Below are 55,795 nucleotides of genomic sequence, written 5' to 3' on the forward strand. Positions count from 1 at the left end.
GGATCGAGGCATGGCGGAGCCATGGTGAGTGACGACAACGCCGCGAGGTGCGTGCCCCAGCCCCGCGACGCCGCCCCCCATTCGCCGGTCGGTCTCGGTGAACGGTCCCGCGATGAGGAGGACAGATGACGGCAAGGACACCGGCCAGTCGGGGAGGTCCGGGCACCGGTACGGCCGGTGACGCCGTGACCGAGCGGTTCCGGGCCGCCCGGGACTTCCTCCTCGCCCACCGCGAGGACTACCCGGCGGCGTACGAGGGGTTCACCTGGCCGCGCCTCGAACGCTTCAACTGGGCGCTCGACTGGTTCGACCGGATCGCCGAGGGCCCCGACGGGCAGGGCGACGACCGGCTCGCCCTGCACATCGTCGAGGAGGACGGGCGCCACACCCGCGTGACGTTCGCCGAGATGGCGGCCCGTTCCAGCCGGGCCGCGAACTGGCTGCGCGAGCGCGGGGTACGGGCCGGCGACCGTATCGTCGTGATGCTCGGGAACCAGGCCGAGCTGTGGGAGACCGCCCTCGCCGCGATGAAACTGCGGGCCGTCGTCATCCCCGCCACACCCCTCCTGGGCACTATCGACCTGCGGGACCGGGTCGAGCGCGGCCGGGCCGCCCATGTGATCGCCCGTACGGAGGACACCGGCAAGTTCGATGACATCCCGGGCGACTTCACCCGTATCGCCGTGGGCGGCGCCCCCGCCGGCTGGCACGCGTACGAGGACGCCCGCGACCGGTCAGCCGACTTCGAGCCGGACGGTGTCACCCGTGCGGATGACCCGCTGATGCTCTACTTCACCTCGGGGACCACCGCCCGCCCCAAGCTGGTCGAGCACACCCATGTCTCGTACCCCGTCGGCCATCTCGCGACGATGTACTGGATCGGGCTGCGGCCGGGCGACGTCCACCTCAACATCGCCTCGCCCGGATGGGCCAAGCACGCCTGGTCGAACCTCTTCGCCCCGTGGAACGCCGAGGCGACCGTCTTCGTCCACAACTACACCCGCTTCGACCCGGCGCGGCTGATGGCGGAGATGGACGACGCGGGCGTGACCAGTTTCTGCGCTCCGCCCACCGTCTGGCGGATGCTGATCCAGGCCGATCTCTCCCTGCTGCGCACCGCGCCGCGCGAGGCCGTCGCGGCGGGCGAACCGCTCAACCCCGAGGTGATCGAGACCGTACGCCGCGAGTGGGGCGTGACGATCAGGGACGGCTTCGGCCAGACCGAGACGGCCGTCCAGGTCGCCAACTCGCCCGGCCAACTGCTCAAGGCGGGCTCCATGGGGCGGCCGACCCCCGGTTTCAAGGTCGAGCTGCTGGACCCGGTCACCGGCGAACCGGGCGCCACCGAGGGCGAGATCTGCCTCGACCTCGCCGCCCGCCCCGTCGGCCTGATGACCGGGTACCACGGTGATCCCGGCCGTACGGCCGAGGCGATGGCGGGCGGCTACTACCGGACCGGCGACATCGGCGTGCGCGACGCCGACGGGTACATCACCTACGTCGGCCGCTCCGACGACGTCTTCAAGTCGTCCGACTACAAGATCTCGCCCTTCGAGCTGGAGAGCGTGCTCCTGGAGCACGAAGCGGTCGCGGAGGCCGCCGTCGTCCCGGCGCCCGACCCGCTGCGGCTGGCCGTGCCCAAGGCGTATGTCGTCCTCGCCGAGGGGTGGCAGCCGGGTCCCGACACGGCCAAGGTGCTCTTCGCCCACTCGCGGGGGCTCCTCGCGCCGTACAAGCGGATCCGCAGGCTGGAGTTCGCCGAACTGCCCAAGACCGTGTCGGGGAAGATCCGCCGCATCGAGCTGCGCGAGCGGACGGCCGAGGGCTCCGGAGCCGAGTACGACGAGGGGGATCTGAGGTGACGGAACCGGTGGCGCTGTCGTACGCGCACGGTACGGGCACGACGGAGCTGCTGGGCGACACCATCGGCACCAACCTGGACCGGGCGCTCGCCGCCTTCCCCGACCGCGAGGCGCTGGTCGACGTGGCGTCGGGACGGCGCTGGACGTACCGGGAGTTCGGCGCCGCGGTCGGGACGCTGGCCCGGGCGCTGCTCGCGCGCGGGGTGGCCAAGGGCGACCGGGTCGGGATCTGGGCCGTCAACTGCCCCGAGTGGGTGTTCGTGCAGTACGCCACGGCGCGGATCGGCGCGATCATGGTCAACATCAACCCGGCCTACCGTGCGCACGAGGTGGAGTTCGTCCTCGACCAGTCGGGGATCTCGGTGCTGTTCGCGTCCCTCACCCACCGGGGCAGCGACTACCGCGCCCTGGTCGAGCGGGTACGCGGACGCTGCCCCGGACTGCGATCCGTGCACTACATCGGAGATCCGACCTGGGACGAACTCCTGCTCCACGCGGGCGAGGCGACGGAGGCCCAGCTCGCGGAGCGGGAGGCCGGGCTCTCCTGCGACGACCCGATCAACATCCAGTACACCTCGGGCACCACCGGCTTCCCGAAGGGAGCCACGCTCTCCCACCACAACATCCTCAACAACGGCTATTTCGTGGGGGAGGCGATCGGCTGCACCGAGCGGGACCGGATCTGTCTGCCCGTGCCGTTCTACCACTGCTTCGGCATGGTGATGGGCAATCTCGCCGCCACCTCGCACGGCGCGTGCGTCGTCATCCCCGCGCCGTCGTTCGAGGCCACCGCCACCCTGGACGCGGTCGTGCGGGAGCGCTGCACCGCGCTCTACGGCGTGCCCACGATGTTCATAGCCGAGCTGGACCTGCCCGGCTTCGCCGCGTACGACCTCTCCTCCCTGCGCACCGGGATCATGGCGGGGTCGCCCTGCCCGGTCGAGGTGATGAAGCGGGTCGTCGCCGAGATGAACATGCGGGAGGTGGCCATCTGTTACGGCATGACCGAGACCTCACCGGTCTCCCTGGCGACCCGGCGCGACGACGACCTGGAGCGCCGTACGGGCACGGTCGGGCGGGCCCTGCCGCACATCGAGGTGAAGGTGGTCGACCCGGCGACCGGGGTGACACTGCCGCGCGGCGAGCCGGGCGAGCTGTGCACCCGGGGGTACAGCGTGATGCTCGGCTACTGGAACGAGCCGGAGCGCACGGCCGAGGTGATCGACGCCGGGCGCTGGATGCACACCGGCGATCTCGCGGTGATCAGGGAGGACGGCTACGCGCGGATCGTCGGCCGGATCAAGGACCTGATCATCAGGGGCGGCGAGAACGTCTACCCCCGCGAGATCGAGGAGTTCCTGTACGGCCACCCCAAGGTCACCGACATACAGGTGGTCGGGGTCCCCGACGCGAAGTACGGCGAGGAGATCGTGGCCTGCGTGATCCCGCGCGACCCGGCGGACCCGCCGACGCCGGACGAGATCACGGCGTACTGCCGGGAACGGCTCGCGCACTACAAGATCCCGCGCCGGGTGGAGATCGTGGACAGCTTTCCCATGACGGTCAGCGGGAAGGTCAGAAAGGTCGAGCTGCGGGAGCGCTTCTCGCCCGGACCGGGGTGACCCGGGATGGCCCGACGCGGGCCGGCCGGGGTCGTTCACCGGCGCGGGGGTGTCGGGAGCGCGCGCCGCATGCAGACCCGGGGCCAGCGGTCGAGTCCGTGCGCGGCCTCCGCGCGGCGGAGCGCCCGCAGGCCGTCGGTGAGCCGGTCCTCGGTGAGGGTCCGGAAGCCGAGGCGCGCGTAGTACGGGGCGTTCCACGGCACGTCGGCGAAGGTGGTGAGGGTGAGGGCGGTGAACCCGGCGCCGACGGCCCGCGCCGCGAGGTGGTCGATCAGTGCCCGGCCGATGCCGAGACGGGCGGCGTCCGGGTGCACCGACACCTGCTCGACATGGGCGGCGCCGTCGACCGGGTCGTGGAGCAGATACGCGACGGGGCGCCCGTCGCCCGCGGTCCCGTCGTCGCCGGTCCCGGCGACCCACGCTCGGCCCGCGCTCCGGTAATGCTCCAGCACGGCGAGAGCGGGGGGCGCGTCGTCGGCGACGGCGGCCATCCCCAGCGCGCGGAACGCCTCGCCGGCCGCCCCCTCGATGTCCTGGAGGAACGGCAGGTCGGTTCGGGTGGCGGGGCGGATGACCGGGGGTCGGATCAGCATGGAGCGAGTATGACCGCGTACGGTCGCCGCGGCGCCCGGATTTCCCCGGTCACGCCCCGGTGGAGACCAGCTCGTCCGCCGGTCCGTTGACCGGTTTCGGGGAGCCCGTGAGGTCCATGACGAAGAGCGGCAGCCCGAGGTCGTCGGCACGGGCCCGGGCGTCGTCCGCGTACCCCGCCAGGGAGAAGTAGACGCTCACCGCGGACGCGTTGAGTCCGTTGAGCCAGAGGCATTCGACGGAGCGCACGGACGCCGGGCTCATGGTCGGGTCGACCTGGGCGATCACATCGGGGCCGCGCAGGTCGATGCCGGAGGCGGGCCGCTCGTCCGTCGGGACGACGCTCTTGAACCCCAGCCAGCGCAGGTAGAGCCCGGCCGCGGTCACCGCGTCGTGGGAGGTACGGATCGTCAGCGGGCGGAACGCGGGGCGGGGCGAGGCGGCGGTCCTGGGCAGCGGGATGTGCGCGGGCCGCTCGGGATGTTCGAACCGCTCCGGCCGTACGGGCAGTTCGGACCGCTCGGGAAGTTCGGGCCGCTCGGGGAGTTCGAGGCGTTCGACCGGAGTGGCAGGCTGACCCTGCTCCCTGAGCCCGGCCGGCGGTTCTTCGGGATACTCGAACCGTACGGGGATCCGCAGCACCGCCCCGCACGCGCAGCCCAGTTCGGGTCGTGGCTGGTCGCACGCGATACCGCACTCCGCGCAGCGGACCGTCACCCACTCGTCCTCCCACGTGCGGTGCGTGACGGGCTCCACCGGCGCGCCCGCGGCGAGCGGCGGGGCCACCGGAGCCCCGCACACGCAGGGGTAGACCGGCGCCGTGAAGGTGTGACCGCCGCCGCAGGACGGACAGCTCACCGGAACGCTCTCACCCATCACGGCCCCCTCTGTTCGATTGCTCTCAGTGTTCCATCGTCCACCAAGAGCGAGGCGACGGGGAGTGGTTCGGCCATCGAATGACGGTTGCCCCGGAGGGTGTCCGGGGCCCGTCCGCGGTGTGCACCGGGCGGCGGCGGGGCCGGGGCGCGACCGTACAGGTGTCGGCGCCGCCGCCGTCCGGCGTTCGAGGGGGTCCCTCCGAGGGGCCCTGCGAGGGCCCCTGGGTCAGACCTGCCGGCCCGCGAGGCGCTCCACCCCGCGCAGCAGCGCGGAGTGGTCGAGCCCCCCGTCGCCCTGCGCGCGCAGCGACGCGACGAGCTGGGCGACGGCGGCCCCCACGGGCAGCGGCGCGCCGACGGCCCGGGCGGCGTCCGTGACGATGCCCATGTCCTTGTGGTGCAGATCGATCCGGAAGCCGGGGGCGAAGTCGCGGTTCAGGAACGCGTTCCGCTTACGGGCCAGCACGGTCGAGCCGGCCAGCCCGCCGCCGAGGACGTCCAGCGCCGCCGCGAGGTCCACGCCGGACTTCTCCAGGAAGACCACCGCCTCGGCGCACGCCTGGATGTTGACCGCGACGATGAGCTGGTTGGCGGCCTTCACCGTCTGGCCCGCGCCGTGCGGCCCGCACAGCACGACGGTCTTCCCCAGCACCTCCAGCAGCGGCCTCGCCTCGTCGAACACGGCCTGCTCGCCGCCGACCATGATGGACAGGACGGCCTCGACCGCCCCGGCCTCACCGCCGGAGACCGGCGCGTCGAGCACCCTGACGCCTTTGGCCGCCGCGTTGCGCGCCAGCTCCACGGAGGTCTCCGGGGTGATCGAGGACATGTCGATCAGCAGGGCCCCGGGCGCCGCGTGGGCGAGGATGCCGTCGTCGCCGTACGCGACCGCCTCGACCTGCGGGGAGGCGGGCACCATCGTGATGATCACCTCGGCGCCCGCCACCGCCTCGGCGACCGATCCGGCCGCGGTGCCGCCGGCCGCGGCGAGCCGGTCCAGCTTCTCCCGCTCCAGGGTGTAGCCGGTCACGGCGTAACCGGCCTTGATCAGATGCTCGGACATGGGGGAGCCCATGATGCCGAGTCCTATCCAGGCGACACGGGGAAGTCCGCTCATGAGGATGCTCCTCTGCTCAGGGGGTCACTCAAGGGGCTGCTCAAGGGGCAGCCGGTCCAGGGGCCGGTCAAGGGGCTGCTCAGGGGGTGCGCCAGCCGAAGGACTCGGCGCTGGGACGGTCGCCCGGCTTGTACTCCAGGCCGATCCAGCCGGCGTAACCGGCCTTGCGGAGCCGGTCGACCAGCTCCTCCAGCGGCAGCTCCCCGGTGCCCGGCGCGCCGCGCCCGGGGTTGTCCGCGATCTGTACGTGGCCGGTCCGGCCGGCGTACCGGTCGATCGCCCCGGCGAGGTCCTCGCCATTCATCGACAGGTGGTACAGGTCCAGCAGGAACGCGGCGTTGCCGAGTCCCGTGGCCTCGTTGACCCGGTCCGCGACCTCCACGGCGGAGGCGGCGCCGACCAGCGGATAGTCCGGGGACTCGGGCCGGTTGAGCGCCTCGATCAGCAGGAGCGCCCCGATCTCGTCGGCGGCGCGGGCGGCCAGGGAAAGGTTCTCCAGGGCCAGGGCGTCCTGGCGGGCCGGGTCCACCCCGGGGACCCGGTTCCCGTACAGCGCGTTGAGCGCCGTGCAGCCGGTGGCGGCGGCGAATTCGGCCGCGACCGCCACATTGGCGCGGAACCGGTCGGACTCCTCGCCGGGTACGGAGAGCGCGCCCCGGTCGGGGCCCGGCAGCAGGCCCGCGTAGAAGTTCAGCCCGACCAGCCGGGTGCCCGCGTCGTCCAGGGCCGTGCGCAGGTCGTCGAGGGCGGCCCGCGGCGGGGTCGGGGTGTCGGTCCACGGCCACCACAGCTCCACCGCGGTGAAACCCGCGGCCGCGGCGGCCGCGGGGCGCTCCAGCAGGGGCAGTTCGGTGAAGAGGATGGACAGATTCACATCGAAGCGCTGCTCTGTGCCGCGCCAGGACGGGGAGACATAGGCCATGGGGAGTCCGACTCTCCTTCCGTATGGTGAAAATATTTTTCTGCTTGACGGAATGCTGCCCGCTGGGCTTCCACGCTGTCAAGGAAACCCGCACAGCGAGGGAACCGGCACAGCAAGGACGGAGATCTGGGTGACCTATCAGCAGCCGGTCCTGGACGACCTCGACCGGCAGATCCTCGCCGCGCTCGTCGCCAACGCGCGCACCAGCTTCACGGAGATCGGCCAGTCGGTCGGGCTCTCGGCCCCGGCGGTGAAGCGGCGGGTCGACCGGATGCGCGAGACCGAGGTGATCACCGGCTTCACCACGATCGTGCGGCCGGCCGCCCTCGGCTGGCGCACGGAGGCGTACGTCGAGGTGTTCTGCGACGCCGCGGGCCCGCCCCGGCGCCTCGCCGAGGTCGCGCGCACCTACCCCGAGGTGGTGGCCGCCGTGACCGTGACCGGCGGGGCGGACGCCCTGCTGCACATCAGAGCCGCCGACATCGACCACTTCGAGGAGGTGCTGGAGAGGATCAGGGCCGAGCCGTTCGTCACCCGCACCAACAGCTTCATAGCCCTCACCCATCTGCTCCCCAACAGCCCGGAGGCCGGCAGCCCCGCCACACCGCCCGACGAGACGAACTGCCGCTGAGGGCGCCCGCCCGGTGGGAGCCACGGGTACGGGCCCACCGCGGCCGGCGGCCGGCGGCCGGCTACGGGGTGCGCGGCGCCGCGCCGCCGGCATGGGCGCGGAGCGCGCACGCCACGGCGCCCGGGCGTTCGGCGGGCGCGAGATGCGCGGCGCCCGGCAGTTCGAGGAGGGTGGCGCCGGGCACCGCGTCCGCGATCTCCCGGGAGTGCGCGGGCGGGGTCGCCGGGTCCTCGCGGCCCGCGACGACCAGGGTCGGCGCCGTGACGGTGGGCAGGAGGCCGCGGATGTCGTACGCGGCCAGCGCGTCGCAGCAGGCCGCGTACCCGGCGGGGTCGGCGTTCCGTACGTCGTCGACCAGGGCCGGAACGGTGAACCCCGGGGTGAACCAGCGTCCCGGCGCGCTCTCCGCGATCCCGGCCAGCCCCTCCCGGCGCACCAGGGCCGCGCGCTCCCGCCACGGCCCCGGGCCGCCGAAGTGCGCGGAGGAACAGACCACGGCCAGGCTCGCCACCCGCTCCGGGGCGTGTGTCGCGAGATGCAGCCCGACGGCGCCGCCCAGGGAGACTCCGGCGTACGCGAACCGGTCGACGGAGAGCGAGTCGGCGAGCGCCAGCACCAGCTCCGCGAGATCGGCGACCGTCGCCCCCGGGCCGATCAGACCGGCCGCGGAACCGCCGTGCCCCGGCAGGTCCCACCGTACGACCCGGTGCGCGACGGCGAGTTCGGGCACGACCGCGTCCCAGAGCGCCAGCGAGGTGCCGAGGGAAGGGCCGAGCAGCAGCGGGGGAGCCGAGGCGGGCCCCTCGGCGCGATGGTGCAGCCCCCGGGCGGCCGCCGCGCCGGTTCCGGTTGTCTCCGAGGTTGTCAACGTCGCTCCAGGGCACGGTCGGTGAGGGCACCGGCGCCGCCGGTGCAGCGGGTGGGATCGGTGAGTACGGCCGGATCGAGTCCCCCGAGGGCCGGCTCGTCGGCGAGAACGGCGGCGAGGACCTCGGCGAGGGGGATGCCCTCGGTACGGGTCCGCCGCGCGGCATCGGTGAGCAGTTCCTTCGCGCGGGACCGGCCCACGAGCGGGGCGAGTTCGGCCGACAGCCGCTCCGAGACGATCAACCCGTGGGTGAGATAAAGGTTTTCACGCATCGTCCCGGCGTGGACCCGCAGTCCCTCCGCGAGTTCCGCCGCGTCCCGGGCCGCGCCGCCGGTCAGCCGGAGCAGCTCGCGCAGCGGCTCCCACTCGGCGTGCCAGGCGCCCGCGGGCCGCTCGTCCTCGGCGGTCATCGAGCCGAGGAGCGTCGCGGCGAGGGCGGGGGCGCGCCGGGCGGCGGCGGCGACCAGCGTGGCGCGTACCGGGTTCGCCTTGTGCGGCATGGCGGAGGAACCGCCGCCCGTCCCCTCGGACAGCTCACCGATCTCGGTACGGGAGAGCGTGAGCACATCGGCCGCGGGTTTGCCGAGCGCGCCCACCGTGAAGGCGAGGGCGGCGGCGAGATCCGCGACCGGGGTACGGAGGGTGTGCCAGGGCAACGCCGGTTCCGTCAGGCCGAGTTCAGCGGCGAAGACGGCGGGCAGCCGCAGCGCGGCCCCGACGGCCCCGATCCCGGCCCCGGCCCCCGCCCCGGCAGCCTCGGCTCCGGCTCCGGCGGTCCCGATCCCGGCCTCGGCTCCGGCCCCCGCGGCCTCGCCCGCGGCCGGGCCGTATGCCTCGAAGGCCGCCAGCGTGCCCGCCGCGCCGCCGAGTTGGGCGGGGAGCGTGGCGCGCACCGAGCGCAGCCGGTCGCGGGCGTCCAGCACCAGGCTCCGCCAGCCCGCCGCCTTCAGCCCGAAGGTCGTCGGGACCGCGTGCTGGGTCAGCGTGCGGCCCGGCATCACGGTGTCGCGGTGCGCGGCCGCCAGCCGAGCCAGCGCCCGTTCCGTACGGTCCAGATCCGCCAGGACCGGTTCCAGGGTCCGCGCGGCCACCAGCATCGCCGCCGTGTCCAGGATGTCCTGGCTGGTCGCGCCCCGGTGGACGTACGGCGCGAGCGCGGCCGGCAGCGCGGCGGTGAGCTCCGCCACCAGCGGGATCACCGGATTGCCGCCGTCCCGGGCGCGCAGCGCGAGCTCCCGGGCGTCGAAGCGGGCCGCGTCGCACACCGCGCCGACCGCGCGCGCCGCCTCGGCCGGGGCCAGGCCCAGCGCCGCCTGGGCCCGGGTGAGCGCGGCCTCCGCGTCCAGCATCGCCCGGAGGAACGCGGTGTCACCGGTGGTGGACTCGGCGCGGCAGCCGGCCCGCCCGGGCGCGAGCAGCCCGGCGTCGAGCGGCCCGGCGTCGAGCGCGCCGGATCCGGGCGGATCGGCGCGGGATGTGTCGTGCTCGCTCACCGGAACTCCAGAAAGACCGTTTCCCCTTCGCCCTGAAGGCGGATGTCGAAACGGTACGCGCGCGGCCCGCCCGGCTCGGGGGCGGCGATCAGCGTGGCGCGCCGCCCGGCGGCCAGGGAGCTGAGCAGGGCGTCGCCGGTGTCCGTCAGATAGGCGCGGGTGTACAGGTGGTGGAGCAGTCCCCGGGCGAAGACGGCGACGCTGATGTACGGGACGCCGCCCGGTGGCAGCGTACGGACCGCCCAGTGCCCGTCGGCGTCCGTCGGGACCCGTCCGAAGCCGGTGAAGTCGACGCCGCCCCGGCCGATGACCCGGCCGGTGACCGGGTCGCGGCGCAGCGATCCCGGCCGGCCGGCGCGTGAGCCGTCGGGCGCGGGCTGCCAGGTCTCGACGATCGCGTCGGGGACGGGGTGGCCGGCGCCGTCGTACACGTATCCGTGCAGGGTGAGGGTGTCGGGATGGCCGGCGGGGGCGATGTCGCCGCCGCCCTCGAAGGGCAGGGCGTACCCGTAGAACGGGCCGACGGTCTGCGAGGGCGTCGGCCCGAAGGCCCCGCCCCCGGTTCCGGCCCCGGGTCCGGCCCCGTTCTCCGGTGCGGGTGTGGACGTGGACGTCATCAGTGGTCTCCGCCTTCCTCGAAGAGTGTGGCGGACGGTCCGTCGAGGACGATGTCCCAGCGGTAGCCGAGGGACCACTCGGGGACGGACAGCTCATGGTCGTAGGCCGCCACCAGCCGCGCCCGCGCCGATGCGTCGGTCACCGACTGGAGGACCGGGTCGTACGGGAAGACCGGATCGCCCGGGAAGTACATCTGCGTGACGAGGCGCTGGCTGAACGCCGTGCCGAAGAGCGAGAAGTGGAGGTGCGCGGGGCGCCAGGCGTTGACGTGGTTGCGCCACGGATAGGCGCCGGGCTTGATCGTCGTGAAGGCGTAGTTCCCCTGATCATCCGTCAGGCACCGTCCGAAACCGGTGAAGTTGGGGTCGAGCGGCGCCGGGTGCTGGTCGAGCTGGTGCGCGTACCGGCCGGAGGCGTTGGCCTGCCACAGCTCCACGAGCTGACCGCGCACGGGCCGCCCCGCCCGGTCGAGCAGCCGTCCGGAGACGGTGATCCGCTCGCCGAGCGGCTCGCCCGGGTGCTGCCGGGTGAGATCCCGGTCGAGCGCGGTGACATCGGTGACACCGAACGCCGGTCCCGTCAGCTCCACGGCCTCGGGGTCCCGCAGCGGGATCAGCGGCTGCTTCGGGTGCCGGAAATGGCTGCTGCGGTACGGCGGGTAGTCGCGCGGCGGATGGCTCCCGGCGGCGGACGCCGCGCGCGCCGCGGCGACCTCGGCGTCGATCTCGCGCTGGCTCAGCCCGTCGGGCAGCGGAGGCGTGGTCACAGGGCGGCTCCCTGGGGACGGGGTGCGGCGGCGGCAGTCGGTGCGCCGGTGTCCGGCACGGCGGTACGGAGCCGCGCGGCGGTCTTCCCGGCGATCTCGGCGGCGGTCACGCCCGGCGCGCACTCCACCAGCGCCAGCCCGTCCTCCGTGACATCGAGCACCCCGAGGTCGGTGATGATCCGGTTCACACATCCCCGGCCGGTCAGCGGCAGGGTGCACTCCTCCAGGATCTTCGGGCCGCCGTCCTTGGCGGTGTGGGTCATCACGACGATGACCGTGCGCGCGCCGTGGACCAGGTCCATCGCCCCGCCGATGCCGGTGATCAGCTTGCCGGGGACGGCCCAGTTAGCGAGGTCGCCCCGGGCGGAGACCTGCATCGCGCCCAGCACGGCGACATCGATGTGGCCGCCGCGGATCATGCCGAAGGAGAGCGCGGAGTCGAAGTACGAGGCACCGGGCAGGACCGTGACGGTCTCCTTGCCCGCGTTGATCAGATCCGGGTCGACGGCGTCCTCCGTCGGGTACGGGCCGACGCCGAGGATGCCGTTCTCCGACTCCAGGACCACCTCCACGCCGTCCGGGAGATGGTTGGGGATCAGCGTCGGCAGCCCGATGCCGAGGTTGACGTACCCGCCGTCCGGAAGCTCGCGCGCCGCCCGCGCGGCCATCTCTTCCCTCGTCCAGGCCATCAGCGACGCACCGTCCTCTTCTCGATTCCCTTGTCGGCGGCCTGTTCCGGGGTGAGCGCCACGACCCGCTGGACGAAGATCCCCGGCAGGTGCACCGCGTCCGGCGGGATCTCGCCGGGCTCGACCAGCTCCTCCACCTCGGCGATCGTCACCCGGCCCGCCATGGCGGCGAGCGGGTTGAAGTTGCGGCTGGACTTGCCGAAGACCAGGTTCCCGTGCTGGTCGCCCCGCGCGGCGCGGACCAGCGCGAAGTCGGTCCGGATGGCGCGCTCCAGCACGTACTCCGTACCGTCGAAGTCGCGCACCTCCTTGGCCGGTGACGCCAGCGCCACGCCGCCCTCGCCGTCGTACCGCCAGGGCAGACCGCCCTCCGCGACCTGGGTGCCGACACCGGCGGGGGTGTAGAAGGCGGGGATGCCGCAGCCGCCGGCCCGCAGCCGTTCGGCGAGGGTGCCCTGCGGGATCATCTCGACCTCGATCTCACCGGCGAGATACTGCCGGGCGAACTCCTGGTTCGCCCCGATGTACGAACCGGTCACCCGGGAGATTCGGCCCGCGGCCAGCAGGACGGCCAGTCCCGAGTCGAGCGCGCCGCAGTTGTTGGAGACCACGGCGAGATCCCGGACGCCGAGCGCGTACACCGCCTTGATCAGCTCGTTCGGGACACCGCTCAGGCCGAAGCCGCCCACGGCGAGCGACACCCCGTCCCGGGTGTCGGCCACGGCCTCCGCGGCGGTGGCGACCACCTTGTCCATATGTGAAGTCCCCCTCTCTTCCGGCTCTTCCGGCGCCCCGTGCCCCCGTGTACCCGGGCGCGCTCTCAGGCCCCTGCACCCCGCTCGAATGCTCAGGGCACTGACTATCTTGTCGGTCTGTTTCCTCGAAGGTTCACACAAGCTGCCACCCGGCTCCACGTACGTCAAGGGTGCTGAGTGAGGCCCGAGGGAGCGCGTATCGTTCAGTGCACCAACGAAATGATGGCCGGGGAGTACCCCGTCCCCGGCATCGCGGAGTCCGAGGAGCGCATATGGCCGCGGTGGACCTGACCACACACCCCGGGCATCTCGCCCGCCGTCTCCAGCAGGCGCACTACCTGCTGTGGACCACGATGGTCTCCGAGGAGATCACGTCGCCCCAGTTCGCCGTGCTCAACGCCCTCGTCGCCGAACCGGGGCTCGACCAGCGCACCGCCGGTGAGCGGGTGGGCCTGGACCGCTCCACCACCGCCGAGGTGGTCACCCGGCTGAGCCGCCGGGGCCTGGTCGACAAGGCGCGCGACCCGCAGGACGGCCGCCGCTTCATGCTGCGCCCCACCGGCGACGGGGCGCGGACCCACCGCAAGCTGGCGCTCCGCGCGGCCCGGATGAACCAGGTCTTCCTCGGCCCGCTCACCCCCGCCGAGCAGGCGGTCTTCTTCGATCTGCTCCAGCGCGTCGCCGAGGCCGCGGAGGGCCTGCGCAATCCGGCGGAACCGGTCGCGCACTGAGGGCGGGCCGCTCACGCGCCGGGGGCGGGCCGGTCACGTACCGAACAGAAGCCGGTCATGTATGGGCCCTGGCCGGTCGCATATGGGCCGTAGCTGGTCACGTATGGGCCGCGGCCGGTCACGTACCGACCGGAGACCCGTTGCTCCGCCGCGCGGCGGAGCCCCTCGGGCCGCGCGGGAACCGTCCTGACAGAATGTCCCCCATGACTACCGAGAACGTATTCTTCGACATCACGATCAACGGCGAGGCGGCCGGCCGGATCACCTTCCGCCTCTTCGACGACGTCGTCCCCAAGACCGCCCAGAACTTCCGCGAGCTGGCCACCGGCGAGCAGGGCTTCGGCTACGCCGGGTCGAGCTTCCACCGGGTCATCCCGGACTTCATGCTCCAGGGCGGCGACTTCACCGCCGGCAACGGCACCGGCGGCAAGAGCATCTACGGCAACAAGTTCGACGACGAGAACTTCCAGCTCAAGCACGACCGGCCGTTCCTGCTCTCCATGGCGAACGCGGGCCCGAACTCCAACGGCTCGCAGTTCTTCATCACCACCGTGGTGACGTCGTGGCTGGACGGCAAGCACGTCGTCTTCGGCGAGGTCGTCGAGGGCCAGGACCTGGTCAAGAAGATCGAGTCCCTGGGCTCCCGCTCCGGCTCGACCTCCGCGAAGATCACCATTTCCGCTTCCGGTGCCGTGCAGGGCGCGTAACGACTAAGGTCGTGTCCCACGTGCCTGGGGCACCCGAACGGCCGCAGTGACCCTCCAGGCTTCCGGCGGTGGAGGCACAGTGCGCTTGAGAGCGGAGTTCACGACCGAACCCTTCGACCTCGACGAGGCGCCCGCCCACGCGGTGGTGGCCCGCGAGGTCGTCCAGGGGGCACCGCTCGACGCGGTCGACGTCGGGCCGTTCGGCAACACCGTGGAGGGCGGCGCCGACGCCGTACTGGCGGCGCTGGGGACCGTCCTGCGCGAGTCCCTGGCGGCCGGTGCGACCCGGGTCTCGCTCCAGGTCAATGTGATCGGGAGCGGACCCGGGAGCGCCGGTACCGGCAGCGCGGGACCCGGCCCGGAAGCCGGTCCCGAAACCGGTCCCGCCGGGGAGGGCGACCGGTGAGCGAGCCGCTCGACCATCCCTTCGTCGCGGCGGTCAGACCGCTGGTCGACGCCATGGGCGGACAACTGCTGACGCCCGAGGAGGCCCGGCCCGACGATGTCGTCCTGGCCTGGGAGGGCGCGGACGTGCTGGCCGTGCGGCTGCCCCAGCTCTCGGACTCCCTCGACCACATCCTGGCCTCGCTGGAGCGCGGCCACGGCAGACCGCTCGCGGAGCTGGACCGCAAGGCCAAGCAGTCCGTCGTACGGACCCTGGAGGCGCGCGGCGCCTTTGTCGTACGGCACGGGGTGGAGAAGGTGGCGACCGCGCTCGGTGTCAGCCGCTTCACCGTCTACAACTACCTCAACTACGCCGACGAGCAGCGCGCCAGGGCGCGGGAGCAGGACGGCTGACGCGACGTCCGCCGGGCCGGGCCCTCAGTGGCCGACGCGGAACGTCGCGTCCTGCCGCTCGGTCGTGGTCGAGACCGGGTCGACGCGCAGGACGTAGTCCGCGTGACGGATGTAGCGGGTGGGTCGATCCGGCCCACGTTGTTGGCGTGCCGGATTTGACGTGCTCCCTGGCCTAAAGTCCGGGGATTCCGGCCTGGGTCGTCCGACCCTTCCGGGGGCTTCCTGCTTCACCACGCTGTGCCGGGACTTTCGCCCTGGTCTGACCAGCGCTCCACGAGGCGTTTAGCGTCTCCGCCCGTCCGGCGGCGACACGGCGTCCTTCGACAAGGACGTTGCATGCTGCGTTGTGGTCGCGGTCGTGCACGGTGCCGCACGCGCCGCACGTCCACTCCCGGACGTGCAGGGGTTTGGGGCCGTCCCGGAATCCGCAGGCCGAGCAGACCTGAGAGGAGGGGAAGGCTCGTCCTACCTTGGCGAAGGTGCGGCCGTGCTTGACCGCCTTGTACTCCAGCATGCCGACGAACGCGGACCATCCCGCGTCGTGCACGGACTTGGCGAGCCGGGTGCGGCCGAGGCCGGACACCGCGAGGTCTTCCACGTACACCGCTTGGTTGTCGCGGATGATCTGTGTGGAAGCCTTGTGGTGGAAGTCCCGGCGCCGGTCGGCCACCTTGGCGTGCTGGCGTGCGACCTTGATGCGGGCCTTGGCCCGGTTCTTGGATCCTTTGGCCTTGCGGGAGAGGTCCCGCTGAAGGCGTTTGAGTTTCTTCTCGGCCCGGCGCAGGAAGCGCGGGCTGTCGATCTTCCGGCCGTCGGACAGGACGGCGAAGGCGGACAGGCCGAGGTCGACACCGGTGTCGGTGTCCACCTCGGGGAGGATGTCGGGATCGGTGTCCAGGACGAAGCTGAGGAAGTACCGGCCGCAGCTGTCCTTGGTGACCGTCAGGGAGGTCGGGGCAGCCGGCAGCCGGCGGGACCATTTGACCTTGAGATCGCCGATCTTGGCCACGTACACCGTGCCGTTGTCCTTCAGGGAGAAGGCGTTGGTGTTGAGGCGGACCGACTGCCGGGTGTCCTTCTTCGACTTGTAGCGGGGCGGCCCCACTGTGCGGCCCTGCCGTTCGCCTCTGGCCGAGTCGAAGAAGTTCTTGTAGGCGGTGTCGAGGTCACGAAGGGACTGCTGCAGGACGACCGCCGAGACGTCGGCGAGCCAGGCCCGTTCCGCGGTCTGTTTGGCCTGGGTGATGCGGAGCCGGGACAGTTCCGCCGACTTCACGTACGGCAGCCCCGCCGCGTGTGCTTCCTTCCGGTCGCGCAGGCAGTCGTTCCACACCACGCGGGCACATCCGAACGCACTCGCCAGCGCACGGCGCTGGGTGGCGTCCGGGTAGGCCCGGTAGTTGTAGCGGAGCTGCACGACCGGGATCCTACTACGATTGGTCTCATGGATCCGCAGAACGATTATAGGCTTGGCAGACACGTTGTTTCGGCGATGCATGTGCATTTGGTCTTTGTAACGAAGTACCGGCGCGGGGTGTTCGACGACGAGATGCTGGCGCGCTGCGAAGAGATCATGCGCAAGGTGTGCGAGGACTTCGAAGCGGAGCTGAAGGAGTTCAACGGCGAACGCGATCACGTCCACCTCCTGATCAACTACCCGCCCAAGGTCGCGGTCTCGAAGCTGGTCAACAGCCTCAAGGGTGTCTCCGCCCGCCGGATACGCCAGGAGTTCACCGGCCGGATCAACCGCGCCATCATGCACGGACACCTGTGGTCGCCGTCGTATTTCTCCGCATCGTGTGGCGGAGCATCGTTGGCGATCGTCCGCCAGTACATCGAGCAGCAAAAACGCCCGCTCTGAAGCGCACGTCAGAGCATGCTTGAGATGCATTCATCCCCGGCGTGAACGCCAGAGCTTTCTGCAAGAGTCCCGGTAACGGGCCGGAAAGTTGTAGGACTTGAGCCGGTTCCAGGCTGGGGCGCCCCACCGGGAGAGCAGGTTGGCGTACTCGGTCGCCGTGATCGTCGCGATGCCACAGTGCTTGGAATTGAGCGGCTGCGTGTAGCTCCTCCGGCCGAGCGGGGTCCAGGTGCCGGCCGACAGGCTGGAGGACTGCCAGGCGTAGAAGCCCAGAAGGTAGAGCGTGACCGTGTTCACGTCAATCGTTGTGACGGTGGTGAGGGTGGCGGGTGGCAGGCGATGGGCGGCATGACGCGCCGTGCGCAAGATTTCAACAAAGTGTTGACGTTCGGTGGATGAGGGCGTTAGCTGGGCGCAGCCCGTCCCGCCCCCCGCTACGCCCCGTCCCGTCCCGCCACGCCCTGCCACGGAGGCTTCCCGTGACATCGACACCGCCCCCCGCGCCGGGCCTCACCCGGTTCAACACCTCGCCGGACGGCGTGGCCCTGGCCGCGCTGCGCGAGGTGTGTGCCGGCCCGGCGTGGGGGAGGGCGCTGCTCGCCCGGCGCCCGTACGCCACCGAGGACGAACTGCTCGCCGCCGGGGACGCGGCGACGGCGGCGCTGACCGACGCGGAGCTGGCCGAGGCCATGGCCGGGCATCCGCCGATCGGCCGGCCGGCGCCGGGGGACCCCGCCTCCGCCCGGGAGCAGCGCGGCATGGCCGGTGCCTCCGGAGCGCTTCGGGAGGAGATGGCCGAGCTGAACCTGGCCTACCAGGAGCGGTTCGGCCATGTCTTCCTGATCTGCGCCACCGGCGCCACCGCCGAGGAGATGCGGGACGCGCTGCGGACCAGGCTCGGCCACACGCCGGAACGGGAGCGGGAGATCGCGCGCCTCGAACTCGGCAGGATCAACCGCGTCCGGCTCTCCCGGCTGGTCACCGAGGGGTTCGCCGCGGCACCGGTGGCCGCCCCTGCCGCCGCCCCGGCCGCTGCCTCCGTCTCCACCCACATCCTGGACACCAGCGCCGGGCGCCCCGCCGCGGGTGTCGCCGTCGGCCTCGCGGCGCGTACGGAGCACGGGGCGGGGCCCGACGGCGCGTGGGCGGCGCTCGGCACCGCGGTGACCGGCCCGGACGGCCGCTGCGCGGACCTTCCGGCGCCGCCGCCGGGCACCACCCACGTACGGCTCACCTTCGAGACCGGGCCGTACCTCGACCGTGCCGAACCGTTCTTCCCTGAGGTGACCGTCGCCTTCGCCGTCACCCCGGGCGAGCACTATCACGTCCCGCTGCTGCTCAACCCGTTCGGCTACTCCGTCTACCGAGGGAGCTAGTGCTGCCATGACCGACCTTTCCCGCCCGGAGAGCCAGGCTCCGCCGGAGCACCAGGCCCCTCCGGAGAGCCGGGCGCGACCGGCGATGCTCGGCCAGAACCAGTACGGCAAGGCGGAGAACCGCGTCGTCCGGATCACCCGGGACGGCGCCACCCACCACATCAAGGACCTGAACGTCTCCGTCGCGCTCGAAGGCGACATGGACGACGTCCACCACTCGGGCGACAACTCCCATGTCCTGCCGACCGACACCACCAAGAACACGGTGTACGCGTTCGCCAAGGAGTACGGCATCGACTCGGCCGAGCAGTTCGGCATCCACCTCGCCCGCCACTTCGTGACCAGCCAGGAGCCGATCCGCCGGGCGCGCATCCGCGTCGAGGAGTACGCCTGGGAGCGCATCGGGACCGCGTCCCCCGAACTCCGGCACTCGTTCGTCCGCAGGGGCCAGGAGACGCGCGTCGCCCAGATCACCTTCGACGGCGAGAGCTGGCAGGTCGTCTCAGGACTCAAGGACCTGACGGTGCTGAACTCGACCAACTCCGAGTTCTGGGGATACGCCAAGGACCGCTACACGACGCTCAAGGAGGCGTACGACCGCATCCTCGCCACCGATGTCTCCGCGCGGTGGCGCTACGGCTGGACGGGCGACGAGGACTCCATGCCGGAGTGGGACACCTCGTACGCACGGACGAAGGAACACATCCTGCGGGCCTTCGCCGAGACATACTCCCTCTCGCTCCAGCAGACCCTGTACCAGATGGGCTCGCGGGTCATCGACCACCGTGCCGAGATCGACGAGATCCGCTTCTCCCTGCCGAACAAGCACCACTTCCCGGCCGATCTGACCCCTTTCGGGCTGACGAACGAAACCGTCGACGGGGCGGTCTACTTCGCGGCCGACCGCCCGTACGGCCTGATCGAGGCCACCGTCCTGCGGGACGGGGCGGAGCAGCGTATACCGGGGGACCTGACCAACCTGTGAGCCCGTGAGCCCGAGAGCCCGTGAGCCCGTGAGAGGAATCGCCGTGGCGACGTCACGCATCGTCATCGAGAACTGCGCCATCGCGACCGTGGACGCGCACGACACCGAGTACGCCTCGGGCCATGTCGTCGTCGCGGACCACCGCATCGAGTCCCTCGGCGCGGGGCCCGCGCCCGCGGCGCTGGAGGGAGTGGTCCGCCGGGTCGACGGCGCCGGCCATCTCCTCACCCCCGGTCTGGTCAACACCCACCACCACTTCTACCAGTGGATCACCCGGGGCCTCGCCACCGACCACAACCTCTTCGACTGGCTGGTCGCGCTCTACCCGACCTGGGCGCGCATCGACGAGCCGATGGTCCGCGCGGCGGCGGGCGGCTCCCTCGCGATGATGGCGCGCGGCGGCGTCACCACCGCCATGGACCACCACTACGTCTTCCCGCGCGGCTCCGGCGATCTGTCCGGCGCGATCATCGGCGCGGCGGCACGCACGGGCGTACGGTTCACCCTCGCCCGGGGCTCCATGGACCGGGGGGCGTCGGACGGCGGGCTGCCCCCGGACTTCGCGGTCGAGTCGCTGGACGAGGCGCTCGCCGCGACCGAGGAGACCATCGACGCCCACCACGACGCGTCCTTCGGCGCGATGACCCAGATCGCCGTCGCGCCGTGCTCACCCTTCTCCGTCTCCACCGAACTGCTCCGACAGGGAGCGGAGTTGGCCCGCCGTAAGGGGGTGCGGCTGCACACCCACGGCAGTGAGACGGTCGAGGAGGAGAAGTTCTGCAAGGAACTGTTCGGGATGGGGCCGACCGACTACTTCGAGTCGACCGGCTGGCTCGGCCCCGACGTGTGGATGGCCCACTGCGTCCACATGAACGACTCCGACGTCGCCGCCTTCGCCCGGACGGGCACCGGCGTCGCCCACTGCCCGTCCTCCAACGCCCGTCTGGGGGCCGGGATCGCGCGGGTCCCCGATCTGCTCGCCGCCGGGGTCCCGGTCGGCCTCGGGGTCGACGGCACCGCCTCCAACGAGGCGGGCGAGCTGCACACCGAGTTGCGCAACACACTGCTCGTCAACCGCCTCGGCGCACACGGCGAACGGGCCATGACGGCCCGTCAGGCGCTGCGGATCGGCACGTACGGCGGCGCCCAGGTGCTGGGCCGTGCCGAGGAGATCGGCTCGATCGAGCCCGGCAAGCTCGCCGACCTCGTGCTCTGGCGGATGGACACCCTCGCCCACGCCTCCATCGCCGACCCGGTGACCGCGCTGGTCCTCGGGGCCGCGGCGCCGGTCACGCTCTCCCTGGTCAACGGCCGGGCCGTGGTCGAGGACAACCGCCTGATCACCGTGGACGAGGACGAACTCGCCCGCTCCACACGGGACGAGGCCCGCCGCCTCGCCAGGATCGCCGCGGACGGCTGACCCCGCCCGGAACGTCCCGCCCGGAACGTCCCGCCCGGAACCTCCGCCGGAACGTCCCGCCGGGGCGACGGCTCCCGGCCGGTGTGCGGCGGCTATCCGTCGATGCGGTACGCGTCGCCGTACACCTTCCAGGCGAGCGGGGTGCGCAGACCGAGATTGCCGTCGTCCAGGAAGACGCGCTGGGCCGTGTCGATCCGGCTGGTGTTGCCGTGGCCCCGCTCGCTGCGCATCGCGGTGACCCGCGCGTCCAGGAACGCGTCGAGATACGCGCGCTCGTCGCCGCCGCGGGCCGGGCTGTCGGCCTTGGCGAGCGCGTTCGCGCGGATCGTACGGAACCCGACGGTGCCCTTCGCGTCGGCGTAACCGTGCATCACATACGCGTCGTAGTAGATGAACTGCCCGAGTGCGCCGAGCCCGTCGGCCTTGGCCCGCCGCACGGCCGGATCGAAGTAGATCCGGTCGCGCTCCTCGTCCTGGGCCGTCCGCATCCGGGGATCGCCGGCCGCCTCCCGCCACGCGGCGGTGAACGCGGTGCCGAGCCCGTCGTGGGAGTCGCTGCCCTTCACCTCGCGGAGCGCGGGCAGGAACGGCGCCAGCGGATTGTCCGGCCGCGCCCGGGTGTAGCGCTCGACGACCCGCAGCAGATCGCCGCAGCCGGTGCAGAACCCGACGAGGCCGGCGGTGTAGCCCCGGCCGTCGTCGATGTCCTCGATGTAGCGGTACTGGTCCTTCCACTTCAGCGAGGAGTTCTCCGCGCTGGAGACCAGCCGCATGGCGATCTCCTTCTTCGCGGGATCGTCCAGCCCCGCCGAGGCCCCTTCGGCGGGGGTGCACGCGACACAGACGGCGAGGACCGGCGGCAGCAGGACGAGCAGCATGCGGCGGAACGCGTGGATCACCTAACGGACCTTTCCCCCTGGTGTGCCCTGCGCGCACCGGCCTGCCCCCGAGATTACGTGAGGGTCACGGATGTTCCGGTATGGGTGGTGGACGGCGTACGCACCGTGCTGTACGGGGAGGTCAGCTTCCCGGCAGCCAGTCGGGGCGCCGCCCGCTGAGACCGATCACCCGGTCCAGCAGCGGGGCGTCCGCAGCCGTCGCCACCGGCGGGCCGAACACGTCGGACGCCCCTGGCCCGGCCGCCGACAGCATTCCGTACGACGCCCGGAGCCCCGCCTCGGCCGGGGCGTACGGCTGTCCGGTGCCGCGCGCCAGGTCCCAGCCGTGGATCAGCACCTCGTTGAGCGCCACCAGCCCGGTCACCGCGCCCGGCAGGTCCACCCCGCCGACCCGGGTGTTCCCCTCCCACGCCCCGGGCGAGCGCCACGCGGCGGCCAGCGCGTCGAGCCGCCGGGGCAGCTCCTCCCGCCAGCCCTCCGCCAGTACGGGCGGGGCGCCGCCGGGGGTGGTGTCGGTCGTCGGCCCCAGCTCCTTCCGCGCGGCGTCCCGGAACGCCACCGTCAGCCCCATGAGATGCGCGAGCACCTCCCGTACCGCGTACTCGGGGCACGGCGTGGGCCCCGGCAACTGCTTCTCCGTGACACCGTCCACGACCCGGGCGGTCTCCCGGCAGACGGGTCCGAGATCGAGCGGCTCCTGTTTCCTGTCTCTGTCCATACCTGATGAGACCGCGCGAGCCGCCCGAACTCATCGCGGGATACGCCGTCCGTACGGACCGCAGTCCGTACGGACGTGTTCCCTCCGGGTCAGCCCCGGAGCTGTTCGTAGGCCGGGAGCGTGAGGAAGTCCGCGTAGTCGTCGTCCAGCGCGACCGTCAGCAGCAGGTCGTGGGCCTGCTGCCAGCGGCCGGCCGCGAAGGCCTCCTCGCCGATCTCGCCGCGGATCGCCGCCAGCTCGTCCGCGGCGAGTTCGCGGGCCAGTTCCGCGGTGGCGCGGAGCGTCCCGCCCTCGTGGTCGAATTCCACGCCCGCGTTGATCCACTGCCAGATCTGCGAGCGGGAGATCTCCGCGGTGGCCGCGTCCTCCATCAGGTTGAAGATCGCGACCGCCCCCATGCCGCGCAGCCACGCCTCGATGTAGCGGATGCCGACCTGAACCGCGTTGCGCAGGCCCTCGTACGTGGGGCGGGCGTCCAGCGAGTCGACGGCGATCAGGTCCCCGGCGGCGACGGAGACGTCCTCGCGCAGGCGGTTCTTCTGGTTCGGGCGGTCGCCCAGGACCGCGTCGAAGGAGGCCATGGCGATCGGCACCAGGTCCGGGTGGGCGACCCACGAACCGTCGAAGCCGTCGGCCGCCTCCCGGTCCTTGTCGGCCCTGACCTTCTCGAAGGCGACCTTGTTGACCTCGGCGTCGTGCCGGGACGGGATGAACGCCGCCATGCCGCCGATGGCGTGCGCGCCCCGCTTGTGGCAGGTGCGGACGAGGAGTTCGGTGTAGGCGCGCATGAACGGCGCCGTCATCGTGACCGCGTTGCGGTCCGGCAGGACGAACTTCGCGCCGCCGTCCCGGAAGTTCTTGACGATGGAGAAGAGGTAGTCCCAGCGGCCCGCGTTGAGCCCGGAGGCGTGGTCGCGCAGCTCGTAGAGGATCTCCTCCATCTCGTACGCCGCGGTGATCGTCTCGATCAGCACCGTCGCCCGGACGGTGCCCTGCGGAACGCCCACGTACTCCTGGGCGAAGACGAAGACGTCGTTCCAGAGGCGTGCCTCCAGGTGCGACTCCGTCTTCGGGAGGTAGAAGTACGGGCCCTTGCCCAGCTCGATCAGGCGGGCGGCGTTGTGGAAGAAGTACAGCCCGAAGTCGACCAGCGCGCCCGGCACCGGCTCGCCGTCCAGCACGAGGTGGCGCTCCGCGAGATGCCAGCCGCGCGGGCGCATCACGACCGTGGCGAGCTCCGCCGCGTCCTTGAGGGCGTACGACTTGCCCGTGCGCGGGTCGGTGAAGTCGATGCTCCGCCGGTAGGCGTCGATCAGGTTGAGCTGGCCGAGGACGACGTTCTCCCAGGTGGGCGCGGAGGCGTCCTCGAAGTCCGCGAGCCAGACCTTCGCGCCGGAGTTCAGCGCGTTGATCGTCATCTTGCGGTCGGTCGGGCCGGTGATCTCCACCCGGCGGTCGTTCAGTGCCTCGGGCGCCGGCGCGACCCGCCAGCTCTCGTCCGCGCGCACGGACGCCGTCCCGGGCAGGAAGTCCAGGCTGGAGGTACGGGCGATCTCGGCGCGGCGCTCGGCGCGGCGGGCGAGCAACTCGTCACGGCGGGGCGTGAACCGCCGGTGCAGCTCCGCCACGAACGCGAGGGCCGCATCGGTGAGTACCTCGTCCTGACGGGGCAGGGGGTCGGCGTCGACGATGGCCAGCGGGGAATGCGCTGGTGCGGACATGAGCTGTCACTCCTTCACGAGCGGCGCCGGCGGAGCGGGGGCGCCGTGGCGGCCGGCGTACGAGCGCACCGTTCGAAAGTTCCGGGCGCTTCTGACCTGTGGATACTAGTTTCCTCATAGTGGAAGTTCAATGCTCTGTCGAGGTCACCCGTCGAGGTGGCCCGTCGAAGTTCCCTGTCGGGACCGACTCCGCCCGAGCGGCGCCTGCGCGAGGTGCGACAGATCCTCCTCCGTGTCGATGTCGTAGGGGCGCGCGACATCCCCGCACTCCACCAGGGCGATCTCGGGTTCGTGCGCCTTGAGATAGGCGCGCGCCCCGCGGTCGCCCGTCGCGTCCGCCGCGATCTCCGCCCAGCGGTCCGCGCCGAGGAGCACGGGATGGCCGCGCCGCCCGCCGTACGCCGCGGACGCCAGCGACCCGGGACCCCGGTACGCCGCCGCGATCCGGGCCACCGCCGCCGCGTCGATCCCCGGCTGGTCCACCAGGAGCACCAGGGCCGCCCGCGCCCCCGTGCCCGCCAGTGAGGCCAGCCCCGCGCGCAGCGAGGACCCCATGCCGTCGGCCCACCCGGGGTTGTCGACCAGGACGGCGTCCGGGAGCACGGCCCGCTCCCGTACCTCCGGCGCCGCCGCCCCCACTACCACGTGCACCGGCGCGCACCCCCCGTCGCGCAGGGCCCGTGCCGCGTGCTCCACCAGCGGGCGGCCGTGGTGCGTCAGCAGCGCCTTCGGCCGCCCGCCGAGCCGTCGCCCGCCGCCCGCGGCGAGCAGCAGACCGGCGACCGGAGGAACCGTGTTCTCGTGTGTTTCCCGCATGGGGTCTGCTTACCGCACCGCGCGCCCGCGCGCCCCCTCGCACCCCTCCGCGCGGTGAATATTTCGCGTGCGCCGGAGATCACCGGGAATTCCTTCCGTATTCCGGCCCTCTTCCCGCCGTATTCGGTCCGTGGAGTGGCGCCTACCCTGCGCGATGGCGTTAACTTGCCGACGAACCCGGGCGATTGACCACCGTCAGGGGGTAGTCGTCCTGTGGGTGCGGAGTCGCGCCCGGTACACGGGAGCACCGTGGGACGCGGGGCGGAAGAGTGAGGGGGAGCTTTGTTGCGGAGCGTGGGGAAGTCGCCGGTGGCGGAGCAGGGCGAGGACCCGAGGGTCGCCGAGCTGGATACCGCCGTGGCCCGGCTCCGGCGCGAGCTGGCCGTCTACCGCTCGGAGTTCCGGGACCGCGCGATAGCCGAGGACGAACTGGCGGCGCTCGCCGCGATGGTGGCGAGCGGCAGCCCCGAGGCCGCGCGGATGCGCCGCTCCCTGCTGCTGATCGTCGGCTCGATCGGCTCGGTCAGCGCGCTGCGGCCGGCGCTGATGGGAGTACGGAGCGCCGTCGACCTCTTCGGTGACGCCCCGCGGCGGCCCCTCTGAGGCCTCGAAGCCCTCCTGGCCGTGGGCCCCTCCGGGCCCCGCCGGTGTCTCCGGGCCGCGCCGGTTTCTCGGGCCGGGCCCTGTCGGTTTCTCCGGGGCCCGCGGGCTCCTCCGGGTCCCGCCCGGCCCGCCGGCCCCCGGGTCAGCCCTGCGCCTGCTGCGCCGCCGTGTTCGCCAGCGCCGCCGAGAGATCGCGCGCGACCTCCTGGAGGACGGGCACGATCCGCTCCGTGGCCTCCTCCGTCACCCGGCCCGCCGGGCCGGAGATGGAGATCGCCGCCGCGGTGGGGGAGTCGGGCACCGGGACCGCCAGGCAGCGCACCCCGATCTCCTGCTCGTTGTCGTCGATCGCGTACCCGGTGTCGCGCACCGTCTCCAGGGCCGCGAGGAAGGCGTCCGGCGTGGTGATCGTCTTCTCGGTGGTGGCCGGCATGCCCGTCCGGCCCAGCAGGGCGCGGACCTCCGCGGGCGGGATGTCCGCGAGCAGCGCCTTGCCCACGCCGGTGGAGTGCGGCAGCACCCGGCGGCCCACTTCGGTGAACATCCGCATCGAGTGCTTCGACGGCACCTGCGCGACGTACACGATCTCGTCACCGTCGAGCAGCGCCATGTTCGCGGTCTCGCCGGTCTCCTCGACCAGCCGCGCCAGATAGGGCCTGGCCCAGGTGCCGAGCAGCCGCGACGCCGACTCGCCGAGCCGGATCAGCCGCGGCCCCAGCGCGTACCGCCGGTTCGTCTGCTGGCGTACGTAGCCGCACGCCACCAGGGTGCGCATCAGCCGGTGGATGGTGGGCAGCGGCAGGCCGCTGGCCGCGGAGAGCTCGCTGAGCCCGACCTCGCCGCCCGCGTCCGCCATCCGTTCGAGCAGGTCGAAGGCGCGCTCAAGGGACTGGACGCCGCCGCTGCCGGGGGCGGATCTGGCGGCGTCGGTGCTGCGGGCGCTGGACGACGGCACAACGGTCCTTTCGGGACGGGCGGACAAGCAAGCAGCCTATACCGGTCCAGGCCGTCCGGCGGGTGGTCCTGGATGGGCTGTCTCTGCCGGTCAGGGGGTGTTTGTCCGGGGTGTGCACGGGCGTCGTGAGTAGGTAGGGTGTTCTGGCTGGCGAAATTTGAATTTCACATCACGGAAATAATTGCTCTGAGAGACCTTGACGGAGGAGCGATCCGAGGGGAAGACTCCTTCAACAGTTCGTTGAATCACGCCTGATGAGGCCGATGAGGAGTACGGGTGCCCGAGGTGAATCTGCTGCTGCGCTCGACACGCGTCATCACGCCCGAGGGGACACGGCCCGCCACCGTCGCCGTCGCCGACGGCCGGATCTCGGCGGTACTGCCGTACGACGCGGTCCCCCCGCACACGACCGCGTACGGGGACCCGCGGGGCGACCGGGACGGTACGGCGGTGGTCGAGGACGTCGGGGACGATGTCGTGCTCCCCGGCCTCGTCGACACCCACGTCCATGTGAACGACCCGGGCCGCACCGCGTGGGAAGGGTTCTGGACCGCGACCCGCGCCGCCGCGGCGGGCGGCGTCACCACGCTGCTCGACATGCCGCTCAACTCCCTGCCGCCCACCACAACCGCAGCGCACCTGCGCGTCAAGCGCGACGTGGCCCGCCCCAAGGCCCATGTCGACGTGGGCTTCTGGGGCGGCGCCGTACCGGACAACGTCAAGGACCTGCGCCCGCTCCACGACGCCGGGGTCTTCGGCTTCAAGTGCTTCCTGTCGCCCTCCGGCGTCGAGGAGTTCCCCGAGCTGGACCGGGAGCGCCTGCGGCACGCCCTGACCGAGATCGCGGGCTTCGGCGGGCTGCTGATCGTGCACGCCGAGGACCCCCACGAGCTGGCCGCGGCTCCCGCGCGCGGCGGCCCCGCCTACGCCGACTTCCTCGCCTCCCGCCCGCGCGCCGCCGAGAACGCCGCCATCACCGGCCTGATCGCCGAGGCGAAGCGGCTCGACGCCCGGGTGCACGTACTGCACCTCTCGTCCTCCGACGCCCTGCCGCTGATCGCCGCCGCCAAGGACGAGGGCGTCCGGATCACCGTCGAGTCCTGCCCGCACTTCCTCACCCTCACCGCGGAGGAGGTCCCCGACGGCGCCACCGAGTTCAAGTGCTGCCCGCCGATCCGCGAGGCCGCCAACCAGGACGCGCTCTGGCAGGGGCTCGCCGACGGCACGATCGACTGCGTCGTCTCCGACCACTCACCCTGCACCACCGACCTCAAGACCCCCGACTTCGCCTCCGCGTGGGGCGGCATCTCCTCGCTCCAGCTCGGCCTCCCCGCGATCTGGACCGAGGCCCGCAGGCGCGGCCACACCCTGGAGGACGTCGCGCGCTGGATGTCCACGGCCCCCGCCGCGCTGGCCGGACTGGACGGCAAGGGCGCCATCGAGGCGGGCCGCGACGCCGACTTCACCGTCCTCGCGCCGGACCGGACCTTCACCGTCGACCCGGCCGGGCTGCACCACCGCAACCAGGTGACGGCGTACGCGGGCCGGACCCTGTACGGCGTCGTCACCTCGACCTGGCTGCGCGGCACCCGGATCCTCCGGGACGGCGTCCTCGCCGAACCCTCAGGCCGACTGCTCGAAAGGAACAACTGACCGTGTCCGACGCTCCGCTCCCCACCCTGCCGCAAGCCCGCTTCACCGGTGACGCCCGCCCGTACGGCGGCGGCGACCCGTACGCCGACTACCGCACCGCGGACCTCCCCTTCACCCACCTCACCGACCTCGCCGACCGGCGGCTCGGCGCCGGGGTGCTCGCCGCCAACGACGAGTTCTTCGCCGAGCGCGAGAACATGCTGAAGCCGGGGCCCGCCGAGTTCGACCCGGAGCACTTCGGCCACAAGGGCAAGATCATGGACGGCTGGGAGACCCGGCGCCGGCGCGGCACCGACGCCGGCCGGCCGCACCCCGCCCCCGAGGACCACGACTGGGCGCTGGTCCGGCTCGGCGCTCCCGGGGTGATCCGGGGGATCGTCGTCGACACGGCGCACTTCCGGGGCAACTACCCGCGGTCCGTCTCCGTCGAGGCGGTCTCGCTGCCCGGCTCCCCGTCCCCCGAGGAACTGCTCGACCCCGGGGTGAAGTGGACGGTGCTCGTGCCCCGTACCGCCGTCGGCGGCCACGCCGCCAACGGCTTCGCGGTCGACGCGGAGCGGCGCTTCACCCACCTGCGCGTCAACCAGCACCCCGACGGCGGGATCGCCCGGCTGCGGGTGTACGGAGAGGTCGCGCCCGATCCGGCGTGGCTCGCGGCGCTCGGCACGTTCGACCTGCTCGCGCTGGAGAACGGCGGCAGCGTCGAGGACGCCTCCGACCGTTTCTACTCCTCCCCGGCCAACACCGTCGCGCCGGGCCGCTCCCGGAAGATGGACGACGGCTGGGAGACCCGGCGCCGCCGCGACCTGGGCAACGACTGGATCCGCTACCGGCTCGCCGGGCAGGGCGAGATCCGCGCCGTCGAGATCGACACGGCGTACCTCAAGGGCAACGCGGCGGGATGGGCCACCCTCTCCGTACGCGACGCCGGTACGGACCCGGACGGTGCCACCGGCTCCGGCGGCGCGGGGGACGGCGCCACGGACACCGGCGGCTGGACGGAGATCCTGCCCAGGACCCGGCTCCAGCCCGACACCAACCACCGCTTCGTGCTCCCGGCCCCCGCCGTCGCGACCGACGTACGGATCGACATCTACCCCGACGGCGGGATCTCCCGGCTCCGGCTCTTCGGCTCCCTCACCGAACGCGGCGCGGCCCGGCTCGCCGCCCGCCACCGCGAACTCGGCGGCTGACCACGGGACGGGACCGGTGACGCGGCCGGCGGCGGAGCCCGGACCGGTGAAAGCCGGACCGGCGAAAGATCGGACCGGCGAAAGATCGGACCGGCGAAAGATCGGACCGGCGAAAGATCGGACCGGTGCAAGCCCGGACCGGCGAAAGATCGGGGCGGCGCGACCAAAGCCGGGAGTCACGCGACTTTGGTAGCCGCCGCCGCACAGCGGCGTCGGCACCGCCGTCCCCCTGCGTAACTTGTTCCGTATGACGCGTACGGACTACCCCTGGCTGCTCCCTTCGGAGATGATCGACCCCCGAGGCCCCGAGCTGCCCGGCGACCGCGGCCGGGCCCGGCCGCGCCGTACCGTGCGCGACTGGATCATCGACACGCTGATGTTCGTCATCGCCTCGGGCGTCGGTCTGCTCGCCGTCGAGACGGTCCAGAAGGCCGGCAACTCCGAGCTGGTCGACGCCTTCGACCTGACCGCGGGCATCGTCGCCTGCTGCGCCCTCTGGCTGCGGCGGCGCCGGCCGGTGGAAGTCGCCATCGCGCTCGCCGTCCTGAGCATGGTGGCCCCGCTCGCCGGGGGCGCCTCGCTCGTCGCGCTGTTCTGCGTCGCCGTGCACCGGACCTACCGCCCCGTGCTGATCGTCAGCCTGGTGTCCCTGGTGACCGGAATCGCCGCGGCGTACCTCCGCCCGGACCCGACCACCTCCTTCACCACCGCGGTCGTCGCCACCGCGGTCCTGCTCCTGCTGGCGGTGGGCTGGGGCATGCTCGTACGGGCCCGGCGCCAGCTCGTCGTCGCGCTGCGCGAGCGGGCGGTGCGCGCCGAGGCCGAGGCGGAACTCCGCGCCGAGCAGGCGCAGCGGCTCGCCCGCGAGGCCATCGCCCGCGAGATGCACGACGTGCTCGCGCACCGGCTGACGCTGCTCAGCGTCCACGCGGGCGCCCTGGAGTTCCGGCCGGACGCGCCGCCGCCCGAGATCGCCCGCGCGGCCGGCGTGATCAGGGACAGCTCCCACGAGGCCCTCCAGGACCTGCGCATGATCATCGGCGTGCTGCGGGCCCCCGACGGCGAGGAGGGCGAGCGCCCCCAGCCCACCCTCGTCACCCTCGACGAGCTGGTCGCCGAGTCCCGCAGGGCCGGTATGGAGGTCGACCTCGACAACCGGGTCGCCGATCCCGCCACCGTGCCGGCCTCCGTGGGCCGTACCGCGTACCGCATCGCGCAGGAGGCGCTGACCAACGCCCGTAAACACGCGCCGGGCACCGGCTCCACCGTCGAGGTCAGCGGCGCCCCGGGCGACGGACTCACCCTCGAGGTGCGCAACGCCGCGCCCACCGGCGAGGTGGCGAGGGTCCCAGGCTCGGGGCAGGGGCTGATCGGGCTGACGGAGCGGGCCGCGCTGGCGGGCGGCCGGTTCGAGCACGGACCGACGGGGGACGGCGGATTCGCCGTCCGCGCTTGGCTACCGTGGGCCGCATGACCATCAGGCTGATCATCGTCGACGACGACCCGCTGGTCCGCGCCGGACTGACCTTCATGCTCGGCGGGGCCGAGGACATCGAGATCGTGGGGGAGGGGGCCGACGGCACCGAGGTCGCCGCGCTGGTCGAACGGACCGCGCCCGACGTGGTCCTCATGGACATCCGGATGCCCGTCATGGACGGGCTGACCGCCACGGAGGCGCTGCGGCGGATCCCGGGCGCCCCCGAGGTCCTCGTCCTGACCACCTTCCACGCCGACGAACAGGTGGTGCGCGCCCTGCGCGCAGGGGCCGCCGGTTTCGTCCTCAAGGACACCCCGCCCACCGAGATCGTCACCGCCGTACGGCGGGTGGCCGCCGGTGACCCGGTGCTCTCGCCCGCCGTCACCCGCCAGTTGATGACCCACGTGGCGGGCCCCGGCGGGGGTGCGGGGCCGGGGGCGGAGCACTCCGCCGCGGGCCGCCGGGCGGGCGCGGCGGAGCGGCTGGCCGCCCTCGGGGAACGGGAGCGGGAGGTCGCGCTCGCCATCGGCCAGGGCCGGTCCAACGCGGAGATCGCTTCCGGCCTCTACATGAGCGTCCCCACCGTCAAGGCCCATGTCTCGCGCATCCTGGCCAAACTCGACCTCAACAACCGGGTCCAGATCGCCCTCCTGGTGCACGACGCGGATCCGGACGGCTGAGCACGGCGGCCCGGCCACCACGGCGGCCCGTCATACGGCTCGTCATACGGCCCGTCATACGGTGGCGGCCCGGTCGCCGTGGCTCACGGCTTTGTCCTGACAATCGGACTTCCCTACTTCCCGTCAACAGAGCATGCGACTACGCTCGCCCCGTGCCCCGTCAGCCGAGATCAGCCCGAGCCGGACAGGAGCCGACCGCCCGCGCCGGCCCCGCCGGCCCGGAGCCGGACCCGGCCCCGCCGCTCCGGCTCGGCGTGGACCGCACCAGCCCCGTCCCCCTCTACTTCCAGCTCGCGCAGCAGCTGGAGGGGGCCATCGAGCGCGGCCGACTGGCCCCCGGCAGCCTGCTCGGCAACGAGATCGAACTCGCCGGCCGGCTCGGACTCTCCCGCCCGACCGTCCGCCAGGCCATCCAGTCCCTCGTCGACAAGGGGCTGCTGGTGCGTCGCCGGGGCGTCGGCACCCAGGTCGTGCACAGCCAGGTCAAGCGCCCGCTGGAGCTGAGCAGCCTCTACGACGACCTGGAGGCGGCCGGCCAGCGCCCCGCCACCCGCGTCCTGCGCAACACCCTGCACCCGGCCACGGCCGAGGTCGCCGCCGCGCTCGGGGTCCCGGAGGGCGCGGAGGTACGGCTCGTGGAGCGGCTGCGGTACGCGCACGACGAGCCGATGGCCTATCTGTGCAACCATCTGCCCGCCGCCCTCCTCGACTGCGACACGCCCCGCCTCGAAGCCACCGGCCTCTACCGGATGCTGCGCGCCGCCGGGATCACCCTGCACAGCGCGCGCCAGACGGTCGGGGCGCGGGCCGCCACCGCCGAGGAGGCGGAGCTGCTGACCGAGCCGGCCGGGGCGCCGCTGCTCACCATGGAGCGGACCGCCTTCGACGACACGGGGCGGGCGGTGGAGTACGGCTCGCACATCTACCGGGCCTCGCGGTACGCCTTCGAGTTCCAGCTCCTCGTCCGTACGTGACGCCGGCGGCCGGCGGCGCCGTTACGTGACCTCCGCCCCCCGCCCCGCGCGCCCCCTCGTACGGGCCGCGGACACCCGCCGACCCACCCCCGACCGGCCATGACCGATACTTGGGCAGCCGGGTTCCGTACGGACGAGCCCCGGCCGCACCGAGGAGCACAGCGAGAAGGGCACGGGGTCGTGGCAAGGGTTCGGACAGGGGTACGCGCGCTGAGCGCCGTACTGGCGGCGGTGCTCGGGGCCTCGGCCCTCGCCGGATGCAGCAGCACGGGCGGCAAGCGCGCCGAGGATCGGGCCCGGCAGGCCGCGGCCCAGGGCCGGGCCGCGGTGGACACGCCCCGGTGGACCGTGGCCATGGTCACCCACTCGGGCAGCGGTGACACCTTCTGGGACATCGTGCAGAACGGCGCCAAGCAGGCCGCCGCGAAGGACAACATCAAGTTCCTCTACGCCAACAGCGACGAGGGCCAGCAGCAGGCGCAGCTCGTGCAGTCCTACATCGACAAGAAGGTCGACGGGCTGATCGTCACGCTCGCCAAGCCCGACGCGATGAAGGCCGTCGTCGCCCAGGCCGTCAAGGCCGGCATCCCGGTGATCACGGTGAACTCCGGCGCCGCCGAGTCCAAGGAGTTCGGCGCGCTCACCCACATCGGCCAGGACGAGACCATAGCCGGCGAGGCCGTCGGCGAGGAGCTGGACCGGCGCGGCCGGAAGAAGGCCCTCTGTGTCATCCACGAACAGGGCAACGTCGGTCACGAGCAGCGCTGCGCCGGGGCGAAGAAGACCTTCGACGGGGAGATGCAGAACCTGTACGTGGACGGCACGAACATGCCCGACGTACAGGCGTCCGTCGAGGCCAAGCTCCAGACCGACCGGTCCATCGACGCCGTCGTCACCCTGGGGGCGCCCTTCGCGGACGCCGCCGTCAAGGCCAAGGAGACCGCGGGCAGCAAGGCCGAGATCGACACCTTCGACCTGAACGCCAAGGTCGCCACCTCGCTGAGCTCCGGCACCCTCGGCTTCGCCGTCGACCAGCAGCCGTACCTCCAGGGGTACGAGGCGGTCGACCTGCTCTGGCTCCACCGCTACAACGCCGATGTCCTCGGCGGCGGACGCCCGGTGCTCACCGGACCGCAGATCATCACGCAGAAGGACGCGGGCGCGCTGGAGGAGTACACGAAGCGGGGGACCCGGTGAGCGCCTCCGCACCTCCCGCCGACAGCCCTCCCGGCGGCGCGGACGAACGCCTGCTGCACACCTCCGTGCTCCGCAAGCTCCTCGGCCGGCCCGAGCTGGGCTCGGTCGTCGGCGCGGCGGCCGTCTTCCTCTTCTTCGCGTTCGTCGCGGACTCGTTCCTCCAGCTCTCCAGCTTCGGCACGGTCCTGTACGCGGCGTCCACGATCGGCATCATGGCCGTCCCGGTGGCGCTGCTGATGATCGGCGGCGAGTTCGATCTCTCCGCCGGGGTCATGGTGACCAGCTCCGCCCTGGTCTCCTCGATGTTCAGCTACCAGATGACGGCGAACGTCTGGGTCGGCGTCCTGGTGTCGCTGCTGGTCACGCTGGCCTTCGGGGTCTTCAACGGGGTCATGCTGACCCGTACGAAACTCCCCAGCTTCATCATCACGCTCGGTACGTTCCTGATGCTCACCGGTCTCAACCTCGGTGTGACGAAGCTGGTCAGCGGCACCGTCTCGACCAAGACGATCAGCGACATGGAGGGCTTCCCCTCCGCCCGCGCGCTCTTCGCCTCCCAGCTCACCGTCGCCGGCGTCGACCTGAAGGTCACCATCCTGTGGTGGGCCGGGCTCGTCGCGCTCGCCACCTGGATCCTGCTGCGTACCCGCTTCGGGAACTGGATCTTCGCGGTGGGCGGCAACGCGGACGCCGCCCGCGCCGTCGGCGTACCCGTGCAGCGGACCAGGATCCTGCTCTACATGGGCGTGGCGTTCTGCGCCTGGGTCTCGGGGCAGCACCTGCTCTTCTCGTTCGACGTCGTCCAGTCCGGCGAGGGCGTCGGCAACGAGCTGATCTACATCATCGCGGCCGTCATCGGCGGCTGCCTGATCACCGGCGGCTACGGCTCGGCGATCGGCTCGGCCGTCGGCGCGTTCATCTTCGGCATGACGAGCAAGGGCATCGTGTACGCCGAGTGGAACCCGGACTGGTTCAAGTTCTTCCTCGGAGCGATGCTCCTTCTGGCCACCCTGCTCAACGCGTGGGTGCGCAAGCGCGCGGAGGCGTCACGATGACCGCACTCGTCGAACTGGACGACGTCAGCAAGTACTACGGCAACATCCGCGCCCTGGAGGGCGTCTCGCTGGAGGTCCACGCCGGGGAGATCACCTGCGTGCTGGGCGACAACGGGGCCGGCAAGTCCACCCTCATCAAGATCATCGCCGGGCTCCACGGCCATGACGCGGGCGACTTCCTCATCGACGGCGCGCCGGCGGACCTCTCCTCCCCGCGCGACGCGCTGGACCGGGGCATCGCCACCGTCTACCAGGACCTCGCAGTCGTCCCCCTGATGCCGGTCTGGCGGAACTTCTTCCTCGGCTCGGAGCCGCGGAAGGGGTACGGCCCCTTCAAACGGCTCGACGTGGCGCGGATGCGCGAGACCACCCGCGCCGAGCTGCTGCGGATGGGCATCGACCTGCGCGACGTCGACCAGCCGATCGGCACCCTCTCCGGCGGCGAGCGCCAGTGCGTGGCCATCGCCCGCGCCGTCCACTTCGGCGCCAAGGTCCTCGTCCTGGACGAGCCGACGGCGGCCCTCGGGGTCAAGCAGTCCGGCGTGGTCCTCAAGTACGTGGCCGCCGCGCGGGACGCGGGGCTCGGAGTGGTCCTCATCACGCACAACCCGCACCACGCGTATCTGGTCGGTGACCGTTTCGTCCTGCTCAAGCGCGGCGCCATGGCGGGCAGCCACACCCGGGACTCGATCACCCTGGACGAGCTGACCCGGCAGATGGCGGGCGGCTCCGAGCTGGCCGAACTGAGCCATGAACTGGAACGCGCCCCCGCTCCGGAGCGCCCGGGCCCCCCGGCGGCGGACACGGACTGACCCGGAGACGCGCCGGGGACCGCACCGGGCACCGCCCCGCCCACGCACCGGGCACCGCCCCGCCCACGCGCCGGGGACGGCCCCGCCCACGCGCCGGGGACGGCCCCGCCCACGCACCGGGGACGGGCCGGGCGCCGGGGGCGCGCGGCGGCGCCGTCCGGGCCGCACGGCGACCCCACGCGCCCCGGATGGCACAATCTGGCAGGGCGGACACCCGTCCGCCGCCGCTGCCCGCCCGGGCCTGGCGGTCCCCGACCCCGCAGGGACGACACGACTCGTGCGAGCACCCAGCCGCCGCCCCACTCGGTACGGCACGACCGATCCGACGGACGACACACGAGGAGCGGGCCGATGAGTACGTACCGTGACTTCACGCACCGCGGCACCGCCCGCGCCACCGTCCTGCGGACCGTCGGCACCCGGGAGCGCCGCTCCCTGCTGACCGCGCCCCGCGTCCCGACCGTCGGCATCGACATCGGCGGTACGAAGGTGATGGCCGGGGTCGTCGACCCGGACGGCAACATCCTGGAGAAGATCAGGACCGAGACGCCGGACAAGTCCAAGAGCCCCCGCGTCGTCGAGGACACCATCGTCGAGCTGGTCCTCGACCTCTCCGACCGCCACGACGTGCACGCCGTCGGCATCGGCGCGGCCGGCTGGGTCGACGCCGACCGCTCCAAGGTGCTCTTCGCCCCTCACCTCGCCTGGCGTGACGAGCCCCTCAGGGACGCGCTCTCCTCCCGGCTCGCCGTCCCGGTCATGGTCGACAACGACGCCAACACCGCCGCCTGGGCCGAGTGGCGCTTCGGCGCCGGCCGCGGCGAGGACCACCTCGTCATGATCACCCTGGGCACCGGCATCGGCGGCGCCATCCTGGAGGACGGCCGGGTCAAGCGCGGCAAGTTCGGGGTCGCGGGCGAGTTCGGCCACATGCAGGTCGTGCCCGGCGGCCACCGCTGCGCGTGCGGCAACCGCGGCTGCTGGGAGCAGTACAGCTCCGGCAACGCCCTCGTACGGGAGGCCAGGGAGCTGGCCGCCGCCGACTCACCGGTCGCGTACGACATCATCGAACGCGTCAAGGGCAACGTCCAGGAGATCACCGGACCGCTCATCACCGAGCTGGCCCGCGAGGGCGACGCCATGTGCGTCGAACTCTTCCAGGACATAGGGCAGTGGCTCGGCGTCGGCATCGCCAACCTCGCCGCGGCCCTCGACCCGTCCTGCTTCGTCATCGGCGGCGGTGTCAGCGCCGCCGACGACCTGCTCATCAACCCGGCGCGGGACGCCTTCCGCCGTCACCTCACCGGCCGCGGCTACCGCCCCGAGGCCAGGATCACCAAGGCGGAGCTGGGACCCGAGGCGGGCATGGTCGGCGCCGCCGACCTCTCCCGGCTGGTCGCCCGGCGCTTCCGCCGCGCCAACCGCCGCCGCGTGGAGCGCCATGAGCGGTACGAACGGTACGCACAGGTGATCCGCACCGCCCGGCCCGGTCAGGAGCCCCCGTCATGAGCACGGACCTGCCGGGCACGGCCGCCGCGCCGGCCCCCGCGCCGGCCCCCCAGGAGCGGGCGGCGGCGCCGGGACCGAAGCCGCCCGAGGACCGCCGCCACCGCAACCGCCGGCGCTGGCTGACGGCGATCGTCATCGTGCTGCTCATCGGCATCCCGGCCGGATACCTCGCGATCTCGGCCGGGCAGAGCCGGGACAGCGGCCGGAACAAGGAGATCGAGTCCGCCGCCACCGGCCTCCAGGAACTGCGCCCCTCCAAGATGAAGCGGCGCGTCTTCGAGGTGCCGATCCCGCCGGGCGCCACCCGGGTGCGTTACTTCGAGACGAGCAACTGGAAGACGAGCAGGTTCTACGTCCAGTTCGACGTGACGTCCGGACGGCTCGACGCCTTCCTCACCGAGATGGGAACGAGCCGCTCGGCGCTCCAGGACGGTGCCGTCACGATCACTCCCCGGGACCGGCGCACCGTCGGCTGGAACTTCGACCTCCCCGGCCACCACCTCGCGGGCACCCACCACCAGCAGCAGAGCCCGCGCCCCAGCCAGGACGTGGTGGTGGACCTCACCGACCCCGGATTCCCCCGGGTGTACGTGGTGTCCACCACCACCCCGTGACCCCTTACCGGGTGACCCTGGCCTGAGGCCCGGCCCGGGCCTCAGGCCAGGGTCACCCAGGCCCCCCGCTCGGCCGACCGGCTCATCGCGTCCAGGGCGACGGCGCTCGCCACCGCGTCGTCCAGGGTCGCCCCGCGCGGGGTGCCGTCGGCGATGGAGCGGAGGAAGGCGTGGGCCTCGATGACCTTGAGGTCGTCGTAGCCCATGCTCGATGCCGCACCGGGCTGGAAGGCCTCGTACGCGCCGTGGCCGGGACCCACGTACACGGTGCTGACGGGCTGGTCCTGGTACGAGTCGCCGCGGCTGACGCCGAGTTCGCCCATCCGGCGGAAGTCCCAGCCGACCGCGCCCCTGGTCCCGTGCACCTCGAAGCCGTAGTTGTTCTGCTCGCCGACCGAGACCCGGCAGGCCTCCAGGACACCGCGGGCGCCGGAGGCGAAGCGCAGCAGGCAGTTGACGTAGTCCTCGTTCTCCACCGGGCCCAACTCGCCCCCGGTCGCCCGGACATGACCGGCCGTCGCACCGGTGGGACGGGCCCGTTCCGGGATGAAGACCGCGGTGTCGGCGGCCAGGGAGTCGATGTCGCCCAGCAGATGGCGCGCGAGGTCCACCCCGTGCGAGGCCAGGTCGCCCAGCACCCCGCTGCCGCCCCGCTCGCGCTCGTACCGCCAGGTCAGGGCGGAGTCCGGATGGGCGGCATAGTCGCTGAAGAGCCGGACGCGCGCATGGGTGACCGTGCCGATCCCGCCCGAGGCGATCAGCTCGCGGGCGTACGCGACGGCCGGGGCGTTGCGGTAGTTGAAGCCGACGGTGCCCTGCACCCCGGCGTCGGCCACGGCACCGGCCACCGCGCGGGCGTCCCCGGCGGTCAGGCCCACCGGCTTCTCGATCCAGATGTGCTTGCCCGCCCCGGCCATCGCGACGCCGATCTCGCGGTGCAGGAAGTTCGGGGCGGTGATGCTGACGGCCCCCACGCGCGGGTCGGCGGCCACCTCGCGCCAGTCCCGGGCCGTCGAGGCGAACCCGAACCGCCCGGCGGCCTCCTCGGCCCGGCCCGGCACCTCCTCGGCGACGGTCACCAGCTCGGGACGGAGCGGCAGCTCCGGAAAGTGGTGGAGGACCCGTGTGTACGCCTGGGTGTGCACCCGTCCCATCCAGCCGAACCCGACGACGGCGACACCGAGCGTACGCACCATTGGGCTGCCCCTCTTTGGACCGTTCCAGAACCCTGGCAGCCCACGATGGAGGCCCTTCATACTGGTGTCAAGGTCTTCACGAAGGAGGTACGGGTGTGGAACGGTCCTTCCGATGCCCGACGCCGGCGCCGACGCCGGCGCCGACGCCGACCATCCGTGACGTCGCCGCGCGGGCGGGCGTGTCGAAGTCCCTGGTCTCCCTGGTGCTGCGCGGGGCGGACGGCGTACGGCCGGACAAGCGGCGGGCGGTCCTCGACGCGGCCGAAGCGCTCGGCTACCGGCCCAACGCGGCGGCCCGGAGCCTGAGCGAGCGCCGCACCCGCACGGTGGGCGTGCTCCTGAACGACCTGCGCAACCCCTGGTTCGTGGAACTGCTCGACGGGGTGAACTCACGGCTGTACGACAGCGGTCTGCGCATGCTGCTGGCCGACGGCCACCTCAACCGGCGGCTGGGGGAGGACCTCACCCGCACCTTCACCGAGCTGCGCGTGGACGGCCTGATCGCCGTCGGCACGCTGCCCGACCCCGGGATGCTGCTCACCGCGGCGGACCGGGTGCCCACCGTCGTCGCGGGCGCGCGGGAGCCGGTGCTGCCCGCCGTGGACATCGTCGCCAACGACGACGGACACGGCGCCCGGCTGGCCACGGAGCACCTCATCGCCCTCGGACACCGGGACATCGCACACATCGCCGGCCGGGGCGCGGTGGGCGAGCTGCGCCGCCGCGGCTTCGAGACCACCATGCGGGAACACGGCCTGGCCGGCTCGGCCGTGGTGGAACAGGGCGACCTCACCGAGGAGGGCGGCTACCGGGCCGCCGTGCGGCTCCTGCACCGTCCCCGGCGGCCGACCGCGGTCTTCGCGGCCAACGACATGACCTGCGTGGGAGCGCTTTCGGCCGCGGAGGAGAGCGGGCTGCGCGTCCCCCGGGACCTCTCCCTGGTGGGGTACGACAACACGTACCTCTCCCAACTGCGCCATCTTTGGCTCACCACCGTGGACAACGCGAGCCGTGACGTGGGCCGCCGCGCCGCCGCGCGGCTGCTCGACCGCATCGCGGAGCCGGGCCGCCCCGCCCGGGTCGACCTGACGGCCCCCTCCCTCGAAGTGCGCGGCACAACGGCGCCCCCGCCTGCGGAAATCCACCCGGAGAGGCCCTAGGCTTGCCGCGCTCAGTCCGGAGGCGGGACCGAGACGGCCATCACCATCGTCGTCACGGTGTCGCCGGTATTGCCGTACGTGTGCGGGGTGCCGGCCTCGAAGCAGGCGCTGGAGCCGGCCGGGACGCGGTACTCGGTGCCGTCCACCGTGAGCGTCAGCTCCCCGGCCGTGACGTGGACGAGTTCGGTCGTCCCCTTGGGGTGCGGGTCGGATGCGCTGCTCTCGCCGGGCTCCAGGCGCCAGTCCCACATCTCCAGCGGACCCGGCGCCTCGGTGCCCGCGAGGAGGCGGTTGTAGCTGCCCGCGGGGGTGTGCCACAGCCGTACGGCCTGCTCGGCGGGGACGACCCGGACGGCGGGCCCGGCCTGCTCGTGGTCGAGCAGGGTGGTGACACTGACCCCGAGGGCGTCACCGACCTTGACGACGGTGCCGATGCTGGGGTTGGTGCGGGCCTGCTCGATCTGGATGAGCATGCCGCGGCTGACGCCGGCCCGGGCGGCGAGCGCGTCCAGGGTCAGGCCGCGTTCGGTGCGCCAGCGCCTGACGTTGCGCGCCAGGGACTGGGTCAGCAGTTCGAGGTCCGCCACGTTCCACCCACCGGATAGTTCACTGCCGCAAGGGAAAAGTGCAAGGTAATGGACTCGCCTGCGCTGCACTTCATTGTTCATTGAAGTGTACTGCGACCGGGAGGTGGTCCCGGGGGCCGATCCACGGAAGGGTGTCTCCGGGCCGTCCGCACGCTGCTGGCAGAGCGTGCGCCGAGGTGTGGTGAGAGGGTCGGGCTATGCGGGTGTTCCATGGCTCGGCATCCGGAATGAGCCTGATCAGTTCCAGCAGGGCCCTCTTCGCTCTCGCGCGGGCCCTGCCCTTCGTGGTGCTCGTGTCGGTGCTCGGCATCGAACTCTCCCCCGCGCACTTCCTCTACACGGGCCCGCTGCTCTCCCCGGCCCCGGCGCTGGCCGCCGTCACGATGGGCCCCGCGGGAACCGGTTCGGTGGTCCTCATGGCGGGGGTGGTGAGCGCCATCACCGCGACCCACAACCATGCGTGGGGCACCCAGGAGGTCTACGCCAACCTGCTGGCGCTGCTCGTGGTCTCCGTGGCCAGTCTCGCGACCAGCACCGCGCGCGTCCGCAGGGAACGGGAACTGGCGACGGTCCGCCGGATCGCCCAGGTCTCCCAGGACGTGGTGCTGCACCCCGTCCCCGCCCACCTGGACGGGGTGCGGGCCGCGGGCGTGTACCTGGCCGCCGAGGCGGGCGCCCGGATCGGCGGCGACCTCTACGAGGTGCTGGCCACCCCCTTCGGGATCCGGATCATCGTGGGAGACGTACGGGGCAAAGGACTGCCCGCGGTCCGCGCGGCCGCCGCGGTCCTGGGCGCGTTCCGCGAGGCGGCCTACTACGAGCCCGGACTGCCCGAGGTGATACGGCGCTGCGAGGCCGCGCTGCGACGGGAGCTGTCCCGCGCGAGCCCCGCGCGGAGGAGCGGGACCGACGCCCCGGACGCCCGCGACGCCCCCGAGGGGGACCCGGCGGAACAGTTCGTCACCGCGGTCCTCGCCCAGGTACCGGACGCCCCCGTGGTCGAGCTGGTCAGCCGCGGCCATCCCGCACCGCTGCTGCTCCACAGGGGGGAGGTCAGCGCCCTGGAGATCGCGTGCCCGCTGCCGCCGCTCGGCCTGGAGGAATTCCTCGGCACGTCTCCCATGCCGGTCGAGAAGTACGTGTTCGAACCGGGCGACCAGCTGCTGCTGTACACCGACGGAGTACTGGAGGCCCGTGACACCGGCGGGAACTTCTTCGATCTGCCCGCGCACCTGGCGCGGCTGCGCGACCGTCCCCCGCAGGAGTTGCTGGACCGTCTCCGCCTCTTCCTGGTCGACCATACAAGGGGCCACCTGGCGGACGACGCGGCAATGATCGTCATCGAGCGGGACACCCGCCGCGGCTCCGCGCGGGTCGCATCGTGAGCGGACGCGGGCCCGGGCCGTCCAGGGGTGCGGGTGTGCCCAGCGGCACTCGAAGATCTCGTTGCACTGTCCCTGGATGCGACCGCGGCACATTAATTCATAATTTCCGGCCAGAGCTCGCGGCCCTGGTCACGGTGGGCACCTCTTGGCGCGCGTAGATAATTGATATTTAATGATGCCGCAAGATGTATTCATAATTAACGTTCAGGGTTAGGATGAGGTGCGTTCCAGCAAGGCAACCGCTTCCCACCGCGAGGAGAACACCGCATGGCGTCCTACACCGGCCGCGGCGTACACGGGCAGATCGTGCACACCCTCGGCACGCGCATCGTCGGCGGTGACCTGCCCGAAGGCGCGATCCTCGACGTCCGCGCACTCGGTGAGGAACTGGACGTCAGCCTGACCGTCATGCGCGAGTCGATGAAGGTGCTGGCCGGTAAGGGGCTGATCGACGCACGCCAGAAGCGCGGCACTTTTGTCCGGGAGCGCAAGCACTGGAACCTGCTCGATGCGGACCTCATCCGCTGGCAGGTGGAGAGTGGCGGCGGCCGGCGCCTGATGCGGGACCTGGCCGACGTTCGGTCCATCGTGGAACCTGCCGCGGCACATCGGGCCGCGCTGCATCGCACCGACGACGACCTGCGAGCGATGCAGAGCGCCCTCGGCGCCATGGCCGAGGCTCACACCCGCTCACCCGCAGGTGCCGCCGAAGCGGACGCCGCGTTCCACCGAGCCCTGCTCAACGCCACGGGCAACGAGATGCTGGCCCGCATGGACCTTCTCCTGGAGCCGGGACTGCTCGCGCGCGACCGTGTGGTGCACTCCCACAGCCAGGCATCCGACCCCCTGCCCAGCCACCAGGCCGTGTTCGACGCCGTCCGCGACCGGGATGCGGCCCGAGCGGAGCTGGCCATGCTCGACCTGCTGGCCCAGGCCACGCACGACTTCGACCAGGTCATCGGGGACCAGCACGCCGCACCCCGCTGATACCGCTCACTTCTCCGGGGGCCGCTGGCTGCACGGAGCGGCCCCGATGGCGTACTTGTGGCCGTGTGGTCCGGCCGTACTCCGTGGTGTCCCCGGCAGGCGGGGCGTCAGGGCTATCGGTGTTCTTGGTGTTCTTGGTGGTCGCGTGAGCCCGGCACAGCAGACCCCCTGAGGGTTACCTACGTACGCTCGCCGCGCACCAGGCCGTCGCCCCCGTACGGGTCATCGACCCGGCGATCGCGACGGCGATCGACTGCCCGCGGACGCCGTCCGCCTCACGCCAACAGCTCGGCGCCCAGCCACCGGGAGGACGCAGGCGCCGGGCTCGGCCGGCCGTCGGCTTCCCGGACCAGTCGTCGGAGGAGACCGGCTCATCGACCGGCGGCGAGCGTCTTGAGAAGCTGGGCGGGCGCGTCCATGAAGTCGTAGTGGCCGCCTTCGACGACGCGGATCTCGACCGAGTCGGCGTAGCTGCGCCAGCCCTGGAGGTCTGCCAGGCTCACGTCGGTGTCCTGGCTCCAGTGCAGGACGGTGATCGGGCAGTCGATCCGGGCGGGTTCGGTGCGCCGGTAGGCGGTGGCGGCGGCCTGGTCGCGCAGCAGCACGAACATGCCCATGTCGATCATGTCGGGGCGGGGTTCGATGCCCCGGCTGCGCAGGAACGTGACGAGTTCGGCGCGCAGTTCGTCCTCGCCCAGGTTGAGCATCCGGTCGCGGGCGGCCTCGTGCGGGGCGGGCTGGCCGGACACAAACAGCCGCTGGGGGGTGGGCAGGTCGGCGGCGGCCAGGCTCAGCACGCTCTCGTAGGCGGGCAGGGCGCCTGCGCAGTGCCCGAAGAACGCGAACGGTGTGTCGAGCAGCGGGGTGAGGGCTTCGACGAGCTGGGCGGCGAGGTTCTCGTAGCTGGCGTAGTGGGGGTGGGCGAGGCGGTTCTCGCGGCCGGGGAACTGCACCGGGCAGATCTCGGCGTCGCCGGCCGTGGCGGGCCAGGCGCTGAACGCGGAGGCGCCGGAGCCGGAGAAGGGGAAGCAGAACAGGCGGGCGACGGGCGCACCAGCGGCGGGGGGCCGGACGAACCACGGCGAGGCGAGGGCGGGTCCGGACGTCATGGTGTGAGCCTTTTCCGGGCGGCGATGGGCAGGTGGGTCATGCCGGCGATGAAGTAGGAGCGCAGGTGTTCCGGCTCGCCGGCCAGGTCGAGGGAGTCGAACCGGTGAAGGAGTTCCTCGAAGAAGACGCGCAGGGTCAGGCGGGCCAGCGGGGCACCGATGCAGAAGTGCGGGCCGAATCCGAAGGCGACCTGCCGCTTGGCGTTGGGGCGGGTGATGTCGAAGGTGTGCGGGTCGGCGAACTGGGCGGCGTCCCGGTTGGCCGAGCCGATCCACGCGACGACCGCTGCGCCGGCCGGGATGACGCCGCCCGCGACGGGGACGTCGGTCGTGGCGTAGCGCATGAAGTTGCAGGCGGCCGAGGTCCAGCGCAGCCCTTCCTCGACCAGGTTGGGGATCAGGGTCGGGTCGGCCTGGGCCTTGCCGAACTGTTCGGGCCGCTCGATGAGGGCCTGCACGGTGCCGGAGACGGTGTGCGGGGTCGTCACGTTGGCGCCCAGCAGGATGCTGTAGCCGTCGAGGGCGATCTCCTGGTCGCTCAGCGGTGCCCCACCGGGGCGCACGCTCATCAGGTGATGGAGCAGGCTGTCGTCCTCGGCTCCGGAGGCGCGGCGGTCCTTGACCCACTCGGTGACGTATCCGACGAGTTCGTGGTGGGAGATTGCCAGGGTGGCGGCTTCGCTGCCGAGCTGGAAGTGCGGGTCGGAGGGGGCCGTCACCATGGCGGTGAGCTGGACGAGTTCCTCCCAGTCCTTCTCGGGGATGCCCAGCAGCGGGCCGGTGACGATCGCCGGGAGGAGCAGGGCCTTCTCGGCCAGGTCGAACACCTCGCCGTCCAGAGCCGGCTCCAGGAAGCGGGTCACCGACCGGCGGATGGAGTCCTCCCAGGACTTGACCGCGCGGGCGGTGAGCTTGGAGCCCAGCGGCCTGCGGACCTCGGTGTGCCGGGGCGGGTCGGTGGAGGTGAGCAGCACACCAGCGGCGACGTCGTCCTGGCCGAGGTGGGTGGGCACGGTGCCGCGTTCGGAGGTGAACTCGCGGTGGTCGCCCAGGACGCGGCACACGTCCTCGTAGCGAGTGACCGACCAGAACTCGCGTCCGTCGGGCAGGACCTGATGGTGCAGGGGCGCCTTGGTGCGCATGACGTCCCAGACGGGATGCGGGTCGCCCGTGCCGTAGAGGTCGAGGTCGAACAGGTCGACGGTGTCGAGGTCGATGTCGCGCGCGGGGCCCGGAGTCAGTCTCATGTGCCGGACCTCCCCTGCTCGATCAGCCCGGCGACGCGGGCCGGGGTCTGCGCCAGGTAGAAGTCGCGGACGGAGAGCTGGACGCCGTAGTCGAGCGCCACCCGTTCGATGATCTTGATGCCGGTCAGCGAGTTGCCGCCGAGGGCGAAGAAGTCGTCTTCCGCCCCGATCTCGGGGCAGTTGAGGAGTTCTGCCCACAGCGCGGCGATTTCGTCCACCAGCGGCACCAGGCCGCCCGAGGGCGCGTCATGGCGTTGTGCGGTCTCGTCCTGTCCGCCTTGCGGGTGGATCACCTGCGGCGCCGATTCCATGGTCAGTGGTTTCCTTCCTCCGTCGATCGGGAGTTCCCGCTCGATCCGTGCGCCCGGATGTGATGGATCATCACTTTCTCTGTGGCCGCGCGTACTTGGTGCGCTGTCCCGCCGGCGGGACATGTTCGCCGCATGGCCGACGGGAGTGTCACTCGCCGGGGCCCCCGCCCGCACCGGTCCCGGCACCGGCCACGTCGCGGTCGGTCGGTGGGGTTGAGCGTGGCCGGGCCGGCTTGCGCACTGCCACCACCAGCGGCAGGCTCCTTCCAGGACCCTGACCGTGGACTCGGCACCGTTCGGTTCCGGGCTCCGGTTTTCGCGCGTAATCGGTGCGGGGAGGTGTCGATGGCATGCGGAGTGACGCTCATGCGCCGGCCGGTCTCCCCGAAGGTGTCCCCGCGCGCCACATGTTCGGGTGTTCCTCTTTCCCGTTCACCGATTTTCCGGACGGCTTTCCGTAGTTTATCGCTCACGGAGTCGGCAGCCTTTCTCTGTCTGGTTCCTGCGTTCCGGGACCTGTTGGGCCGCAGGCTCCGGAACGGGCCACGGGCCGACTTCCCCGTGCGTATCCGCAGGTCATCCCGCGACACGACCCCAACCGGTGTCGCCGTCGGGCGTGACGGAGGACGTCGCCCGGAGGCCGGCGTTGCCGGTCTCCGCGGCAGCGGTACCGGCGACGGCGCCGACCATCATCGCGCAGAGAACGGTGACCACGAACACGCGGGCAGACTTCATGATTTCTCCCAGAATTCAGAGTGACGGATGCTGGAAAGGTTTCGTCCGGCGTTGTCCTGCCGTTCCCTTTCCGCTCTTCCAGGATGGTGGGCGCCGGTCCCGGAATCCACCGCCGGAACGGTTCACCAAGTTGCCCGGCACCAAAGCGGGGGGTGAACGAAAAACCCATCGGGCCGCAATCAGTGACAATATGGACGGATGTGGCTGTCCGGAGCCCGGACGGGTACGTGTCAGCCTCGGCTCACCGAAGGCTCCTGGAACATCTCCCGGAGTTCCGCCCGGTCGATCTTCCCGTTCCGCGTGGAGGGAAGCTCCTTCGGTTCGGTGAAGTGCCTGCGGATCGCCGGGGCGCCGTGAAGGCCGGCTGAGACGCTGCGGGCCGGCTTTTGCGTGTACGGAGCCCCGGAGGGGGCAACCGGCCAGCGGTGTCCGGCCGGCGGACGGCCCGTCGGCCGGGGGCCGTTGGCGCTCGTCGTGGCAGGACTCGGGACGGCCGCATCCGCCCGTATTGGCATCGATTGCGACGCCATGGGTTTTTCATTCACCCCCCGCTTTGGTGCCGGGCAACTTGGTGAATGGTTCCGGCGGTGGATTCCGGGACCGGTGCCCACCATCCTGGAAGAGCGGAAAGGGAACGGCAGGACAACGCCGGACGGAACCTTTCCAGCATCCGTCACTCTGAATTCTGGGAGAAATCATGAAGTCTGCCCGCGTGTTCATGGTCATCGGCGGCGACACCGGTTGGGGTCGTGTCGCGGGATGACCTGCGGATACGCACGGGAAAGTCGACCCGTGGCCCGTTCCGGAGCCTGCGGCCCAACAGGTCCCGGAACGCAGGAACCAGACAGAGAAAGGCTGCCGACTCCGTGAGCGATAAACTACGGAAAGCCGTCCGGAAAATCGGTGAACGGGAAAGAGGAACACCCGAACATGTGGCGCGCGGGGACACCTTCGGGGAGACCGGCCGGCGCATGAGCGTCACTCCGTATACCGTCGGAAAAAACGCGGCAATCGGAATTTCTTTACGCGAACGCGCAGTGGGCGGCCTGTGGCAGCGGCCGGTACCGACTCTGTCGGAGGGGCCCCGCGAATCAGTTTCCTTCGCCGAGCTGCTGAAGGGACATCGGGGCCGGTCCGGGCTGACCCAGCAACAACTGGCGGACTTCGCGACGTTGAGCGTCCGAGCGATCCGGGACCTGGAGAGCGGACGGGTCCGACGGCCCCGGCGGGAGAGTGTGGGGCTGCTTGCCGACGCGTTGCGGCTGGGCGATCCCGAGCGCCTGCAACTGCACGCCGCCGGTGGAAGCCCGGCGGACCTGCGGGTTGCACCGCTCGAACTGCCCGCGCCGTCCGTTCCGCCTGCCCTGCCCGAACCGCCCGCTCCGCCCGGCACGCTGGTGGGCCGGGAAGCGGAGCTGCAGGTTCTGCTCGATCAGGTGACCGTGTACGGTCACCGCCTGGTGAGCGTGGTCGGCATCAGCGGCATCGGGAAAACGCATCTGGTGCTTGAGGCGGCTCAAGCGCTGCGTGCCAAGGGCTGGCGGGTCGGGTGGCACGCGTCGGCCGGGGATCCCCTTTGCTGCGGTGCGATTCCCGCGGCCGGCTCCGGTTCCGGCGGGCCGCCTCCGGGTGCCGCTTACCTGACCGACGACCTCGTCGGTGCGATCGGTGAGAGGCATGAACTGCTGGTGATCGACGGCGGCGACGCTTCGGGTCCCGGCAGGGTGGACGTCGGCGAGTTGCTTCGGCGTTGTCCGGGGCTGCGCGTCGTGGTGACCGGTCTGACGCCGCGATATCTGCCGGGTGAGCGCGTACTGCCGCTCACCGCGATGGCCGTGCCGGAGGAGGCGCGGGACTATGACTACGCCCGGTTGAGCGAGGTCGAGTCCGTGGCGTTGTTCCTGTCCCACATGCGCCGGTCACGGCCGGCTTTCCGGCTTCGGGAGGACAACGCGCACGCGGTGGTGCGGTTGTGTCGCTGGCTCGACGGTGTACCCAGGGCACTTGAGTACGCGGCGGGCTGGTGCCTGGTGTATCCGCCTGAGCTCCTGCTTTCCCGAGCCGGTCGGGACTCCTCTCTCCTCTCCTCCCCGGCGGGCTGCGGCTGCCAGGACCTGCTGCGTTCCGTGGCGCGCAGCGTCGACACCATGGCCGAGTGCTATCGCCATGTGCTGGCCGAGGTGGCGGACCGTCCGCACTGGACGGTCGGGGACCTCGATCACCTGGTGCCGGATCCGGCCGCTGCCCTGCACGCGCTGCTGGTCCACGGCCTGGTGCGGCCGGCGGGTGCCCACCTGCCGGAGCGGTTCACGGCGCTGCACCTCGTGCGGCTCCTGTACGCGCGGCACCGAGCTCCGGCGGGGGTGGCCCGGGCCGGCTGAGACTGCCGCTGATTCTGCCTACCGGGGCCCATCGCGGCCCATACGTTTACCCGTGTCTTGTGGCGGTCGATGAAAGGGATTGGAAATGGTCACCTGCCCGGAATGCGAGAACTCGCTGGTTCCCGCCGGAACTCCGGTGATTGGCGAGATACTGGAATGCGGTGAATGCGCCGGCGAATTGGAGATCCTCACGCTGGATCCGATACGGGTCGCGCTCGCGCCGGAGATCGAAGAGGACTGGGGCGAGTGAGCGGCGCCGTGCCGTTCGCGGTCCTCGCGTCCCGTGTGGGGGCCAGCGAGAAAAGGATCCTCGAAGCCCTCCGTCGCAGAGGGATTGCCCATCGGCACCTCGACAGCCGTGAGTGGTGGCAGCGACTCGGTGACCGCGGCCCTCAGCCGATCGTGCTGAACAGGGAGATCGGGCTCGCCAGGGCGACGTACGCGGCCAACGCGCTGGAGGCGGCGGGTGCGACGGTGGTCAATTCCGCGCGGGCGACCGAGCTGTGCGGGGACAAGTGGCGCACGTCCGCGGCACTCGTCGAAGCCGGACTGCCGACACCGCGGACGGCCCTCGGGCTGACCCCGGAAGCCGCGCTGACGGCTCTGGAAAGCATCGGCTATCCGGCTGTGGTGAAGCCGCTGCAGGGTTCGTGGGGCCGGCTGGTCGCCGCGTTGCCGGACCGGCAGACCGCGGAAACCGTGCTGGAGTATGTCGCCGCGTTGCCCGCACCGCAGGCGCGGATCGTCTACCTGCAGGAATGGATAGCCAAACCGGGGCGGGACATCCGGGTGATCGTGGTGGGCGGCGAAGCGCTGGCCGCGACCTACCGGCGCAGTGAGCACTGGCGGACCAATGTGGCGCGGGGTGCGGTGAGTGAACTGTGCCCCCTGACACCGGACATCGCGAAACTCGCGGTCATGGCCGCGCAGGCCGTGGAGGCCGAGATCGCCGGTGTCGATCTGATCGAGGACGAGACGGGAGAGGTCCTGGTCCTGGAGGTCAACCACGGTGTCGAGTTCTCCGGTCTGCAGCAGGCTGTCGGTGACACGGTTTCCGTCGCCGACCGGATCGTCGACCATCTCCTGGAGAAGTCACGCTCATGCTCCGAGTAGCGATCGTCGGGGCATCCGGCTACATCGGTGGCGAGCTGCTTCGCCTGCTGCTCGGTCATCCACGGGTCACCGTCGTGGCCGCCGGCTCCGACCGCCTGGCCGGGCGCCGGGTCGACGGCCCGCATCCCAACCTGCGTGGCCACACGGACCTGTGCTTCGTCGGCCACGACACCTTGGAGAGTATCGATTTCGATGTGCTCTTCCTGGCCGCTCCGCATCGGGAAACCATGGGAAGGATGGACGAATTCCTGAAACTGGCCGGGACCGTCATCGACCTGTCCGGCGATTTCCGCCTACGAGATCCCGAAATCTACGCGTCCTACTACGGGGTGACGCACACCGCACCGCATCTGATTCCCGAATTCGCCACCGGGCTGCCTGAATGGCATCGCGCCCAACTGGCCACGAGCGACCGGATCTCGGTCCCCGGTTGCATGGCCACCGCCGGCATTCTCGCGGTCCGACCGTTGGCCCGGGCGGGTCTGATCGAGGGCACGGTCCGGGTGGACGCCAGAACAGGTTCCAGTGGATCGGGCGTTTCCGGCGGACCCGCCGGCGCCCATGCCGAACGCAGCGGTGCCCTCCGCGTGTTCGCTCCCTCCGGGCATCGGCACGAGGCCGAGATCGCGCAGGCCACGGACCGTACCGTGCGGATGACCGCCACCGGCGTCGAGGCGGTCCGCGGCGTGCAGGTGCTGTGCCACACGAAACTGGCGTCCGGCGTGTCGGAGAGAGACGTCCGGTCCGCGTTCCGCGCGACGTACAGGAACGAGCCGTTCGTCCGGGTCATCGCCCAGCGGCAGGGCCTGTACCGGCTCCCGGAGCCGAAGATCCTTACCGGATCCAACTTCTGCGACGTCGGGTTCGCGGTGTCCGAGGACGACGGCACCGCGGTCCTGATCGGCGCACTGGACAACCTGGTCAAGGGCGGCGCGGGCGGCGCGGTGCAGTGCCTGAACGTCCGCTTCGGCTGGCCGGAGCGGACAGGGCTGGAATTCACCGGACTGCATCCGAACTGACGTGAGGCTGATGAAGCGAATGCGGGACATACTTGTGGTCAAATGCGGCGGAAACGCCGCTGTGCGGTCGGAGGCGATCTGCGCGGACGTGGCCGCCGTGCACCGCGGCGGCAGGCCGGTGATCCTCGCCCACGGCGGTTCGGCGGACATCGACAGGCTCGCCGAACGCCTCGGAGTGCCTTCCCGCCGGCTCGTCGCCCCGGACGGGGTGTCGACCCGGTACACCGACGAGCGAACTCTCGAAGTGGTGCAGCTGGCGCTGGCCGGCTCCGTCAAACCCCGTCTGCTGGCCGCCCTGCGGGCATGCGGTGTGAGCGCGGTCGGGCTGACCGGCCTGGACGCCGGACTTCTCGTGGCCGCCCGCAAGTCGGCGCACCGCGCACTCGTCGGCGGACGCCGGGTCGTGGTCAGGGACGACCACAGTGGACGGATCGTCGCCGTCAACGGCGACGTGCTGTCCACGGTGCTCACGGCGGGGCTGCTGCCTGTGGTGTCGCCGCCTGCCGTGGCCGAGGACGGCCGTGTGGTCAACACGGACGCGGACCGCGCTGCCGCGGCCATCGCGGGCGCCGTCCGGGCGAGCACTCTTGTGCTGCTCACCGGGACGAACGGGGTGCTGGCCGACCGGCACGACGAACGGTCGGTGCTTCCCGTCTGCCGGGTTCCCCGCCGGGGGACACCTCCGGTGGTCACCGGCGGCATGGGGATCAAGCTGATCGCGGCCCGGGAGGCACTGCTGTCCGGTGTGCACCGCGTCCTGATCGCGGACGGCCGTCGACCGTATCCGGTCCAGGAGGCCCTGGCGGGCTCGTGCACCGAAGTGCTGCTGGAGGAAGAGTGACGATTTTTTCGGACACGGACGCGATCGACCTGCTCCACGGCATGCTGAAGATTCCCTCACCGTCCTTCGCGGAGTCGGAGCTGGCCGCTCACGTGGTGGATGCCATGCGTGGAGCCGGTCTCGCCGCGTGGATCGACGAGGCGGGCAACGCGGTCGGGGAGATCCGGCATGGCCCGGGGCCGACGGTGATGCTGCTCGGGCACATGGACACCGTGCCGGGGGACATCCCGGTGCGCCTGGACGGCGATCGCCTGTACGGCAGGGGAGCGGTCGACGCCAAGGGGCCGCTCGCCACGATGATCTGCGCGGCCGCCGCCAGTTCCGGGTTCCGCGGCCGGATCGTGGTCGTGGGCGCGGTGGAGGAGGAGACCACGATGTCCCGGGGCGCGGTGGAGATCCGCCGTACGCACGAGCCGCCGGACGCGCTGATCATCGGCGAGCCCAGTGGCTGCGACACGGTCGTCCTGGGATACAAGGGAAAGATCGACCTCCGCTACGACGTGCGGTGCGAGGCGACCCACCCCAGTAACGCCGTGCCCAAGGCGTCCGAACTGGCGGCCCGGGCGTGGACGGAGCTGCTGGACCTGCTCGGCCCGGAGGCGAGCCACGCCCGATTCGACAGTCCTGGCCCGACCTTGACGTCGATCAACGGTGGACTGACGTCCGCCACCGCGGAGTTCAGTATCCGGATACCCCCGGGTTTCGACAGCGAGGGCCTGGTGGCCGCGTTGTCCGAGCGGCTGGACCTGGGCACGCTCCAGGTCGTCAACACGGTGCGCGCCTGCCGTGTCGGCCGCAACGACCCGGTGGCGCGGGCGCTGTCGGTCGCGATCCGCGCGCAGGGCGGCAGCCCGAGGGCGAAGGTGAAGACCGGTACCTCCGACATGAACACACTGGCGGAGAAGTGGACGATACCGATGGCCACCTACGGGCCGGGGGACAGCAGTCTGGATCATTCCGACCGGGAACACATCAAACTGTCCGAGTACCTGTTCGGCATCGGGGTGCTGACCCGTGCCCTGGCCGAAATGGATGAGCATTTCACCGGAGTGAACCGATGAGTGACGATCACTCGCGCACGGCACGGGAACTTATTGTGCGGATGTGCGCCAACCCGGAGGGCGGCCACCTCGGCGGATCGATGTCCATGGTCGAGATCCTGGTGACGCTCTACCGTCACGTACTGAGGATCGACCCGCGGAGGCCGCAGGCGCCGGACCGGGACATCCTGCTGCTGAGCAAGGGACATGGCGCGATCGGACTGTACGCGGTCCTGGCGGAGCGGGGCTTCTTCCCCGCGGAACTGCTGGCGGACTACGGCGCTCCGGACAGCATGTTCACCGCACACCCGAATCCGGCCGTTCCCGGGGTCGAGATGCCGACCGGGTCACTCGGGCACGGACTGCCGCTCGGTGTCGGCTTCGCGCTCGCCGCACGACTGGACGGGAGTGACCGGCGTTGCTTTGTCGTGCTCGGCGACGGCGAACTGCAGGAGGGCTCGGTCTGGGAGGCCGCGATGGCGGCCGGCGCCCAGGGACTTGACCGGCTGGTGGCGATCGTGGACCGCAACGGGCTGCAGATCAGCGGTGACACGGAAGAGACCCTGGGCCTTGAGCCACTCGGGGACCGTTGGCGCAGTTTCGGGTGGACGGTACTCGAGGTCGACGGGCACGAGCCGGACCAGTTGCGGACGGCCCTGTCGCGTATCCCGCACACCCCGGGCAGACCGACCGTGCTGCTGGCCCGCACGGTCAAGGGCAGAGGACTGCCCTATATCGAGGGCCAGGCCCGCAGCCACTACGTCCGGCTCACCGAGCGCGGGCACCGGCGTGCCCGCGCCGCGGTGATGCGCGGCGAACGACCCTGAACGGAGACGACATGTCCGTCGTGACAGCCGAACCCACCGTGCCCGACGAGACCCGCGAGGCCCGGGAGGTGTACCGGGACGTACTGGTCGAGTTGCTCGGCGAGGACGAACGCCGTGTGTGCCTGGACAGCGACACCGGCCTGTTCTCCGCCACCCCATGGGGCGAGAGCGCGCGGCGGTATCTCAACCTCGGTATCGCGGAACAGAACCTGATGGGCGTGGCGGCGGGACTGGCCAGGTCCGGCCGGATCCCCTTCGTCAACACCATGGCGACCTTCGCCGCCACCCGAGCGCTGGAGGCGGTGAAGCTCGACATCGCCTTGAACAACCTGCCGGTACGGATCGTCGCCACCCACGGCGGGCTCTCCGCCGGCCACCTCGGTTCCACCCACCACGCGCTGGAAGACCTCGCCGTCATGCGGATGCTGCCGAACATGACGGTGCTGGTGCCCGCGGACGGCCCCGCCACCGAGAGCTTGGTCCGAGCCGGCGCCGAGCTGCCGGGACCGGTGTACCTGCGCCTCGGGCGCGGCGCGACGCCGAGCCTTGCGCCGGGGGCGGAGCCGGTGCGCATCGGGGTCGCGCAGTCCTTGCGCCGGGGAACCGACGTGACGCTGATCGCCACCGGACCGCATCCCGTGCTCAGCGCGGTCGAGACCGCCGACGAACTGGCCCGCGACGGGATCGACGTGGCCGTGCTCAACATGCACACGGTCAAACCGCTCGACCGGGAGGCGATCGTCGCGGCCGCCACCCGCACGCGCGGAATCGTCACCGTCGAAGAACACTGGGCGGCCGGGGGCCTCGGTTCCGCGGTGGCCGAGGTCGTGGCCGACCTGGGTGTCGCCTGTCCGGTACGGCGGGTGGCGGTCGCCGACCGGTTCGCCGCCGGTACCGGGGGACACCGGCATCTACTGGCGCGCAACGGGATCTCCGTCGCGACGGTGACCGAGCACGTGCGACGACTGCTGGCTTGACCCCCCCCGGCGCCGAAGCGACCCCGGCGTTCCGGACCGGACCTCGACCCACTCCAGCCCGTGATCCAGGACCGGGATCACGGGCTGGAGTGGGTCGAGGTCATCGGGCGTGGAACGCTCCGGCCCATTCGGTGTCGGCGATCTCCGCGGCGCGTTCCCAGTGCGGTGTGTAGTCCGTCGTCGCGGCGATGGCGGCCAGTGCCTCGCGGTGGTGCCAGACCTTCTCGAACGCGGTGGCGTACCGGTCGAGCAACGGTCCTGAGTCCGGATGCAGGTGCGCCTTCTGGATCGTGAAGGAGTCGTCGAGGACGCGCAGGGTGGCCGGGAAGTCCTCGGGACGGTAAGGGCGGTCCACGACGCCGGGCAACGCCCACGGGTAGGCACCGAACCCGCGGCGGCCGGTGAAGACCCGCTGCGCGGGCAACGGCTGCAGCTGGTAGGGCACGGCGGGCACCCCTTCGGCACGCAGGGCCCGCTGTACGACGGAGCGCAGCGGGCCCGCGAAGTCGTCGGCCAGCCCGAAGGCGGCGGGATTCACCCGGATGCGCAGGATGTGCCAGGCATGGGTGCGGTTCTGTGGGACCTCGGGCACCTGGAAGCCGGGATACGCGGCCAGCCGTCCCAGCAGCCGGCCGACGTTCTCGTCGCGGACGGCCGTTTCGGCGGGGAGTTGAGCGAGACGGCTACGGGTGAAGGCCGCCTGTATCGCGTTCGGTTTGCAGTTCCAGCCCAGCAGATGCGCCACGTAACTGCGCTCGCCGCCTGCCGGAATGAGTTCACCGAACTGCCGCAGCATGGTCGCCCTCGTCGCCACGTCCGCGTCATCGGTGGTGATCAGGCCGCCCTCACCGCATGTGGCGAGATTCTTGCTGACGTTGAGGCTGAAGGTGTTCACCGCGCCGATCGAGCCCACGGACCGGCCCCGGTACCGGGCGCCGTGCGCCTGCGCGGCGTCCTCGACCACGGTGACCCCGTGCCGGGCGGCGATCTCGGTGATCCGGTCCAGATCGGCGGGCAGACCGTGCAGGTGGACCACGACGATCGCCTTGGTCCTGCTGGTGATCGCGGCCTCCAGCGCCGCGGGGTCCAGATTGAACGTGACGGGGTCGATGTCCACGAACACCGGTACGGCCATGAGATGGAGCGGAGCGGTGGCGCTGCCGATGAAGCTCAGGGCGGGCACGATGACCTCGTCGCCGGGCTCCACACCCGCGGCGCTCAGGGCGACCGACAGCGCCGCGGTTCCGTTGCTCACCGCCACACAGTGCTCCGTGCCGACGTACTGCGCCCACTCCCGCTCCAGGCCCACGATCT

At 71.8% G+C, this 55,795-nt stretch carries 54 protein-coding genes and 4 pseudogenes (1 of these 58 cut by a window edge); 33 read left to right on the top strand and 25 right to left on the bottom strand.

The genetic code is table 11. The features are described from left to right. Positions 1-125: 125 nt before the first annotated feature. Entirely contained in the window at positions 126-1,862 is a 1,737-nt protein-coding gene (locus AB0P17_RS28055; protein ID WP_365814849.1) for an AMP-binding protein, read from the top strand. Beyond that, entirely contained in the window at positions 1,859-3,484 is a 1,626-nt protein-coding gene (locus AB0P17_RS28060) for an AMP-binding protein (protein WP_365814852.1), read from the top strand. Before AB0P17_RS28055 ends, AB0P17_RS28060 begins: the two co-directional genes overlap by 4 nt. A 35-nt stretch (positions 3,485-3,519) precedes the next feature. Here the strand turns inward: AB0P17_RS28060 and AB0P17_RS28065 are convergent, their stop codons facing one another. From AB0P17_RS28065 to AB0P17_RS28080, 4 genes are all read right to left on the bottom strand, one after another. After that, positions 3,520-4,077: a GNAT family N-acetyltransferase gene (locus tag AB0P17_RS28065; RefSeq protein ID WP_365814854.1), complete on the bottom strand. Its 558-nt coding sequence runs from the start codon at positions 4,075-4,077 to the stop codon at positions 3,520-3,522. A 49-nt stretch (positions 4,078-4,126) separates the two neighbouring features. Beyond that, on the bottom strand, positions 4,127-4,951 hold the full coding sequence (locus tag AB0P17_RS28070; protein ID WP_365814856.1) for a hypothetical protein: 825 nt from the start codon (positions 4,949-4,951) through the stop codon (positions 4,127-4,129). 228 nt (positions 4,952-5,179) lie between these two features. Next, positions 5,180-6,070 carry a 2-hydroxy-3-oxopropionate reductase gene (locus AB0P17_RS28075; protein WP_365814858.1) on the bottom strand — a complete coding sequence of 297 codons (891 nt, stop codon included), beginning with the start codon at positions 6,068-6,070 and terminating at the stop codon, positions 5,180-5,182. Between the two features lie 79 nt (positions 6,071-6,149). Then, positions 6,150-6,992 (bottom strand): TIM barrel protein, encoded by an 843-nt coding sequence (locus AB0P17_RS28080; protein WP_365814860.1) that lies wholly within the window; start codon positions 6,990-6,992, stop codon positions 6,150-6,152. Positions 6,993-7,122: 130 nt separating this feature from the next. Between AB0P17_RS28080 and AB0P17_RS28085 the strand changes: the two genes are divergently transcribed. After that, positions 7,123-7,623, top strand: coding sequence for an Lrp/AsnC family transcriptional regulator (locus AB0P17_RS28085; protein ID WP_365814862.1), 501 nt, complete (start codon positions 7,123-7,125; stop codon positions 7,621-7,623). A 91-nt stretch (positions 7,624-7,714) separates the two neighbouring features. Here AB0P17_RS28085 and pcaD read toward each other — a convergent pair. The 6 genes and pseudogenes from pcaD to AB0P17_RS28115 form a co-directional block, all read right to left on the bottom strand. Continuing rightward, a pseudogene (gene pcaD / locus AB0P17_RS28090) lies at positions 7,715-8,443 on the bottom strand (3-oxoadipate enol-lactonase); the annotation flags it as partial. A gap of 44 nt (positions 8,444-8,487) precedes the next feature. After that, positions 8,488-9,909 (bottom strand): 3-carboxy-cis,cis-muconate cycloisomerase, encoded by a 1,422-nt coding sequence (gene pcaB, locus AB0P17_RS28095; protein ID WP_365814999.1) that lies wholly within the window; start codon positions 9,907-9,909, stop codon positions 8,488-8,490. A 71-nt stretch (positions 9,910-9,980) separates the two neighbouring features. Continuing rightward, positions 9,981-10,601 (bottom strand): protocatechuate 3,4-dioxygenase subunit alpha, encoded by a 621-nt coding sequence (gene pcaG, locus AB0P17_RS28100; RefSeq protein ID WP_365814864.1) that lies wholly within the window; start codon positions 10,599-10,601, stop codon positions 9,981-9,983. Next, on the bottom strand, positions 10,601-11,368 hold the full coding sequence (pcaH, locus tag AB0P17_RS28105; RefSeq protein WP_365814866.1) for a protocatechuate 3,4-dioxygenase subunit beta: 768 nt from the start codon (positions 11,366-11,368) through the stop codon (positions 10,601-10,603). The genes pcaG and pcaH overlap by 1 nt, the downstream gene beginning before the upstream one ends. Next, positions 11,365-12,057, bottom strand: a complete 693-nt coding sequence (locus AB0P17_RS28110; protein ID WP_365814868.1) for a CoA transferase subunit B — start codon at positions 12,055-12,057, stop codon at positions 11,365-11,367. Before AB0P17_RS28110 ends, pcaH begins: the two co-directional genes overlap by 4 nt. Further along, complete coding sequence (locus AB0P17_RS28115; RefSeq protein WP_365814870.1) at positions 12,057-12,812, bottom strand: CoA transferase subunit A; 756 nt, start codon at positions 12,810-12,812, stop codon at positions 12,057-12,059. The genes AB0P17_RS28110 and AB0P17_RS28115 overlap by 1 nt, the downstream gene beginning before the upstream one ends. A 272-nt stretch (positions 12,813-13,084) precedes the next feature. On the opposite strand from AB0P17_RS28115, the gene AB0P17_RS28120 reads away from it, so the two are divergent. From AB0P17_RS28120 to AB0P17_RS28135, 4 genes and pseudogenes are all read left to right on the top strand, one after another. Then, on the top strand, positions 13,085-13,543 hold the full coding sequence (locus AB0P17_RS28120; protein ID WP_365814873.1) for a MarR family transcriptional regulator: 459 nt from the start codon (positions 13,085-13,087) through the stop codon (positions 13,541-13,543). A 203-nt stretch (positions 13,544-13,746) separates the two neighbouring features. After that, positions 13,747-14,250: a peptidylprolyl isomerase gene (locus AB0P17_RS28125; RefSeq protein WP_365814875.1), complete on the top strand. Its 504-nt coding sequence runs from the start codon at positions 13,747-13,749 to the stop codon at positions 14,248-14,250. Positions 14,251-14,329: 79 nt separating this feature from the next. Beyond that, positions 14,330-14,572 (top strand): annotated as a pseudogene (locus tag AB0P17_RS28130) (hypothetical protein); the annotation flags it as partial. Between the two features lie 137 nt (positions 14,573-14,709). Then, a complete protein-coding gene (locus AB0P17_RS28135; RefSeq protein ID WP_365815001.1) occupies positions 14,710-15,048 on the top strand; it encodes a helix-turn-helix domain-containing protein in 339 nt (112 codons plus the stop codon). Between the two features lie 24 nt (positions 15,049-15,072). Here the strand turns inward: AB0P17_RS28135 and AB0P17_RS28140 are convergent. Together AB0P17_RS28140 and AB0P17_RS28145 are read right to left on the bottom strand one after the other, a co-directional pair. Beyond that, a pseudogene (locus AB0P17_RS28140) lies at positions 15,073-15,177 on the bottom strand (AbfB domain-containing protein); the annotation flags it as partial. Positions 15,178-15,220: 43 nt separating this feature from the next. Beyond that, a complete protein-coding gene (locus AB0P17_RS28145; protein ID WP_365814877.1) occupies positions 15,221-16,465 on the bottom strand; it encodes an RNA-guided endonuclease TnpB family protein in 1,245 nt (414 codons plus the stop codon). Between the two features lie 27 nt (positions 16,466-16,492). Here AB0P17_RS28145 and tnpA point away from each other — a divergent pair, with 27 nt between their 5' ends. Then, positions 16,493-16,909, top strand: coding sequence for an IS200/IS605 family transposase (gene tnpA / locus AB0P17_RS28150; RefSeq protein ID WP_365814879.1), 417 nt, complete (start codon positions 16,493-16,495; stop codon positions 16,907-16,909). A 72-nt stretch (positions 16,910-16,981) separates the two neighbouring features. Here the strand turns inward: tnpA and AB0P17_RS28155 are convergent. After that, positions 16,982-17,176: pseudogene (locus AB0P17_RS28155) on the bottom strand (alpha-L-arabinofuranosidase); the annotation flags it as partial. Between the two features lie 212 nt (positions 17,177-17,388). On the opposite strand from AB0P17_RS28155, the gene uraD reads away from it, so the two are divergent. The 3 genes from uraD (at position 17,389) to AB0P17_RS28170 (ending at position 20,690) form a co-directional block, all read left to right on the top strand. Next, positions 17,389-18,285, top strand: coding sequence for a 2-oxo-4-hydroxy-4-carboxy-5-ureidoimidazoline decarboxylase (uraD, locus tag AB0P17_RS28160; RefSeq protein WP_365814881.1), 897 nt, complete (start codon positions 17,389-17,391; stop codon positions 18,283-18,285). An 85-nt stretch (positions 18,286-18,370) separates the two neighbouring features. Further along, the gene (pucL, locus tag AB0P17_RS28165; RefSeq protein WP_365815003.1) at positions 18,371-19,270 is read left to right on the top strand and encodes a factor-independent urate hydroxylase; all 900 of its coding nucleotides are present in this window, start codon (positions 18,371-18,373) and stop codon (positions 19,268-19,270) included. A gap of 43 nt (positions 19,271-19,313) precedes the next feature. Then, on the top strand, positions 19,314-20,690 hold the full coding sequence (locus AB0P17_RS28170) for an 8-oxoguanine deaminase (protein WP_365814883.1): 1,377 nt from the start codon (positions 19,314-19,316) through the stop codon (positions 20,688-20,690). Positions 20,691-20,782: 92 nt separating this feature from the next. Here the strand turns inward: AB0P17_RS28170 and AB0P17_RS28175 are convergent, their stop codons facing one another. The 4 genes from AB0P17_RS28175 to AB0P17_RS28190 all read right to left on the bottom strand — a co-directional run bounded on the left by AB0P17_RS28175 (position 20,783) and on the right by AB0P17_RS28190 (position 24,844). Then, on the bottom strand, positions 20,783-21,589 hold the full coding sequence (locus AB0P17_RS28175) for a chitosanase (RefSeq protein ID WP_365814885.1): 807 nt from the start codon (positions 21,587-21,589) through the stop codon (positions 20,783-20,785). A gap of 121 nt (positions 21,590-21,710) precedes the next feature. After that, the gene (locus tag AB0P17_RS28180; RefSeq protein ID WP_365814887.1) at positions 21,711-22,307 is read right to left on the bottom strand and encodes a TIGR03086 family metal-binding protein; all 597 of its coding nucleotides are present in this window, start codon (positions 22,305-22,307) and stop codon (positions 21,711-21,713) included. Between the two features lie 89 nt (positions 22,308-22,396). Beyond that, positions 22,397-24,028 (bottom strand): malate synthase A, encoded by a 1,632-nt coding sequence (gene aceB, locus AB0P17_RS28185; protein WP_365814889.1) that lies wholly within the window; start codon positions 24,026-24,028, stop codon positions 22,397-22,399. A 144-nt stretch (positions 24,029-24,172) separates the two neighbouring features. Next, positions 24,173-24,844 carry a nucleotidyltransferase family protein gene (locus AB0P17_RS28190; RefSeq protein ID WP_365814891.1) on the bottom strand — a complete coding sequence of 224 codons (672 nt, stop codon included), beginning with the start codon at positions 24,842-24,844 and terminating at the stop codon, positions 24,173-24,175. A 282-nt stretch (positions 24,845-25,126) separates the two neighbouring features. Here AB0P17_RS28190 and AB0P17_RS28195 point away from each other — a divergent pair, with 282 nt between their 5' ends. Further along, the gene (locus AB0P17_RS28195; RefSeq protein WP_365814893.1) at positions 25,127-25,447 is read left to right on the top strand and encodes a DUF5955 family protein; all 321 of its coding nucleotides are present in this window, start codon (positions 25,127-25,129) and stop codon (positions 25,445-25,447) included. Between the two features lie 142 nt (positions 25,448-25,589). On the opposite strand, the gene AB0P17_RS28200 is transcribed toward AB0P17_RS28195, so the two are convergent. Continuing rightward, positions 25,590-26,402, bottom strand: a complete 813-nt coding sequence (locus tag AB0P17_RS28200) for an IclR family transcriptional regulator (RefSeq protein WP_365814895.1) — start codon at positions 26,400-26,402, stop codon at positions 25,590-25,592. A gap of 276 nt (positions 26,403-26,678) precedes the next feature. On the opposite strand from AB0P17_RS28200, the gene allB reads away from it, so the two are divergent. The 10 genes from allB (at position 26,679) to AB0P17_RS28250 (ending at position 37,566) form a co-directional block, all read left to right on the top strand. Continuing rightward, positions 26,679-28,055, top strand: a complete 1,377-nt coding sequence (allB, locus tag AB0P17_RS28205; RefSeq protein WP_365814897.1) for an allantoinase AllB — start codon at positions 26,679-26,681, stop codon at positions 28,053-28,055. A 2-nt stretch (positions 28,056-28,057) separates the two neighbouring features. After that, positions 28,058-29,248, top strand: coding sequence for an allantoicase (gene alc / locus AB0P17_RS28210; protein WP_365814899.1), 1,191 nt, complete (start codon positions 28,058-28,060; stop codon positions 29,246-29,248). Between the two features lie 247 nt (positions 29,249-29,495). Further along, positions 29,496-30,722: a histidine kinase gene (locus AB0P17_RS28215; protein ID WP_365814901.1), complete on the top strand. Its 1,227-nt coding sequence runs from the start codon at positions 29,496-29,498 to the stop codon at positions 30,720-30,722. Beyond that, the gene (locus AB0P17_RS28220) at positions 30,719-31,405 is read left to right on the top strand and encodes a response regulator transcription factor (protein ID WP_365814903.1); all 687 of its coding nucleotides are present in this window, start codon (positions 30,719-30,721) and stop codon (positions 31,403-31,405) included. The genes AB0P17_RS28215 and AB0P17_RS28220 overlap by 4 nt, the downstream gene beginning before the upstream one ends. 254 nt (positions 31,406-31,659) lie before the next feature. Further along, positions 31,660-32,379 (top strand): GntR family transcriptional regulator, encoded by a 720-nt coding sequence (locus AB0P17_RS28225; RefSeq protein WP_365815005.1) that lies wholly within the window; start codon positions 31,660-31,662, stop codon positions 32,377-32,379. Between the two features lie 180 nt (positions 32,380-32,559). Continuing rightward, a complete protein-coding gene (locus tag AB0P17_RS28230; RefSeq protein ID WP_365814905.1) occupies positions 32,560-33,576 on the top strand; it encodes a sugar ABC transporter substrate-binding protein in 1,017 nt (338 codons plus the stop codon). After that, a complete protein-coding gene (locus AB0P17_RS28235; protein WP_365814907.1) occupies positions 33,573-34,631 on the top strand; it encodes an ABC transporter permease in 1,059 nt (352 codons plus the stop codon). Before AB0P17_RS28230 ends, AB0P17_RS28235 begins: the two co-directional genes overlap by 4 nt. Beyond that, the gene (locus AB0P17_RS28240; RefSeq protein WP_365814909.1) at positions 34,628-35,443 is read left to right on the top strand and encodes an ATP-binding cassette domain-containing protein; all 816 of its coding nucleotides are present in this window, start codon (positions 34,628-34,630) and stop codon (positions 35,441-35,443) included. Before AB0P17_RS28235 ends, AB0P17_RS28240 begins: the two co-directional genes overlap by 4 nt. 351 nt (positions 35,444-35,794) lie before the next feature. Further along, entirely contained in the window at positions 35,795-36,952 is a 1,158-nt protein-coding gene (locus tag AB0P17_RS28245) for an ROK family glucokinase (protein ID WP_365814911.1), read from the top strand. Then, entirely contained in the window at positions 36,949-37,566 is a 618-nt protein-coding gene (locus AB0P17_RS28250) for a hypothetical protein (RefSeq protein ID WP_365814913.1), read from the top strand. Before AB0P17_RS28245 ends, AB0P17_RS28250 begins: the two co-directional genes overlap by 4 nt. 41 nt (positions 37,567-37,607) lie before the next feature. On the opposite strand, the gene AB0P17_RS28255 is transcribed toward AB0P17_RS28250, so the two are convergent. Then, positions 37,608-38,762 carry a Gfo/Idh/MocA family oxidoreductase gene (locus AB0P17_RS28255; RefSeq protein ID WP_365814915.1) on the bottom strand — a complete coding sequence of 385 codons (1,155 nt, stop codon included), beginning with the start codon at positions 38,760-38,762 and terminating at the stop codon, positions 37,608-37,610. Positions 38,763-38,857: 95 nt separating this feature from the next. Here AB0P17_RS28255 and AB0P17_RS28260 point away from each other — a divergent pair, with 95 nt between their 5' ends. Continuing rightward, the gene (locus tag AB0P17_RS28260) at positions 38,858-39,922 is read left to right on the top strand and encodes a LacI family DNA-binding transcriptional regulator (RefSeq protein WP_365814917.1); all 1,065 of its coding nucleotides are present in this window, start codon (positions 38,858-38,860) and stop codon (positions 39,920-39,922) included. Positions 39,923-39,933: 11 nt separating this feature from the next. Here AB0P17_RS28260 and AB0P17_RS28265 read toward each other — a convergent pair whose 3' ends face one another. Continuing rightward, a complete protein-coding gene (locus tag AB0P17_RS28265) occupies positions 39,934-40,509 on the bottom strand; it encodes an XRE family transcriptional regulator (protein WP_365814919.1) in 576 nt (191 codons plus the stop codon). Positions 40,510-40,736: 227 nt separating this feature from the next. Here AB0P17_RS28265 and AB0P17_RS28270 point away from each other — a divergent pair, with 227 nt between their 5' ends. Together AB0P17_RS28270 and AB0P17_RS28275 are read left to right on the top strand one after the other, a co-directional pair. Beyond that, positions 40,737-41,894 carry a PP2C family protein-serine/threonine phosphatase gene (locus AB0P17_RS28270; protein WP_365814921.1) on the top strand — a complete coding sequence of 386 codons (1,158 nt, stop codon included), beginning with the start codon at positions 40,737-40,739 and terminating at the stop codon, positions 41,892-41,894. 267 nt (positions 41,895-42,161) lie between these two features. Next, positions 42,162-42,881: an FCD domain-containing protein gene (locus tag AB0P17_RS28275; RefSeq protein ID WP_365814923.1), complete on the top strand. Its 720-nt coding sequence runs from the start codon at positions 42,162-42,164 to the stop codon at positions 42,879-42,881. Positions 42,882-43,252: 371 nt separating this feature from the next. Here AB0P17_RS28275 and AB0P17_RS28280 read toward each other — a convergent pair whose 3' ends face one another. The 4 genes from AB0P17_RS28280 to AB0P17_RS28295 form a co-directional block, all read right to left on the bottom strand. After that, positions 43,253-43,990, bottom strand: a complete 738-nt coding sequence (locus AB0P17_RS28280) for a thioesterase domain-containing protein (protein ID WP_365814925.1) — start codon at positions 43,988-43,990, stop codon at positions 43,253-43,255. Continuing rightward, positions 43,987-45,237, bottom strand: coding sequence for a cytochrome P450 (locus tag AB0P17_RS28285; RefSeq protein ID WP_365814927.1), 1,251 nt, complete (start codon positions 45,235-45,237; stop codon positions 43,987-43,989). Before AB0P17_RS28285 ends, AB0P17_RS28280 begins: the two co-directional genes overlap by 4 nt. After that, entirely contained in the window at positions 45,234-45,548 is a 315-nt protein-coding gene (locus AB0P17_RS28290; protein WP_365814929.1) for a phosphopantetheine-binding protein, read from the bottom strand. Before AB0P17_RS28290 ends, AB0P17_RS28285 begins: the two co-directional genes overlap by 4 nt. A 576-nt stretch (positions 45,549-46,124) precedes the next feature. Continuing rightward, entirely contained in the window at positions 46,125-46,283 is a 159-nt protein-coding gene (locus AB0P17_RS28295) for a hypothetical protein (RefSeq protein ID WP_365814931.1), read from the bottom strand. A 971-nt stretch (positions 46,284-47,254) separates the two neighbouring features. Here AB0P17_RS28295 and AB0P17_RS28300 point away from each other — a divergent pair. The 8 genes from AB0P17_RS28300 to AB0P17_RS28335 all read left to right on the top strand — a co-directional run bounded on the left by AB0P17_RS28300 (position 47,255) and on the right by AB0P17_RS28335 (position 54,481). Beyond that, positions 47,255-48,664 (top strand): helix-turn-helix domain-containing protein, encoded by a 1,410-nt coding sequence (locus AB0P17_RS28300; RefSeq protein WP_365814933.1) that lies wholly within the window; start codon positions 47,255-47,257, stop codon positions 48,662-48,664. 85 nt (positions 48,665-48,749) lie between these two features. Next, positions 48,750-48,914, top strand: coding sequence for a lysine biosynthesis protein LysW (locus AB0P17_RS28305; RefSeq protein WP_365814935.1), 165 nt, complete (start codon positions 48,750-48,752; stop codon positions 48,912-48,914). Next, entirely contained in the window at positions 48,911-49,777 is an 867-nt protein-coding gene (locus AB0P17_RS28310) for a RimK family alpha-L-glutamate ligase (protein ID WP_365814937.1), read from the top strand. The genes AB0P17_RS28305 and AB0P17_RS28310 overlap by 4 nt, the downstream gene beginning before the upstream one ends. Next, entirely contained in the window at positions 49,765-50,796 is a 1,032-nt protein-coding gene (gene argC, locus AB0P17_RS28315; RefSeq protein ID WP_365814939.1) for an N-acetyl-gamma-glutamyl-phosphate reductase, read from the top strand. Before AB0P17_RS28310 ends, argC begins: the two co-directional genes overlap by 13 nt. Positions 50,797-50,806: 10 nt before the next feature. Then, positions 50,807-51,637, top strand: coding sequence for a [LysW]-aminoadipate kinase (locus AB0P17_RS28320; RefSeq protein WP_365814941.1), 831 nt, complete (start codon positions 50,807-50,809; stop codon positions 51,635-51,637). Next, a complete protein-coding gene (locus tag AB0P17_RS28325; RefSeq protein WP_365814943.1) occupies positions 51,634-52,698 on the top strand; it encodes a M20/M25/M40 family metallo-hydrolase in 1,065 nt (354 codons plus the stop codon). The genes AB0P17_RS28320 and AB0P17_RS28325 overlap by 4 nt, the downstream gene beginning before the upstream one ends. Continuing rightward, a complete protein-coding gene (locus AB0P17_RS28330; protein WP_365814944.1) occupies positions 52,695-53,504 on the top strand; it encodes a transketolase in 810 nt (269 codons plus the stop codon). The genes AB0P17_RS28325 and AB0P17_RS28330 overlap by 4 nt, the downstream gene beginning before the upstream one ends. 11 nt (positions 53,505-53,515) lie before the next feature. Then, complete coding sequence (locus AB0P17_RS28335; RefSeq protein ID WP_365814946.1) at positions 53,516-54,481, top strand: transketolase C-terminal domain-containing protein; 966 nt, start codon at positions 53,516-53,518, stop codon at positions 54,479-54,481. Positions 54,482-54,581: 100 nt separating this feature from the next. Here the strand turns inward: AB0P17_RS28335 and AB0P17_RS28340 are convergent, their stop codons facing one another. After that, positions 54,582-55,795, bottom strand: the 3' portion of a protein-coding gene (locus tag AB0P17_RS28340) for a DegT/DnrJ/EryC1/StrS family aminotransferase (protein WP_365814948.1). The gene runs 178 nt beyond the window's last position; only the last 1,214 of its 1,392 coding nucleotides appear in the window; its start codon lies beyond the right edge, outside the window — the gene reads right to left on this strand; it ends in the stop codon at positions 54,582-54,584.

The sequence above is a fragment of the Streptomyces sp. NPDC088124 genome (genome assembly GCF_040685895.1).
Classification (GTDB): Bacteria; Actinomycetota; Actinomycetes; order Streptomycetales; family Streptomycetaceae; genus Streptomyces.

Excerpts from the sequence above, each read along its gene's own strand:
- AB0P17_RS28055 (WP_365814849.1), top strand. The coding sequence starts at position 126 with ATGACGGCAAGGACACCGGCCAGTCGGGGAGGTCCGGGCACCGGTACG.
- AB0P17_RS28065 (WP_365814854.1), bottom strand. The coding sequence starts at position 4,077 with ATGCTGATCCGACCCCCGGTCATCCGCCCCGCCACCCGAACCGACCTG.
- AB0P17_RS28070 (WP_365814856.1), bottom strand. The coding sequence starts at position 4,951 with ATGGGTGAGAGCGTTCCGGTGAGCTGTCCGTCCTGCGGCGGCGGTCAC.
- AB0P17_RS28075 (WP_365814858.1), bottom strand. The coding sequence starts at position 6,070 with ATGAGCGGACTTCCCCGTGTCGCCTGGATAGGACTCGGCATCATGGGC.
- AB0P17_RS28080 (WP_365814860.1), bottom strand. The coding sequence starts at position 6,992 with ATGGCCTATGTCTCCCCGTCCTGGCGCGGCACAGAGCAGCGCTTCGAT.
- pcaG (WP_365814864.1), bottom strand. The coding sequence starts at position 10,601 with ATGACGTCCACGTCCACACCCGCACCGGAGAACGGGGCCGGACCCGGG.
- AB0P17_RS28110 (WP_365814868.1), bottom strand. The coding sequence starts at position 12,057 with ATGGCCTGGACGAGGGAAGAGATGGCCGCGCGGGCGGCGCGCGAGCTT.
- AB0P17_RS28115 (WP_365814870.1), bottom strand. The coding sequence starts at position 12,812 with ATGGACAAGGTGGTCGCCACCGCCGCGGAGGCCGTGGCCGACACCCGG.
- AB0P17_RS28120 (WP_365814873.1), top strand. The coding sequence starts at position 13,085 with ATGGCCGCGGTGGACCTGACCACACACCCCGGGCATCTCGCCCGCCGT.
- AB0P17_RS28125 (WP_365814875.1), top strand. The coding sequence starts at position 13,747 with ATGACTACCGAGAACGTATTCTTCGACATCACGATCAACGGCGAGGCG.
- AB0P17_RS28135 (WP_365815001.1), top strand. The coding sequence starts at position 14,710 with ATGGGCGGACAACTGCTGACGCCCGAGGAGGCCCGGCCCGACGATGTC.
- tnpA (WP_365814879.1), top strand. The coding sequence starts at position 16,493 with ATGGATCCGCAGAACGATTATAGGCTTGGCAGACACGTTGTTTCGGCG.
- pucL (WP_365815003.1), top strand. The coding sequence starts at position 18,371 with ATGCTCGGCCAGAACCAGTACGGCAAGGCGGAGAACCGCGTCGTCCGG.
- AB0P17_RS28180 (WP_365814887.1), bottom strand. The coding sequence starts at position 22,307 with ATGGACAGAGACAGGAAACAGGAGCCGCTCGATCTCGGACCCGTCTGC.
- aceB (WP_365814889.1), bottom strand. The coding sequence starts at position 24,028 with ATGTCCGCACCAGCGCATTCCCCGCTGGCCATCGTCGACGCCGACCCC.
- AB0P17_RS28190 (WP_365814891.1), bottom strand. The coding sequence starts at position 24,844 with ATGCGGGAAACACACGAGAACACGGTTCCTCCGGTCGCCGGTCTGCTG.
- AB0P17_RS28215 (WP_365814901.1), top strand. The coding sequence starts at position 29,496 with ATGACGCGTACGGACTACCCCTGGCTGCTCCCTTCGGAGATGATCGAC.
- AB0P17_RS28220 (WP_365814903.1), top strand. The coding sequence starts at position 30,719 with ATGACCATCAGGCTGATCATCGTCGACGACGACCCGCTGGTCCGCGCC.
- AB0P17_RS28240 (WP_365814909.1), top strand. The coding sequence starts at position 34,628 with ATGACCGCACTCGTCGAACTGGACGACGTCAGCAAGTACTACGGCAAC.
- AB0P17_RS28245 (WP_365814911.1), top strand. The coding sequence starts at position 35,795 with ATGAGTACGTACCGTGACTTCACGCACCGCGGCACCGCCCGCGCCACC.
- AB0P17_RS28250 (WP_365814913.1), top strand. The coding sequence starts at position 36,949 with ATGAGCACGGACCTGCCGGGCACGGCCGCCGCGCCGGCCCCCGCGCCG.
- AB0P17_RS28255 (WP_365814915.1), bottom strand. The coding sequence starts at position 38,762 with ATGGTGCGTACGCTCGGTGTCGCCGTCGTCGGGTTCGGCTGGATGGGA.
- AB0P17_RS28270 (WP_365814921.1), top strand. The coding sequence starts at position 40,737 with ATGAGCCTGATCAGTTCCAGCAGGGCCCTCTTCGCTCTCGCGCGGGCC.
- AB0P17_RS28275 (WP_365814923.1), top strand. The coding sequence starts at position 42,162 with ATGGCGTCCTACACCGGCCGCGGCGTACACGGGCAGATCGTGCACACC.
- AB0P17_RS28280 (WP_365814925.1), bottom strand. The coding sequence starts at position 43,990 with ATGACGTCCGGACCCGCCCTCGCCTCGCCGTGGTTCGTCCGGCCCCCC.
- AB0P17_RS28285 (WP_365814927.1), bottom strand. The coding sequence starts at position 45,237 with ATGAGACTGACTCCGGGCCCCGCGCGCGACATCGACCTCGACACCGTC.
- AB0P17_RS28290 (WP_365814929.1), bottom strand. The coding sequence starts at position 45,548 with ATGGAATCGGCGCCGCAGGTGATCCACCCGCAAGGCGGACAGGACGAG.
- AB0P17_RS28295 (WP_365814931.1), bottom strand. The coding sequence starts at position 46,283 with ATGAAGTCTGCCCGCGTGTTCGTGGTCACCGTTCTCTGCGCGATGATG.
- AB0P17_RS28300 (WP_365814933.1), top strand. The coding sequence starts at position 47,255 with ATGAGCGTCACTCCGTATACCGTCGGAAAAAACGCGGCAATCGGAATT.
- AB0P17_RS28305 (WP_365814935.1), top strand. The coding sequence starts at position 48,750 with ATGGTCACCTGCCCGGAATGCGAGAACTCGCTGGTTCCCGCCGGAACT.
- argC (WP_365814939.1), top strand. The coding sequence starts at position 49,765 with ATGCTCCGAGTAGCGATCGTCGGGGCATCCGGCTACATCGGTGGCGAG.
- AB0P17_RS28320 (WP_365814941.1), top strand. The coding sequence starts at position 50,807 with ATGAAGCGAATGCGGGACATACTTGTGGTCAAATGCGGCGGAAACGCC.
- AB0P17_RS28330 (WP_365814944.1), top strand. The coding sequence starts at position 52,695 with ATGAGTGACGATCACTCGCGCACGGCACGGGAACTTATTGTGCGGATG.
- AB0P17_RS28335 (WP_365814946.1), top strand. The coding sequence starts at position 53,516 with ATGTCCGTCGTGACAGCCGAACCCACCGTGCCCGACGAGACCCGCGAG.